Annotated in this window: 51 protein-coding genes, 1 tRNA gene and 1 pseudogene (1 of these 53 only partly in view); 27 read left to right on the top strand and 26 right to left on the bottom strand. The window is 35.0% G+C overall.

Translation table 11 applies throughout. The features are described 5' to 3' along the window. On the top strand, positions 1-53 hold the end of the coding sequence (locus tag WAX74_RS00605; RefSeq protein WP_336495716.1) for a M3 family metallopeptidase. 1,696 nt of this gene lie to the left of the window's left edge; 53 of the gene's 1,749 nt are visible here — the last part of the coding sequence; its start codon lies off the left edge, out of view; the stop codon is at positions 51-53. A gap of 430 nt (positions 54-483) precedes the next feature. Here the strand turns inward: WAX74_RS00605 and WAX74_RS00600 are convergent, their stop codons facing one another. Further along, entirely contained in the window at positions 484-2,229 is a 1,746-nt protein-coding gene (locus WAX74_RS00600; protein WP_336495715.1) for a glycoside hydrolase family 13 protein, read from the bottom strand. Positions 2,230-2,603: 374 nt separating this feature from the next. Between WAX74_RS00600 and WAX74_RS00595 the strand changes: the two genes are divergently transcribed. The 8 genes from WAX74_RS00595 to WAX74_RS00560 all read left to right on the top strand — a co-directional run bounded on the left by WAX74_RS00595 (position 2,604) and on the right by WAX74_RS00560 (position 11,990). After that, positions 2,604-3,908 (top strand): extracellular solute-binding protein, encoded by a 1,305-nt coding sequence (locus WAX74_RS00595; protein ID WP_336495714.1) that lies wholly within the window; start codon positions 2,604-2,606, stop codon positions 3,906-3,908. Positions 3,909-4,026: 118 nt separating this feature from the next. Continuing rightward, a complete protein-coding gene (locus WAX74_RS00590) occupies positions 4,027-5,307 on the top strand; it encodes a carbohydrate ABC transporter permease (protein WP_336495713.1) in 1,281 nt (426 codons plus the stop codon). Next, a complete protein-coding gene (locus tag WAX74_RS00585; protein ID WP_336495712.1) occupies positions 5,307-6,149 on the top strand; it encodes a sugar ABC transporter permease in 843 nt (280 codons plus the stop codon). Before WAX74_RS00590 ends, WAX74_RS00585 begins: the two co-directional genes overlap by 1 nt. Positions 6,150-6,183: 34 nt before the next feature. Beyond that, positions 6,184-7,827 (top strand): alpha-amylase family glycosyl hydrolase, encoded by a 1,644-nt coding sequence (locus tag WAX74_RS00580; RefSeq protein WP_336495711.1) that lies wholly within the window; start codon positions 6,184-6,186, stop codon positions 7,825-7,827. Beyond that, the gene (locus WAX74_RS00575) at positions 7,797-9,458 is read left to right on the top strand and encodes a glycoside hydrolase family 13 protein (protein ID WP_336495710.1); all 1,662 of its coding nucleotides are present in this window, start codon (positions 7,797-7,799) and stop codon (positions 9,456-9,458) included. The genes WAX74_RS00580 and WAX74_RS00575 overlap by 31 nt, the downstream gene beginning before the upstream one ends. Positions 9,459-9,553: 95 nt before the next feature. Further along, positions 9,554-10,600: a LacI family DNA-binding transcriptional regulator gene (locus tag WAX74_RS00570; RefSeq protein ID WP_336495709.1), complete on the top strand. Its 1,047-nt coding sequence runs from the start codon at positions 9,554-9,556 to the stop codon at positions 10,598-10,600. 482 nt (positions 10,601-11,082) lie between these two features. After that, positions 11,083-11,649: a GNAT family N-acetyltransferase gene (locus WAX74_RS00565; protein ID WP_336495708.1), complete on the top strand. Its 567-nt coding sequence runs from the start codon at positions 11,083-11,085 to the stop codon at positions 11,647-11,649. Between the two features lie 80 nt (positions 11,650-11,729). Continuing rightward, positions 11,730-11,990: a phage holin gene (locus tag WAX74_RS00560; RefSeq protein ID WP_336495707.1), complete on the top strand. Its 261-nt coding sequence runs from the start codon at positions 11,730-11,732 to the stop codon at positions 11,988-11,990. A gap of 47 nt (positions 11,991-12,037) precedes the next feature. Here WAX74_RS00560 and WAX74_RS00555 read toward each other — a convergent pair whose 3' ends face one another. The 4 genes from WAX74_RS00555 to WAX74_RS00540 form a co-directional block, all read right to left on the bottom strand. Continuing rightward, positions 12,038-12,856, bottom strand: coding sequence for a GNAT family N-acetyltransferase (locus WAX74_RS00555; RefSeq protein ID WP_336495706.1), 819 nt, complete (start codon positions 12,854-12,856; stop codon positions 12,038-12,040). A 435-nt stretch (positions 12,857-13,291) separates the two neighbouring features. Then, on the bottom strand, positions 13,292-14,413 hold the full coding sequence (locus tag WAX74_RS00550) for a Ger(x)C family spore germination protein (protein WP_336495705.1): 1,122 nt from the start codon (positions 14,411-14,413) through the stop codon (positions 13,292-13,294). Beyond that, positions 14,406-15,521, bottom strand: coding sequence for a GerAB/ArcD/ProY family transporter (locus tag WAX74_RS00545; protein ID WP_336495704.1), 1,116 nt, complete (start codon positions 15,519-15,521; stop codon positions 14,406-14,408). The genes WAX74_RS00550 and WAX74_RS00545 overlap by 8 nt, the downstream gene beginning before the upstream one ends. After that, positions 15,518-17,074, bottom strand: coding sequence for a spore germination protein (locus WAX74_RS00540; RefSeq protein ID WP_336495703.1), 1,557 nt, complete (start codon positions 17,072-17,074; stop codon positions 15,518-15,520). The genes WAX74_RS00545 and WAX74_RS00540 overlap by 4 nt, the downstream gene beginning before the upstream one ends. A gap of 260 nt (positions 17,075-17,334) precedes the next feature. On the opposite strand from WAX74_RS00540, the gene WAX74_RS00535 reads away from it, so the two are divergent. Beyond that, on the top strand, positions 17,335-18,627 hold the full coding sequence (locus WAX74_RS00535) for a CitMHS family transporter (protein WP_336495702.1): 1,293 nt from the start codon (positions 17,335-17,337) through the stop codon (positions 18,625-18,627). A 48-nt stretch (positions 18,628-18,675) separates the two neighbouring features. Here WAX74_RS00535 and WAX74_RS00530 read toward each other — a convergent pair whose 3' ends face one another. The 3 genes from WAX74_RS00530 to WAX74_RS00520 form a co-directional block, all read right to left on the bottom strand. Continuing rightward, the gene (locus WAX74_RS00530; RefSeq protein ID WP_336495701.1) at positions 18,676-18,897 is read right to left on the bottom strand and encodes a (4Fe-4S)-binding protein; all 222 of its coding nucleotides are present in this window, start codon (positions 18,895-18,897) and stop codon (positions 18,676-18,678) included. 22 nt (positions 18,898-18,919) lie between these two features. After that, positions 18,920-20,590, bottom strand: coding sequence for a ribonuclease J (locus WAX74_RS00525; RefSeq protein ID WP_336495700.1), 1,671 nt, complete (start codon positions 20,588-20,590; stop codon positions 18,920-18,922). Between the two features lie 136 nt (positions 20,591-20,726). Then, a tRNA-Asn gene (locus tag WAX74_RS00520) sits at positions 20,727-20,798 on the bottom strand. A 140-nt stretch (positions 20,799-20,938) separates the two neighbouring features. On the opposite strand from WAX74_RS00520, the gene WAX74_RS00515 reads away from it, so the two are divergent. The 13 genes from WAX74_RS00515 (at position 20,939) to WAX74_RS00455 (ending at position 34,452) form a co-directional block, all read left to right on the top strand. Next, entirely contained in the window at positions 20,939-21,727 is a 789-nt protein-coding gene (locus tag WAX74_RS00515; protein ID WP_336495699.1) for an ion transporter, read from the top strand. Positions 21,728-22,165: 438 nt separating this feature from the next. Next, positions 22,166-23,482 carry an aspartate aminotransferase family protein gene (locus WAX74_RS00510; RefSeq protein WP_336495698.1) on the top strand — a complete coding sequence of 439 codons (1,317 nt, stop codon included), beginning with the start codon at positions 22,166-22,168 and terminating at the stop codon, positions 23,480-23,482. A 14-nt stretch (positions 23,483-23,496) separates the two neighbouring features. Then, complete coding sequence (locus WAX74_RS00505) at positions 23,497-24,291, top strand: transporter substrate-binding domain-containing protein (protein WP_336495697.1); 795 nt, start codon at positions 23,497-23,499, stop codon at positions 24,289-24,291. 29 nt (positions 24,292-24,320) lie between these two features. After that, the gene (locus WAX74_RS00500; RefSeq protein WP_336495696.1) at positions 24,321-24,980 is read left to right on the top strand and encodes an amino acid ABC transporter permease; all 660 of its coding nucleotides are present in this window, start codon (positions 24,321-24,323) and stop codon (positions 24,978-24,980) included. Beyond that, positions 24,973-25,695: an amino acid ABC transporter ATP-binding protein gene (locus WAX74_RS00495; protein ID WP_336495695.1), complete on the top strand. Its 723-nt coding sequence runs from the start codon at positions 24,973-24,975 to the stop codon at positions 25,693-25,695. Before WAX74_RS00500 ends, WAX74_RS00495 begins: the two co-directional genes overlap by 8 nt. 681 nt (positions 25,696-26,376) lie before the next feature. After that, positions 26,377-27,036: a GntR family transcriptional regulator gene (locus tag WAX74_RS00490; protein WP_336495694.1), complete on the top strand. Its 660-nt coding sequence runs from the start codon at positions 26,377-26,379 to the stop codon at positions 27,034-27,036. A gap of 2 nt (positions 27,037-27,038) precedes the next feature. Beyond that, positions 27,039-28,241, top strand: coding sequence for a CaiB/BaiF CoA transferase family protein (locus WAX74_RS00485; protein ID WP_336495693.1), 1,203 nt, complete (start codon positions 27,039-27,041; stop codon positions 28,239-28,241). Beyond that, positions 28,242-29,150: a hydroxymethylglutaryl-CoA lyase gene (locus WAX74_RS00480; protein ID WP_336495692.1), complete on the top strand. Its 909-nt coding sequence runs from the start codon at positions 28,242-28,244 to the stop codon at positions 29,148-29,150. Further along, positions 29,147-30,178, top strand: a complete 1,032-nt coding sequence (locus WAX74_RS00475; protein WP_336495691.1) for a TRAP transporter substrate-binding protein — start codon at positions 29,147-29,149, stop codon at positions 30,176-30,178. The genes WAX74_RS00480 and WAX74_RS00475 overlap by 4 nt, the downstream gene beginning before the upstream one ends. A gap of 14 nt (positions 30,179-30,192) precedes the next feature. Continuing rightward, entirely contained in the window at positions 30,193-30,690 is a 498-nt protein-coding gene (locus WAX74_RS00470) for a TRAP transporter small permease (protein WP_336495690.1), read from the top strand. After that, on the top strand, positions 30,687-31,961 hold the full coding sequence (locus WAX74_RS00465) for a TRAP transporter large permease (protein ID WP_336495689.1): 1,275 nt from the start codon (positions 30,687-30,689) through the stop codon (positions 31,959-31,961). Before WAX74_RS00470 ends, WAX74_RS00465 begins: the two co-directional genes overlap by 4 nt. A 379-nt stretch (positions 31,962-32,340) precedes the next feature. Continuing rightward, complete coding sequence (gene uvsE / locus WAX74_RS00460) at positions 32,341-33,306, top strand: UV DNA damage repair endonuclease UvsE (RefSeq protein WP_336495688.1); 966 nt, start codon at positions 32,341-32,343, stop codon at positions 33,304-33,306. A gap of 768 nt (positions 33,307-34,074) precedes the next feature. Continuing rightward, positions 34,075-34,452, top strand: coding sequence for an rRNA methyltransferase (locus tag WAX74_RS00455; protein WP_336495687.1), 378 nt, complete (start codon positions 34,075-34,077; stop codon positions 34,450-34,452). Positions 34,453-34,995: 543 nt separating this feature from the next. Here WAX74_RS00455 and WAX74_RS00450 read toward each other — a convergent pair. From WAX74_RS00450 to WAX74_RS00440, 3 genes and pseudogenes are all read right to left on the bottom strand, one after another. Beyond that, on the bottom strand, positions 34,996-35,592 hold the full coding sequence (locus WAX74_RS00450) for an NADPH-dependent FMN reductase (RefSeq protein WP_336495686.1): 597 nt from the start codon (positions 35,590-35,592) through the stop codon (positions 34,996-34,998). A gap of 86 nt (positions 35,593-35,678) precedes the next feature. Then, positions 35,679-35,828, bottom strand: a pseudogene (locus tag WAX74_RS00445) (ring-cleaving dioxygenase); the annotation flags it as partial. A gap of 44 nt (positions 35,829-35,872) precedes the next feature. Next, entirely contained in the window at positions 35,873-36,307 is a 435-nt protein-coding gene (locus tag WAX74_RS00440; RefSeq protein WP_336495685.1) for a MarR family winged helix-turn-helix transcriptional regulator, read from the bottom strand. A 411-nt stretch (positions 36,308-36,718) separates the two neighbouring features. Here WAX74_RS00440 and WAX74_RS00435 point away from each other — a divergent pair, with 411 nt between their 5' ends. Then, positions 36,719-36,928, top strand: a complete 210-nt coding sequence (locus WAX74_RS00435; protein ID WP_336495684.1) for a hypothetical protein — start codon at positions 36,719-36,721, stop codon at positions 36,926-36,928. A gap of 157 nt (positions 36,929-37,085) precedes the next feature. On the opposite strand, the gene parC is transcribed toward WAX74_RS00435, so the two are convergent. Next, a complete protein-coding gene (gene parC, locus WAX74_RS00430) occupies positions 37,086-39,518 on the bottom strand; it encodes a DNA topoisomerase IV subunit A (RefSeq protein WP_336495683.1) in 2,433 nt (810 codons plus the stop codon). Next, positions 39,515-41,485, bottom strand: a complete 1,971-nt coding sequence (parE, locus tag WAX74_RS00425) for a DNA topoisomerase IV subunit B (RefSeq protein WP_336495682.1) — start codon at positions 41,483-41,485, stop codon at positions 39,515-39,517. The genes parC and parE overlap by 4 nt, the downstream gene beginning before the upstream one ends. A 452-nt stretch (positions 41,486-41,937) precedes the next feature. Here parE and plsY point away from each other — a divergent pair, with 452 nt between their 5' ends. Both plsY and WAX74_RS00415 read left to right on the top strand, forming a co-directional pair. Continuing rightward, a complete protein-coding gene (plsY, locus tag WAX74_RS00420) occupies positions 41,938-42,549 on the top strand; it encodes a glycerol-3-phosphate 1-O-acyltransferase PlsY (protein WP_336495681.1) in 612 nt (203 codons plus the stop codon). A gap of 71 nt (positions 42,550-42,620) precedes the next feature. Next, on the top strand, positions 42,621-42,914 hold the full coding sequence (locus WAX74_RS00415) for a HesB/YadR/YfhF family protein (RefSeq protein ID WP_336495680.1): 294 nt from the start codon (positions 42,621-42,623) through the stop codon (positions 42,912-42,914). 8 nt (positions 42,915-42,922) lie between these two features. Here the strand turns inward: WAX74_RS00415 and WAX74_RS00410 are convergent, their stop codons facing one another. The 13 genes from WAX74_RS00410 to WAX74_RS00350 all read right to left on the bottom strand — a co-directional run bounded on the left by WAX74_RS00410 (position 42,923) and on the right by WAX74_RS00350 (position 56,749). Continuing rightward, entirely contained in the window at positions 42,923-43,225 is a 303-nt protein-coding gene (locus tag WAX74_RS00410) for a hypothetical protein (RefSeq protein WP_336495679.1), read from the bottom strand. Continuing rightward, entirely contained in the window at positions 43,225-43,650 is a 426-nt protein-coding gene (locus tag WAX74_RS00405; RefSeq protein WP_336495678.1) for an acyl-CoA thioesterase, read from the bottom strand. Before WAX74_RS00405 ends, WAX74_RS00410 begins: the two co-directional genes overlap by 1 nt. Positions 43,651-43,765: 115 nt before the next feature. Beyond that, positions 43,766-45,262, bottom strand: a complete 1,497-nt coding sequence (locus WAX74_RS00400) for an AMP-binding protein (RefSeq protein WP_336495677.1) — start codon at positions 45,260-45,262, stop codon at positions 43,766-43,768. A 19-nt stretch (positions 45,263-45,281) separates the two neighbouring features. Continuing rightward, on the bottom strand, positions 45,282-46,022 hold the full coding sequence (gene fabG / locus WAX74_RS00395) for a 3-oxoacyl-ACP reductase FabG (protein ID WP_336495676.1): 741 nt from the start codon (positions 46,020-46,022) through the stop codon (positions 45,282-45,284). Beyond that, a complete protein-coding gene (gene phaZ, locus WAX74_RS00390) occupies positions 46,019-46,918 on the bottom strand; it encodes an intracellular short-chain-length polyhydroxyalkanoate depolymerase (protein WP_336495674.1) in 900 nt (299 codons plus the stop codon). The genes fabG and phaZ overlap by 4 nt, the downstream gene beginning before the upstream one ends. Continuing rightward, the gene (locus WAX74_RS00385; protein WP_336495673.1) at positions 46,918-47,940 is read right to left on the bottom strand and encodes a 3-oxoacyl-ACP synthase; all 1,023 of its coding nucleotides are present in this window, start codon (positions 47,938-47,940) and stop codon (positions 46,918-46,920) included. The genes phaZ and WAX74_RS00385 overlap by 1 nt, the downstream gene beginning before the upstream one ends. Then, the gene (locus WAX74_RS00380; protein ID WP_336495672.1) at positions 47,937-48,950 is read right to left on the bottom strand and encodes a branched-chain amino acid ABC transporter permease; all 1,014 of its coding nucleotides are present in this window, start codon (positions 48,948-48,950) and stop codon (positions 47,937-47,939) included. The genes WAX74_RS00385 and WAX74_RS00380 overlap by 4 nt, the downstream gene beginning before the upstream one ends. A 6-nt stretch (positions 48,951-48,956) precedes the next feature. Continuing rightward, the gene (locus tag WAX74_RS00375; RefSeq protein WP_336495671.1) at positions 48,957-49,817 is read right to left on the bottom strand and encodes a branched-chain amino acid ABC transporter permease; all 861 of its coding nucleotides are present in this window, start codon (positions 49,815-49,817) and stop codon (positions 48,957-48,959) included. 13 nt (positions 49,818-49,830) lie between these two features. Next, positions 49,831-50,538 (bottom strand): ABC transporter ATP-binding protein, encoded by a 708-nt coding sequence (locus WAX74_RS00370; protein ID WP_336495670.1) that lies wholly within the window; start codon positions 50,536-50,538, stop codon positions 49,831-49,833. After that, positions 50,522-51,289, bottom strand: a complete 768-nt coding sequence (locus tag WAX74_RS00365; protein WP_336495669.1) for an ABC transporter ATP-binding protein — start codon at positions 51,287-51,289, stop codon at positions 50,522-50,524. Before WAX74_RS00365 ends, WAX74_RS00370 begins: the two co-directional genes overlap by 17 nt. Positions 51,290-51,393: 104 nt before the next feature. After that, positions 51,394-52,644, bottom strand: coding sequence for a substrate-binding domain-containing protein (locus WAX74_RS00360; RefSeq protein ID WP_336495668.1), 1,251 nt, complete (start codon positions 52,642-52,644; stop codon positions 51,394-51,396). Between the two features lie 226 nt (positions 52,645-52,870). Further along, a complete protein-coding gene (locus tag WAX74_RS00355) occupies positions 52,871-53,491 on the bottom strand; it encodes a hypothetical protein (protein WP_336495667.1) in 621 nt (206 codons plus the stop codon). 48 nt (positions 53,492-53,539) lie between these two features. Next, entirely contained in the window at positions 53,540-56,749 is a 3,210-nt protein-coding gene (locus WAX74_RS00350; RefSeq protein WP_336495666.1) for a BTAD domain-containing putative transcriptional regulator, read from the bottom strand. Between the two features lie 141 nt (positions 56,750-56,890). Between WAX74_RS00350 and WAX74_RS00345 the strand changes: the two genes are divergently transcribed. Next, on the top strand, positions 56,891-57,445 hold the full coding sequence (locus tag WAX74_RS00345) for a GNAT family N-acetyltransferase (protein WP_336495665.1): 555 nt from the start codon (positions 56,891-56,893) through the stop codon (positions 57,443-57,445). Positions 57,446-57,671 lie beyond the last annotated feature (226 nt).

Raw genomic sequence — 57,671 nt, 5'->3', positions numbered from 1 at the left:
AATTGTCAAACGATATACAAGAATATATAGAATTACAAAAGAAAGGTTTTTAATATCAAAATTTTAAGATTGTAGAAAAAAAGTGCCCTGTTTCTTTTTCTATTCCTGCATTTACTTTAATTTATTTTACAGGAAAACGATGTTTTTTTAGATGGAAGAAAAATTTAATAGTAAGCATACAATAGTTGATTTTCGTTTCAGGTGGCAACTCCGGCCGGAAGAGCAAATGTTTTCTGCACCGAAAGCGAAGTGGCAATTGCATGAGCTGACCCTGGACTGATCGTATTGAAATTAATTTTTGCGACGAGCTTGCGCAGGAGCAAAGGAAGTGGCTGAAGCCATGCCGGCGGAAAGCGTCCGCTTGGAACGAAAATCAACGGTTCCCATACAAATAAATTCGAGTTTGTCTTCATTCTAAATGTCCCTGCATGATATAATCATGCAGGGACATTTAATAACTATTAATCCTAAAGTTCTTACTTCTTAATGGGAGTATGAGAGGATACAAAATCCGTCTGGACCCAAATTAATTTCAGATGGTTCCATTTCAATTTCGGAACTATAAAGCACCTGATAATTTATGTGTTTTTCTAAAGGAAAAGCTTGTTTAGTAATGCTAGGGTTAAGTAAAATGATCACCGATTTATTGTTGTTAAATTTTCGGTAACCAAATATTCCATTTTCTACTTCAGGAAATAGAAAACGAACGGAGCCATCATTTGCGAGAAGTTTCTCTTTTTTTCGAAGTGATATTAAAGCGCGAATATGTTCCTTTAACTCCGAGTCATGGTTTTCAGTGTTCCAATCCATACATTTTCTACACCCTGGATCTAAATCACCAGTCATTCCAATTTCGTCACCGTAATATATGCAAGGAGATCCCATAAAAGTTAGTAATATTGTATACACTTGTTTTGTCCGATTGATATCATCATTGCATTCTGTAAGAATCCTAGGAGTGTCATGACTACCGACAAGATTAAATGTATAGTCAAATATGTTTTTAGGATAACTGTAATAAACCTTGCTTATATTTTCCATAAATTGAATTGAAGTGATATTATTTTTTGCTAATAAATTTAAGACATTTGTCTTGAAAGGGTAATTCATCACACCATCAAACTGATCTCCTCTAAGCCACGGCATAGAATCATGCCATATCTCCCCAAGTATATATACATCTTTTTTAACTTCTTTCACTGCTGTTCTAAATTCCCTCCAGAATTCATGGTCTACTTCATTTGCTACATCAAGTCTCCATCCATCAATATCGAATTCTTTAATCCAATACATTCCTACATCAAGTAAGTATTTTTTTACTTCCGGATTTGCTGTGTTTAATTTCGGCATAGAGTCAACAAAAGCAAAAGCTTCGTAATTTGGTTTTTGACCACCTTGAACCGGAAAATCGTGAATGTGGAACCAGTCCTTATAAGGAGAGTTCTCACCGTTTTTTATAACGTCTTGAAAGGGAGGGAAATAATAACCACTATGATTGAATACAGCATCTAACATTACTCTAATACCTCGATTATGGCATTCTGAAATAAGCTTTTTTAATGATTCACTATCTCCAAATTGAGGATCAATTTCCATATAATCGATTGTGTCATATTTATGGTTAGAAAAAGCTTTAAAAACAGGAGTTAAATATATACCGTTCACTCCAATGTCAGTAAGGTGCTCAAGATTTTCCGTTATTCCAGTAAAATCTCCACCAAAAAAGTTATTGATTGCAGGTGGTTCGCTATTCCATTGTCTTACATTTTTAGGGTTAATAGAAGGGTCACCGTTAGCGAAACGCTCAGGAAAAATTTGATACCAGACAGTGTCTTTTACCCAATCCGGCGCATTGAATATTTCCTGCTTATGGAGATAAGGAAAACAAAAATAATAATCACTGTCGACAGGGGCAGTATTAAAGAACCCCTTCTCAGTAAAGATAGCTTCCTCATCTACAGAAGCTAACTTGAATCCATATCTAAGCCTACGTGTTTCCACAAATACATCTACTTCCCAATAATCAAATAAATCATCTTTACTGACCAATGTCATAGGTAATTCTGAGAATTGCCATTCTCCATCTTCCCATATATATGGGTCCCCTATAATTAATTTAACTGACTTTATATTACTTTTTTTAGTTTTAAGTCTTATTTGTATAGTTCTATCTTCAATCAAATAAGAAAAGTTATCTCCCGGTCTATGAAAAACAGCTGATTTTTCCATAATACATCTCCTTTCGGTTATTGATGAATCGTAGTAATTAATACATAAAATAAATTATTATGTTTCTCTAAGGTAGCGTTGAAACTGATTTTCTATCAAAATATTGAATATATTTCAAAAAAAAAATTAAAAAAAGATTGTTTACGGTTAGAATAAATGTATAATAAAACCATAAGTTGTGCAATCGCTTTCACAAAATATTTATCTGTGAAAATATCGATACATTAGAGATAAATATGTTCTTAAATGAAAAAATATTAAAAACAGTTTGTGCTAAATATATTTTTAATAGCGCTTTCATTTAATTATTTGTGCAAACGTTTGTCCAGTTTTGGGGAAAAGAGAAATCAAACAAATAGGAGGGGTTTAAAGAAATGAAAAAATCATTATCTATGCTATCCATGTTAGTTCTTATCCTTGCAATGCTTGCTGCTTGTGGACCTGGAGAAAGAACACCTGTAAGTTCAAATACAAATACAAATACAAATGATAAGGAAAATGCTGAAAGTTCAACAGATGAACCAGCAAAACCTGAAAAACTAGTAGTGTGGGAAGATACAGATAAATCTGTTGCTTTAAAACCTGCGATTGAGTCTTTTGAAAAAGAAACTGGTATTAAAGTCGAATTTAAAGAATTAGGTATGTCAGATAAAATGCGTGACCAATTACGTCTTGATGGTCCTTCAGGAACAGGGGCGGATATTGTAACTTTACCTCATGATCAAATTGGTCAGGTTGTAACGGAAGGATTAATTCAAGAGATTGAAGTAAGTGATGAAGTACTTTCTACGTTTACTGAATCATCTATTAATGCTCAAAAATACGATGGTAAACTTTATGGATTACCAAAAGCAACTGAAACACCGGTATTTATCTATAATAAAGCATTAATGTCGGAAGCACCTGAAACAATGGATGAAGTTTATGAATTTTCAAAAGGATTTACTAATGATAAACAATATGGATTCATAGCATTATGGGATAATTTTTATTTCGCTCATGGAGTAATTGGCGGAATGGGAGGCTATGTGTTTAAAGAAAATGACGGAGCACTTGACCGTGAGGATGTTGGATTAAATAACGAAGGTGCAGTTGAAGGCGCAGAATATATTCAAAAATGGTACACAGAAGGTTTATTCCCTAAAGGAATTATTGGTGAAAGTGGCGGGTCCACAAAGGATGGACTTTTCAATGAAGGAAAGATTGCTTCTGTAATGGATGGTCCATGGGCATTTCAAAGCATGAAGGATGCTGGAATCGATATTGGGGTTGCAGCTATGCCGACTCTTCCAAACGGAGAGCACATGAAAACATTTATGGGTGTTAAAGGATGGCATGTAACAGCTTTTACAGAACATAAATATTGGTCAACAAAGTTGGTAGAATGGTTAACCAATGAAGAGAATGCTAAAATTCGTTATGAAACAACACAAGAAATTCCACCTGTTAAGACATTAATTGAAGATCCGATCATTGCAGATAATGAAGGGGCAAAAGCAGTAGCTCTTCAATCTCAATATGCAGTTCCTATGCCAAACATCCCTGAGATGGGTGAGGTTTGGGGTCCAGCTGCTTCAGCATTACAAACAATTGCAACTGGTAAGGCACAACCACAAGCTGCAATGGATGAAGCTGTAAAATCTATTAAGACAAATATTGAAACGAATCACCCAAAATAATGTCTGAAAGCAAAGGCATGTTTCCAACTTGGAAGCATGGCTTTGCTTGTATATTAACCTATTATCAGATTACTTGAGGACGCTCTCCTTTCATAGGAAAGAAGGAGGAAACATTACGATGGACAGCAAAGTTGCTACTAATCACAAACGAAATGCTGGGTTATTATCAATAATTCCGGGCTTTGGTCAATTTTATAATAAACAGTTCGTAAAAGGCCTCATTTTCCTCATTTTAGCTTCGGCTTTTTTTAGTAGCTTTTCTCAAACATTAAATTGGGGATTTTGGGGATTATTTACACTGGGAGAGATCCCAGTACTAGACCATTCTATCTTCTTGTTAATTGATGGGATAATCGCATTACTTGTCGCAATTATAGGGATATGTATTTATGCCTTCAATATTTATGATGCATACAATAACGGTCGGAAACGTGACGAGGGGCTTACTTTAAACAGTGTGAAGGAACAATATCATAACCTCTTGGACAACGGTTTTCCATATTTAATGATTTCTCCAGGTTTTTTATTGTTAATCTTCGTAGTTATTTTCCCAATTATTTTTGTTATTTTGTTATCTTTTACTAACTATGATTTGTACCATTCTCCACCTGCTAAACTAGTGGACTGGGTTGGGATACAGAATTATATTGATATTTTCAAATTAGATCTTTGGAGAAAAACTTTTTTTGGCGTCCTGGGCTGGACTATAGTTTGGACTTTTGGGGCTACTACGTTACAAGTTGCGATTGGTGTTTTCTTAGCTGTTGTAATTAACCAAAAGGATTTAAAGGGTAAAGCAATATTTCGTACAATTTTAATTTTACCGTGGGCTGTACCGGCTTTTATTTCTATTTTAATTTTCTCTGGGATGTTCAACGAATCGTTCGGGATTATTAATACCGGAATATTGCATTTTCTGGGAATTGAACCTTTACCTTGGATGACAGAGGAGTTATGGACACGAGTTGCATTAATCTTAATCCAGTCATGGTTAGGTTTTCCGTTCATTTTTGCGATGACAACCGGGGTACTTCAGTCTATTCCTGATGAGTTATACGAGGCTGCAAACGTGGATGGAGCAACTATTTGGCAAAAGTTTCGAAGTATTACATTGCCGATGGTTTTATATGCTACTGCACCAATATTAATTACGCAGTACACATTTAACTTTAATAATTTTAACGTAATTTTCTTATTCAATGGTGGCGGACCTGCACTACCAGGACAAAATGCAGGTGGTAGTGACATTTTAATTTCATGGATTTATAAGTTGACGATGACTTCTGGTCAATATGGAAAAGCGGCAGCGATTACGATGCTCTTATCTTTAGTAGTTGTGGCAGTGGCATTATGGCAATTTAAACGGACGAATTCATTTAAAGAGGAGGATATGATGTAATGACTACTAAGAATGAAAAGATAATTAGACTTACAGTTTCGTATCTTCTTCTCCTTATTGCTGCGGTTATCGTGATTTATCCGCTACTTTGGGTAATTGGTTCGTCTCTTAATCCAGGCCAAAGTCTTTCTGGATCTTCTATGTTTCCTAATAACCCTACATTCAAACATTATCTAGACTTGTTTGATACTGAAAAGTCGAATTATATTTTATGGTACTTTAATTCGATGAAAATCAGTTTAATTACAATGGTGTTAGCGGTAATAAGTGTTTCACTAACTGGATATGCTTTCTCGCGTTATAGATTTTTAGGTCGTAAAAATGGTCTTCTTACTTTTTTAGTACTTCAAATGATTCCAAACTTTGCTGCATTAATAGCAATTTTTGTTCTCGCAAAAAGAACAGGGCTTCTTGACACCCATTTAGGACTTATCCTTATTTATGTTGGTGGACAAATTCCAATGAATACGTGGCTTATGAAGGGTTATCTAGATACTATTCCGAAAGAATTGGATGAGTCTGCAAGAATGGATGGAGCCGGTCATTTGAGAATATTTTGGCAGATTATTATGCCCTTAGCAAAACCAATAATCGCTGTCGTAGCTCTCTTTTCCTTCATTGCTCCATTTGGAGATTTTATACTTGCGCGCATTATGTTACGCTCCGAAGAAAAATTTACGATGGGTGTAGGGTTATATGAACTAGTTTCTAAGCAATTTGGTAACGAGTTCACTACGTTCGCTGCAGGTTCAGTTTTAATAGCAATTCCAATCACCGTATTATTCTTGGCATTCCAGAAATACTTTATATCGGGTCTTACGTCAGGTGGTACAAAAGGGTAACTGCTACCGAAAAGAATTTACTGGGAGGATTACCATGAAAAATAAAGTAACAATATACGTATTTCTTATGTTGCTTTTATTAACCTACTTCAACCCACAGTTCGCTCATGCAAACGAGGAATCCAAGATGCAGGACGAGGTCATTTATATGATTATGGTGGATCGGTTTAATAACGGTGACCCAAGTAATGATCATGAAATTAATCTAAATGATCCGTTTGCTTATCATGGTGGTGACTTTAAAGGGATAATTGACAAGCTCGATTACTTAGAAGAAATGGGATTTACGGCTATTTGGCTGACACCAATTTTTGAAAATACGGAAAAAGGCTATCACGGTTACTGGGTAAATGATTTTTATAATACAAATGAGCATTTCGGAACGATCGATGAATTCAGGTCGCTTGTTAAAGAAGCTCATAAGAGGGATATTAAAGTTATTTTAGACTTTGTCGTTAACCATGTAGGACCGAATCATGAGTGGTTAAACGATCCTAGTAAAAAAAGCTGGCTCCATGAGAATAAGCCTATATCTAACTGGAATGACCCTATAGAAGTGGAAAATGGTTGGCTATATGATTTGCCAGATTTGAATCAGGATAATCCTGAGGTAAAGAAATATTTAATCGATGCAGCTAGATGGTGGATTGCTGAAACTGATATCGATGGTTTTAGACTAGACACCGTAAAACATGTTCCAAAAGATTTTTGGATCGACTTTTCAACTGCTGTTAAATCAGAAAAAAATTCCTTCTTTCTCATTGGTGAGGTTTGGCATGATAATCCAAATATAGTTGCTGGGTATCAGAATACTGGCATTGATGGCTTCATGGACTTCTCACAGAATGATAGTTTGCGTACAGCTTTTGAAAAAACAGACCAATCATTAGGGTGGCTATTTTCTAATAATGATCGAAATCATTTAATGTTCGATCGACCTGAAATGTTGGGGCAGTTTATTGATACTCATGACATTCCAAGATTCGCTCATTTGGCAATTAACAATGACCAGGACAGATTTACACAAATGAAGCAAGCATTATCTTATATATATACTGCTCCGGGTATTCCAATTGTCTATTATGGGACAGAAATAGCTATGGATGGAGGGAATGACCCTGACAATCGTAGGATGATGAACTTTGGTGCAGATGACAATTTAATTGATTATGTTTCTAAGCTTGGTTCGTTGAGGCAGGATTTAACCCCACTTACAAGGGGGGATATGGAACTTTTATTTGAAGAAGAAGGTATGGCTGTCTTCAAACGTACTTATCAGGATGATACTGTGGTAATTGCGATTAACAATACGTCAGTTGATCAAAGGGTAGTTCTGGATGATTCATTTGAAAAAGAAAAAGAATTAATAGGAATGCTTGGTGGAAGGGTTGTTGAACCTGACGGAACTGAATACGTAATTGAACTTGAAAGCGGTCAGTCGGAGATTTTTAGACTTGTAGATCAAGAAAGAGGAATTTGGTTCTATGTAGGTATTTCTATAATTATTTTACTTGGGGTTTTCCTGTACGTGTGGGTTAGAAGAAGAGGAAAATCACTTAAGTGGATGGAACGAACATATGCGTCCCACTCGACTGATTGTAGTAGCCATGCCTTGAAAAGCTCAGAACGAAAGGAGTACCATATTTTATGGAAAGAAAATGGTGGAAAGAAGCAGTAAGTTATCAGGTGTATCCTAGAAGTTTCAATGATAGTAATGGGGATGGAATCGGGGATTTACGAGGTATTATATCAAAATTAGATTATTTAAAGGATTTAGGAATTGATGTTCTATGGGTTAGTCCATTTTATAAGTCTCCTAATGCAGATAATGGTTACGATATAAGCGATTACCAAGATATTTCTGATCAGTTCGGAAATATGAATGACTTTGATGAATTATTAAAAGAAGTTCATGAAAGGGGGATGAAGCTTATTCTTGATTTGGTTATCAATCATACGAGCGATGAACATCCTTGGTTCATAGAATCCCGCTCCTCAAATGATAATCCAAAAAGAGATTGGTATATTTGGAGGGATGGTAAGGGAGAGGGAGCTCCAAATAATTGGGAGAGTATATTTTCTGGTAGCTCATGGGAATACGATTCTTTAACAGCACAATATTATCTTCACTTGTTTGCCGTAAAACAGCCTGATCTAAATTGGGAGAACCGCGAAGTTCGTGACGAATTGTTCAATATGGTTAATTGGTGGTTAGATAAAGGAATCGATGGATTTAGAGTGGATGCAATTAGTCATATTAAAAAGCGCGATGGAATGCCAGATATGCCGAACCCTGATGGAAATCAGTATGTCTCAGCATTTGAGATGCATACTAACCAACCTGGTATACAAGAGTATCTAAAGGAATTAAAAGAAAAAACTTTTTCGAATTACGATATCATGACAGTTGGAGAAGCTAATGGAGTCAGCTTGGATGAAGCAGATGATTGGGTTGGAGAGAAAAATGGGAAATTTGATATGATCTTTCAATTTGAGCATCTAGGTCTGTGGAATAAAGAAGTGGATAAGTCAGTAGATGTCAAAGGTCTGAAAAAAACGTTATCCAAATGGCAAAAAGGATTACACCTCAAAGGATGGAATGCTCTTTTCCTAGAAAACCATGACCAACCACGCAGTGTCTCTAGTTGGGGTAACGATCAAGAGTATTGGAGAGAAAGTGCCAAAATGTTGGCGGCATTCTATTTTCTTATGCAGGGCACCCCCTTCATCTATCAAGGGCAGGAAATAGGGATGACCAATGTCCAATTTCCATCCATAGATGATTATGATGATATCGGAATGAAAAATTACTACGATATAGAGATTGCTAAAGGACGTCCACATCACGAGGTAATGGAAACTATATGGTCAAACGGACGTGATAATTCTAGAACTCCAATGCAATGGGACGATACTTTCAATAGTGGATTTACTGAAGGTATTCCTTGGATGAAAGTTAACCCAAACTATTTGAACATCAATGTAGCTTCACAATTGAAAGATGAAGGTTCAATCTATCACTTCTATAAAAACATGATACAAATACGAAAACAAAACCCTGTGTTTGTGTATGGTGAATATGAAGTTTTGCTTGAAGAAGATTCAGATGTTTACATCTATACACGTTCCTTTGAAGAGAAAAATGCGGTTGTGCTTTGCAATTTTCGCAACAAAAATATTGAGCTAACCATAAGTGATTTACCAAAGATTGATTTTAAATTAATGCTGTATAATTATGATAATGCCCCAGCAAAATTAACGGAGAAAATTGCGCTTCAACCTTATGAAGTAAGAGTTTATTTACAATAAATAAGATATAGAAGCAGTTTTTCAAAAGATTTTGATTACTACAATTGAGGGTTTTAAATATTTAATGTTACTAATAGAGAGAGTGAGGAAATTTTATGGCTATTACGATTAAAGATGTGGCAAAGTTGGCAAATGTTGCTCCTTCTACAGTATCAAGGGTCATTGCTAACAGTCCTCGTATTAGCGAAAATACGAAAAAGCGGGTGAGAGAGGCAATGGAGGAGCTAGGATATCATCCTAATTTTATTGCACGCAGTCTCGCTAGCCAATCTACTAAAGTGATAGGTATTGTACTGCCTCACTCATCTGGCGTGTTTTTTCAAAACCCATTCTTTGCTGAAGTCATTCATGGATTAAGTGAAGGTGCACGTGAAAAACACTATGCTCTCCAAATGACTACTGGAAAAACGGAAGATGAATTATACCAAGGTGTTATGCAAATGGTTCAAGGTGGTCGGGTAGATGGCATAATACTGTTATATTCCCGAATAGATGATAAAATCCTTTCATATTTAAAGGATAGGAATTTTCCTTTTGTCGTGATTGGTAAGCCTTTTGAGTCTGTCGAGCAAATTACCCATGTAGATAATGATAATTACTTAGCAGCTAAGGAAGCTACTGAATATATGATTAACCTTGGACATAAGAAAATTGGTTTTATCGGGGGTAGCCCTAGTTTAACTGTTACGATAGATCGTTTAAATGGTTATAAAGAAGCTCTAAAAAATTCCAAAATTAAACTTAATGAAAACTATATAATCCATGAAGAATTTCATCGAGAGGGTGGACAGGACGCTGTAATGGCACTTCTTAGAAGAAGCATTCCACCAACGGCACTAATTGTAACAGATGATTTAATGGCACTTGGTGTTGTAAATTCTCTTACGGAAATGCAAATTGATATTCCGAATGAAGTTTCTATTATTAGCTTTAATAACGCTTTGTTTGCAGAAATGTCAAGGCCACCGCTAACTTCTATTGATATTCATATAGTAGAACTTGGCTACCAAGCTGCAAGGAGTTTAATTCAACTATTAGAGAATGAAAATGAACCAGTTAAACGGATTATTATACCCCATCATTTAGTTGTTAGGCATTCATGTGCTTCCCCATCTATCCTAATAAGTTCGGATATAGAGTAAAGCTCCTGGGGGCATTGGAAATGATACATAACAATACTTGTAAATTCCAAACAATGCATACTAAATAATATCACTTGTATAAGAGTGATATTATTTTTTTATGTCATTGCCAAACTTCATTGCTGTTTTACAAAGAAAAATCAGTTCTTCTAGTCATATACCAGGCACACGAATTTACGCTTGACGCAAGCTACACATGAGCCAACGAAGTTATTTTGAAACGGGTCCTTTGTAGGTGTATGATGAACTTCTGCTGTCCCTTTTAACAAAGTTTTTTAAACTTGAATTATTATTAGAGAAATTTAAGTAACGACAAGACTTTCATATAATAATATTATGTTAACTAAAAAAACACTTTCAATTTTATAAATAAAAAAGGATAATGGAAAACTAATATCGAATTTTCTATTACAAGGTAGTGTAACTTTTGCTTTTTTTATTTTGTAATGACATAGAAGAATAGACTATTAGGGGGATTAAAAATGAAATTTACATACAAAATAGATGAGAAAACTGAGCTTAAAATGTTAGATTTACAGGAATCGGAACAATTGTTCTATTTAACGATTGGCTCAAAGGAGACGCTAAGAGAGTGGCTTCCTTTTATTGATTTCACTCAAAAAGTAACAGATACTCAAAATTTCATCCAATCAACGATGAAACAATACAGCGAGAATAATGGATTTCAGGCCGGAATTTGGTATGAGGGAAAAATGGCAGGTGTCATAGGTTTTCACAAAATTGATTGGAATAATAAATCTACTAGTATAGGTTATTGGCTCTCGAATGACTATGTAGGTTTGGGATTAATGACTAAATCAGTAAAAGCATTTATTGATTATGCGATTAAGGATATTAATTTAAATAGAGTTGAAATACGTGCAGCTATAGGCAATAAGAAAAGTAGAGCAATACCAGAACGGTTAGGATTTACAGAAGAAGGTTGTGTAAGGGAAGCAGAATGGTTATATGATCACTATGTAGATCATGTTGTATACGGTATGCTTGCAAAAGACTGGCTAAATAAAAATAAAATAAAAAGAGTTTAATAAAAGTCCAATATTGATATCCTCAGAAACATATAAATATAGTAAATAAACTATATTTTCTTTTAAAGGGGGGATATACATTGGCAAATAAAGAAAGGAATCTCGCACCGTTCGATAAAATGATGATTATTCGAACAGCTATTCTCTTGATAGCGTGGTTTAACCAATTTTTAGTTTTAAAAGGGTACAGTCCATTACCGTTTACTGATTCAGAGTTGGAGCTTGGAGTTACCGCTATAATTACTTTTTTAGCTTCCATTTGGGCATGGTGGAAGAACAATGATGTCCGTTACAAAGCACGTAGGAATACGCAGTATTTAAAGGACAAAGGACTAAAGTAAATAAATAGATCTGAGCATTTTTACGATGCTTAGGTCTATTTATTTGTTTAATTATAAATATAATAATCTTGCGCATGAACTACCTTAAATCCGATTGATTCGTAAAGTTTAAGTGCAAGTCCATTATCGGTTTCTACCTCTAGATGGACCGAGTATCCAGATTGTGATTGTTCCTTAACTATTTTGTTTAATACCTTTCTACCTAATCCTTTACCTCGATGTTCAGGTAAGATAGAAAAACCATAAATCCAAGTCTCATTATTTTCTCTTTTAACTCTTATTTTCCCGACCGTTTTGTTGTCCACGTCTATCATAAGCATATCTGAATCCTGATCGCTTTCTATTCTACTTTCCATAGCTGCGGCATCCTCTTTCGACAAACCGAAACCTTCAACAGACAAGCGAATGCGTATATCTAAATCATCTTTACTAGCATGTCGTAATGTGAAACCATCCACTATTTTTATAGACTGTTCTTCCCACACCATTTGATGTTCAGAGAAACTGTAGATGGCCCCGCAATTTGATAAAAATGCTTTTCCTTCTCTTGAACTAGCTGGCGAATTTAATAAAATTTTTTTAAAAGCTTTTTCTTTTGCTACAGTCATACCTTGTTTAAACAAGGTAACGAAATGTTTGTTTCTACGTTCACTTGGTTTCACCATTCCGCAGACTTCTACTGTTGATCCAAAAGGGTATAATGCTAGAAAAGCTATTAATTCATTGTTTTTATAAAGCAGGAAATCTAAATCTTCAGAAGCACGATTACTCAGCATGTCCCAATTTAATTTCAATTGAATGCGATCATGTTCCTCACACTCTATTTGTAGTTTTTCAATATCAAGAAGCTGTTGTTTGCTTAACATATATATCTCCTTTTTAATAATCGGATAAATGACTTATTTAAGTTTACAACAATTTTTTGAAAATACAATCACTTAAGCTATATTCAAAGGAATCATATCTGGGCTGTCCATATAAGTCCCTAAAATAAAGCAGAGGGAGAAAAACGACTTATTTTTCTTCATCTGCTTTTGTGTTTCCATCTAATAATGTTGATTGAGTGAAGTAATTGATTAGAGTGAAAGGCGGCGACTTCTGCGGCAACGATTGCATGACTCACATCCTGTGGCTATCAACGCCTTCATGACCAAAATCGTGTTGGCCTGAGGAGGCTCGGCGCTCGCCCGCGGAAAGCGTCCGCTTGAACGGAAATCTATCACACTTTTTAAAAGAAGCTACGAATAAAGAGGCTGTCCTTAAAAGTCATTTTTTTGACTTTCAGGACATCCCCAATATGATTATTCAAATACGCCACTTCTAATTGTTTCAAAATCCACTTGAACGTTTACTTTTATCTTTGGGTATATTTCATGCCATTTTTCACTTGTCAGTTTCGAGTTTCTTACATGGCTTCTGTAATGTTCACCAAAACCATATACATCAGCATTAATCTCCTGACTGTAGGCAATTACTCTGGATATTTCACTAGTTATCTTTTTATCAATTGCTTTTTCCAATTCCTTAACCAATCTAGGATTTCCTACATTAACATCAGGATGAAGTTCTAATATTCTTCCTTTAATTTTTATATTTAAATCAAACTCAAGATCGCTGCTATCGATTAATTTCAACTTTCTAACTGTTTTAATTGCATCAATCGATATAGGTACTTCATCAGGAAGATTTTGATCGGATTGAGAAGCTAACCCATTAGCATTTATTATTATTTCAAGTATTCCAGATTTATAATTATCTCTGCTTATTTTCACAAAAAAACCATCACTAGAGGGAAGTTGTCCGACCATTTTCGCATCGTTAAAAAAAGCTATACCAGAAATCTCTACTAAGTCATCCTTTTTTTTTAGAACAGGCAAAATAAGATCAGACAGGGGAGAATAATAAACACGAGAAACTTCATGAAGAGTAGATGAGATAGAGTGCTCTCTCTCAACGTTTTGTTCCAATAACATATAAATGTGTTGACCTATATCTTTTATATTTTCATATTTATGCTCAATTAATGGCTTAGCTTTTCCTTCAACAACAGCTAAAGATATACTGCTACTTATATCTGGATCTTTTGAAAGACTTTCAAGTGTTGGACCAATATCATTTTTAACTAACTCATCACCAAGCAAGACAACTCTTAATTGTCCAGCCATAATTTTTTTAGATGTTTTTAAGTTTATTTTAGCTCGTGTTCCTTTACTTGTATAATTTTCTGCGGATATAGTGTCAACTTTACTCTCGAACTCGGGATTAACCTGTCTGATAACAGCTGTCGTAGAAACTTTATCATTATCCTCCAAATCATAGCCAATTAAAGTTGTTATACTAATCCTTTCCAGAATTTTCGTTTCTGCACATCCAGCTAATGTAATGATACAAACGGATAAGATGATAAATCGCCATTTATTCATTTTTTTCTCCATATTTTCCTGAAAATTTCTTTTTCATCAACGCGAGTATATATAAGACAACAGGATAAATGAAAACAAGAATAAATGCGACTTTAGATAAATAAGTAGTATACGTATTTATTTGAATTCTTGTTTGTACAAATAAACTGAAAATGAATATTATAGTTGAAAAAATCCATACGAATTTTTTACTGCTTACATTAAATAAACGGATAGATCCACGATATGCAGCCCATAGGTAAAAACAAAGATTTGGTAAAATGATTATCAACCAAAAACATATTGTAATAAATTCAATTCTTTCAATAAAGGGGAGTCTTATTATACTAAATAACGATAAAGTTGCCCAAATTGTTTTAGCTAATTGCTCTCCACTAAAATAAGTTAAAGTAATTAACATAACCGTTAAATATATAAATGATGTTACTAATAAGCCTAGATGTACATGTCTTTTTACTTTATCTTTTTCTTTTACAAAAGGATAAATTATATTGATTATTTCAAAACCTATAATAGTGAAAGTCATCGATTGAGCTCCTTTCAAAATGCTAATGATATCAGTATCTAAAATGGGTAGTAGGTATTCAATGTTGCTGAATTTTAAAGGGAATATCAACACAGGTAATAGCCATAATCCCAAAAGAAAACTAAAAAATGAAACTCCAACTATGACACGCAATCCACCAAGAAAGGTATAAATGACTAGTAGCAGTAAAGAAATTGAAATAAACTTTGGGTTTAACCTAGGGAAAACCCAGGTACTAATCACCTCAATATAATTTTCTAAAATAAGAAAAAAAGCTACCGAACAGTACAAAATGTAAATAAAATTTAATAAATTCCCTAAATGTTTTCCGAATAAGTCTTGATGAATTCCGTACAAGTCATTAGATCCGTAAAGTTCTAAAGTTTTAATCATGAAAAAGACAATGATATGAGATGAGAGTCCAGCTAATATTACGGAAATCCATGCATCGTGTTTTGCGTCTGCATAAATAAGACGCTGAAATCCTTGAATACCAACTCCAGTTTGACAAGTTGTAATGACAAAAAAGAGTAGGAATGCATTTATCATATCCTTCGGACTAATTTCAAGTGTATTTTTCACTCATTCACCTTCAGTTTATCTAGTTTTTCAGGTTTAACTGGTTCTGTTTTAAATTTATCTTGATTTTTTGTTCTTGTATCTTTTGGTCTGTTTGATATTAATGGCATGGGTAATCGAGCAATACTATCTCTCCAATCAATCATTCTAGGTGGATAAAATGGTGCTGAATAAGGGGAACCTAAACTCGATTGCCGTAATAAGTGAACAAGTATTAGACAAAAAGCTAGCATAATTCCATAGTAACCCCAAATTCCAGCAATAATTATTATAGGAAAACGAAGAACTCTTATAACATTTCCCATCATATAACTAGGCGTTGTAAAAGAAGCCAATGCACTTAAGGCAATTATTATTATCAAAATATTACTCGTTATTCCTGCTTGTACTGCAGCTGTACCAATTACAATACCTCCAACAATACCGATTGTCTGACCAACTTTTGTCGGTAATCGTGCACCAGCCTCCCTAAGTAACTCGATAAAAAACTCTAAAATGAGCGCTTCAAGAATTGGTGGGAAAGGGACCAATGCTCTTGATTCACTTAATGGAACTAATAGAGGCTGAGGTATAACTTCATAATGAAACGTTAAGGAAGCAACATAAATAGGAGTTAAATAAACAGATAAAAATACTGCGCTAAATCTTAATATACGTATAAATGTAGCGAGAAACCATCGGAGATTTTGATCTTCCCTGCTTTGAAAAAATTCAACAAATGCGTATGGGCAAAGAATTGCCATAGAACTTCCATTAACAATAATTCCTAACTTTCCATTTAAAAGACCATCACAGAATCGATCAGGTCTCTCAGTAAGAAGCATTTGAGGAAATATAGTTAATGAGTTGTCATCAATTAACTCTGCTAGAACTGCACTATCTAATAAAGCATCAATATTAATACTTTCAATTCTTTGTCTTAACGTATTGACTTTTTCTTCTGCTGCAATGTTTTTGATGTATAGCAAAGACAATGTTGTATTTGTTTGTGCTCCTAAAGTAAATTTTTCAATGCATAAGTCTGGATTTAATATATACTTCCGAACAAGAGAAATACTCGTTGAAATATCTTCGTTAAAGCCAACTTGAGAACCAATAACCTGAGATTCATTTTCAGGTGTAGTCAAGCTGCGAGCCTCATAAGATGAGATTTTAGCCACAACAATACGAGAATACCCCTCAACATGAATCAGCACATTCCCATTCAACATCGCTAGTACGGATTTGTCTATATCTACTGTAATATCTACTTCTGCAATGGATAGTATATCTTTAATTATTTCCGGTGATTCATTGTTAATTTGATTAAGACTGTGGATGATCAGTTTATTCAAAGACTGATTATCAACTATATTATCTACATAAACTACAGTTATAGTAGGGGATATTGTTTTAACAATTAAGTCTGAAGGAGAATGTGTTTTATGTTTAATTGCTTCTATAAAATCACTCTTAGAAGATGAAAAAATCTTACCTGATGTGACTTTTGGTTCTTTATTATCTTCTATTAGTGTGTTAAGAACGAATGTTTGTTTTTTATGTTTTTTCCTAAACATTTGTTAATCCCTCATTTCTAACATTACGTATAGAATTAGCTTGTGAAGGACTGCCTATACTCAAGAAGTAATAAAATAAGAAAAATTCATCAAAATTATGGATTAAAAAATGTATTATCATTATTTGTTATTTCTTATATTTATCAATATTCTAAAAATTATGTTGACTTGTATTGATATATTGCATAAAATATACACAATGTTCTAAACACACTACTAAACTAAAGTGTGAAGAAGAGAAAAAGAGAGAGGTATTTTATATGTTAGCTATTTTAGGATTTTGTATGATTGCTATTTTTTTAATACTAGTAATCACTAAAAAACTGTCAGTAGTAGCCGCTTTTATCAGTGTATCAGTTGTGTTTGCATTAATAGGTGGGTTTGCAGGTGATATGGGTGAAATGATGATGACTGGTATTCTCAAAGTAACACCAACAGCAGTTATGATTGTTTTTGCTATTTTGTATTTTGGATTAATGATTGATGTAGGATTATTTGATCCAATGGTTAAAAAAATATTAAGCGTTGTAAAAGGTGACCCTTTAAAGATTGTGGTAGCTACCGCAATAATCACCATATTAGTAGGACTTGATGGAGATGGTTCTTCGACGTTTATGGTAACAATTTCTGCTATGTTACCTCTGTATACAAGACTAGGTATGAACAGATTAATATTAGCTTCGGTAGTAGGTTTGGCTGCTGGAGTCATGAATATAATTCCATGGGGAGGACCTTTGGTGAGAGCCTCTGCTAGTCTTCAAGTTGATGTATCGGACTTATTTATACCATTGATTCCTGTCATGATTTCAGGTCTTATATGGGCACTCTTTGTAGCATACATATTAGGTAAAAGAGAGAGAAAGAGATTAGGTATTGTTAAATTAGAGGAACCGTCACTGGCAACTTTAGAGATTGCAGCTACGAGTCATCGACTTTCTTTTAAATATTGGTTTAACTTATTTTTAACGATTGTTCTAATGACTCTACTTGTAATGGACGTTCTACCAATAGCTATTTTGTTTGCGGTGGCATTTGCTATAGCACTTTTTGTTAACTACCCGGATTCTCAGAAACAACAAGATCAGATTTTAAGTCATGCAAATAGTTTTGTTATGATCAGTACGATGGTATTTGCTGCAGGTATTTTTACTGGTATTTTTAGTGGCACTGGTATGATGGATGCAATGGCATCTACATTAGTTTCAGTAATTCCTGAATCGCTAGGAAGTCATTTACCCGTTCTAGTAGCAATTACTAGCATACCAATGAGTTTTGTTTTCTCACCAGATGCTTATTATTTCGGTATTCTTCCCATCCTAGCTGAAACAGCAGCTGGTTTTGGTATAGATCCTGTCGAAATTGGACGTGCTGCTTTACTTGGACATTCAACAGCTGGATTTCCTCTTTCTCCATTAGTACCAGCCACGTTTATTTTAATAGGGCTAGTTGGAGTCGACTTTGGGGAACATCAAAAGTTTTTGTTTAAGTGGGCATTTGGTACAACAATTGTCATGACCATAACTGCAGTGCTTACGGGAGTAATCTCGTTATAAAATGCAAAAAAGTCCCTTTCTATTTTATACATAGAAAGGGACTTTTTGTTATTTGAACTTATTTTCTTTATATAACAAAGCACCGCTTGGACAGGTTGCTATTACTCTTTTTACATCCTCGATAAGAGCTGCGTCTGGTTGAACCCATGGCTTACGATTCACATTGAAAACAGAAGGTAAATATTTCACACAGTTTGCTGCATGTGTACATTTTTTCAAATTAAAATAGACATCTATATCTTGGCTGGTGTATATTTTATAATCCTTCATGCTACCCTCCTAGAGTTCAATATTAAACGTCTATCATGATAGGGAGAATCATAGGTCTTCTCTTTGTTCGCTTATATAAAAGATGTTCAACAGACTTTTTAATATTTTGTTTTAAAACACGTTGATTTTTATTTTTATCTTGCATCTGGTTTATTGTTGATCGAACCGATTCATTTACTTGATTTATTATATCTTCTGCATCTGGGCCATATACAAATCCCCTCGAAATAGTGTCGGGGCCAGTAATTATTTGATTGTTTGACTTACTGATAGATGTGACGATAACTAGCATGCCATCTTCTGATAGTAATTTTCTATCTCTTAAAATAATATTCCCAACATCTCCAATGCCCAAACCATCAACAAACACATTTCCAGAGTCAACACTGCGAGTAAAATTAGCTTCTTCATTTTCTATATCAACTACATCTCCATTATTGATAATAAATATATTCTCTTTTTTTACACCAACTGATTCTGCTAATAAGCTGTGATGACGCAGCATTCGATACTCACCATGAATAGGGATAAAGTATTTTGGTTTCATTAGCGTCAGCATGAGTTTCAATTCCTCTTGACAAGCATGGCCTGAAACATGCATTCCTGTTATACTTCCAGAACCATAAATAACTCTTGCTCCTAATTGATATAAATTATCTATAATTCGAGAAATACTTCGCTCGTTTCCTGGAATGGGTCCTGCTGCAAGAATTACAGTATCATCAGGTAAAACTTCTACTTGGCGAAAATTAGAACTAGCTAGACGTGATAAAGCAGCCATAGGTTCTCCTTGACTTCCTGTACAAATTATCACCACTTTTTCAGGATTCATTGACTGTACTTCACTTGCATCAATGATCATTCCTTCTGGAATCTCTAAATAGCCCCGTTCTATTGCTACCGATACGACATTAACCATACTACGGCCCAGCAAGGCGATTTTCCGATTTGTTATAATAGCAGCTTTAACTATTTGTTGAATACGATGAACATTGGAAGCAAACGTAGAAATAAAAATCTTTCGAGGTGCACGTCGAAATGCCTCTATAATATGATCACCGACAAGCTGCTCCGATGGAGTAGACCCGGGCCTTTCAGCATTCGTACTTTCTGATAATAAAAGCAATACTCCGTTTTGCCCTAATTCTGCCATTTTGTGAATATCTGGAGACTGATTGTCCACAGGAGTGAGGTCAAACTTAAAATCACCAGTATGTACGATTGTACCTTGTGGTGTATGAAAAGCTATTCCTAAGCAATCAGGTATACTATGACTTGTTCTGAAAAATGTAGCATTAATTGTACCAAGTCTTAGTTTCGATTCTGAATCAATCATTAATAGTTTTGTTTCTCTTAGTAATCCATGTTCTTTTAGTTTTATTTCAATTAATCCTAGTGTTAAGTTCGTTGCATACACAGGAACCTTCAATTGCTTTAAGAAATAGGGGATTCCTCCAATATGGTCTTCATGTCCATGAGTGATAATTAAGCCCCTTATCTTTTCTATATTTTCCTTTAAATAAGAAACATCTTGTATGATTAAATCAATTCCTAGTAGACTTTCATCCGGAAATTTAGACCCGCAATCAATTACAACGATATCGTCATCAGACTGAATAACATACATATTTTTTCCTATTTCATTTACGCCACCAAGAGCAAAAACGGATATTTTAGAATCTATTGTGTTCAATTTTCAGTACCTCCATATAAATTTATATATTCAAGTATTGCCTTATAATTGGGTTTTATAAGGTATTATTAAAAATTCCTTTGGATGTATAAAGATAGAAAGCACCTCTTCATAAAAAGAGGTGCTTTCATTTATACTCCGGAGGTAGGACTCGAACCTACGACCAACCGGTTAACAGCCGGTTGCTCTACCACTGAGCTACTTCGGATTAATAATAATTTGTAATAATATTTTTACCAGCTAATGATAAATTATTCATTCTATTAATTTTTATTTTCAAATAAGTAATAACTTTCACATAAAAGGGGTAAAGGAAAAGATGTGTGACAGATTTAGGAGAGTGTAAAGATGAAAAATAAGTCGATCATTTATGAATTTATCATTTTCTTATTTATCTTATTGTATTTAACAATAATTGTCACAAGCTATTCAGGGAGCGAAATTTTGACGCCCGATCAGATAAAGTGGGCAGACTATATCTTTATTATCTATTTCTCTATTGAATATGTCGTTAGATTATATAGAGCTAAAGACAAAAAAAAGTTTGTTAAAGAAAATATATTTGATCTTATTGCACTCATTCCTTTTGACGCTTTATTCAAAGTTGCTCGTCTGATGCGTCTAGTGCGTTTAATTAGAATTATTAAAGTATCAAAGACTTTACAAGGAATTTTTAAGTCGGGTGGGTTAACAAATGTTTTTTTATTTACTCTCTTGATCATGTCCTGGGGAGCAGCAAGCAATTATATTTTAGAAAAGGGGGAAAATCCAAATATAAATAGTTTAGGTGATTCAATTTGGTGGTCAATCGTAACAGTTTCAACAGTTGGATATGGTGATATTTCACCTGTTACAACTGGGGGAAGGATTATTGCTAGTATTCTTATGTTAGTAGGAATCGGATTAATTGGGTCAATTACTGGAAGCATGGCTATTTATTTCTCTAATATAGAACAAACTGTTGACTCTGAAGAAGATCCACTAGGTAACAATGAGGATGAATTAGATACATATATTAGAAAGCAACTTAAAAAAATTGACAAACTCAATGAAGATGAATTTGATCATTTATTAAAATCAATAAAAGTATTGTATCAGAAAAAAAATAATGTAAGAGGGGATTCCAATGATGTGTAAAAAATGTAATGGTACAGGAAAGATTAAAATAATTTTGCCTATTCCTATGCAAATAAAATGTCCTGTATGCAAGGGTAAGGGAGTAATTTAGAGAGTATCGGACAATATATCATTCAATTAATCATAGTCTTTGGTTATTCTGAATATCCTTTTCCTACGGAGACCAATTTTTATTATTGAGCTTGTGAGCTCTAAACACTAATGGTCTTTTTTATTTTTAAATGTTTTAATCCGAAGTAAATAAACTTTTTCTAATAATTCATATAATTTAAACTTTAATTTATGATAAAAATATCTCTTGTATATTTATACACAAAGACATATATTATATTAATATCAAAACAATTTGAGAACGATTCATGTGTATAAATTTTTATCTGTAATTGTAAAAATACATTACGGTCATTATCATCTTGTAGAAAAGTGAAGGTGAACAACATGAGTAACTGGCTAGAGCTTTATGATAATATGGGAGATTATTTAGCACCTAGTATGGCAAAAGATCATCCAAATATTCCGATTGTTAAGGAAGAGGGTTGCTACTACTATGGTGTAGATGGTAAAACTTATTTGGATTTCACATCTGGAATTGCAGTAGCCAATACAGGGCACCGTCACCCAAAGGTTGTACAAAGCATTAAGGATGCAGCAGATCAGCTTGTACATGGACCATCAGGTGTCATAATGTATGATTCTATATTAAAACTTGCAAAAAACCTTGGTGATGTCTTACCTGGAAATTTAGATTGTTTCTTCTTTGCAAATAGTGGAACAGAGGCAATTGAAGGTGCATTGAAGCTTGCAAAATTCGTAACGCAGCGTCCATACGTTGTGTCATTTACAGGATGTTTCCACGGTCGTTCATTAGGTGCATTGGGTGTGACAACATCGAAAAGTAAATATCGTAAATTTTTACAGCCTTCACATTTGTCCTATCAGATTCCTTATGCGGACGTAAAGGGTTGTCCTGAAGGATTGAATCCTGAGGTTTATTGTGTAGAGCAGCTGGAAAAAGATTTCAAACGACTTTTCAATCATCAAGTCACCCCTGAAGAAGTAGCATGTGTTATTTTAGAGCCTGTATTAGGTGAGGGTGGTTATATAATTCCACCGAAGGCATGGGTAAAGAAAATACGAGAAATTTGTGATCAGCATGGTATCTTATTAATTTTCGACGAAGTGCAAACAGGTTTTGGCCGTACAGGAGAATGGTTTGCTGCACAGTACTTTGACGTAACGCCGGATATTATGGCTATTGCTAAAGGTATAGCATCTGGCTTACCGCTTAGTGCAACTGTTGCTTCTAAGGAATTAATGCAACAATGGCCATTAGGCATGCATGGTACTACATTTGGAGGAAATCCTATTGCTTGTTCGGTAGCGTTAACAACATTAGAAATTCTTCATGAGGAAAATCTAATTGATAACTCAAAGGTTGTTGGTGCTTACGCTACGGAGCGGTTAAAAGAGCTTCAATCAAAATATTCCATAATAAGTGATGTACGTTCTGTAGGCTTAATGATTGGGATTGAAATTTCAAATCTCGAAACAGGAGAGCCAGATGGACAAGCTGTTATGAAAATTCTAGACTTCGCATTAGAAGAAGGGGTTCTTTTCTATCTATGTGGGAATGTGGGAGAGGTTATTCGAATGATTCCACCTTTGACTATTACAAAAGAGCAAATAGATGATGGCTTAGAAATGCTAGAAAAGGCAATTATTCGTTTTATGAAAGAAAATCATATTGTTAAATAAAAGGAGAAAAAATTATGAAAAATAAACTATTGTTAGTAATGGTAGTTCTGGTTATGGCCATTTTAGGAGCTTGTGGAACAGCAGAAAAAGAAAAATCAACAAACAGTCAAGGTACTGCAACTGAAGATAAAAAAGTATTAGTAATGGGAACTTCAGCTGACTATGCACCATTTGAATATGTGGATACTGAGAATAGTAATGAAATAATAGGATTTGATATTGATTTAGTAAATGCGATTGCAGAAAAAATTGGCGTTGAAATTGAAGTGCAAGATATGGATTTCAATAGTTTAATTCCAGCAGTACAAGCAGGTAAAGTAGATTTTGTATTAGCAGGAATGAGCCCAACACCAAAACGCGATGAAGTAGTGGACTTTTCCATCCCATATAACGAAACGGTACAAATGGTAGTAACAAAAAAAGATAGTGGGATTGAAAAAGTAGAGGATTTAGCTGGTAAAACAGTGGGAGCTCAAATTTCTTCTATTCAGGAAGATTTAGCAAATGAAGTAGCAAAAACTGTAGATATGAAAGTAGAAAGCCGTAACCTTATTCCCGAGGTTGTGCAAGAAATAATGACAAAACGTTTTGATGCAGCAATTATTGAAGATATTGTAGCAGAAAACTATGTACAGAGAAATCCTGATTTAACATACTTCCCAGTTGAGGTTGATGAAGCAGATTATAAAGTAGCAGTTTTACCTGAAGGTAGTGAATTAAAAGCACAATTTGATAAAGCAATTCAAGAATTAATTGATAGCGGTAAAATTGAAGAGCTTCAAAAGAAATGGTTTGTTGTCGAAGAATAAATAGTACGTAAAGAAAGGAGGGGGACGTTGTGAATTTAGATTTTACAACAGTCTTACCCTCTATTCCTTATATTTTAGAAGGAATAGGTATAACGCTTCAAATCGTCTTAGCAGCAACCGTCATCGGTTTCTTGTTAGGTATTTTATTAGCCTTATTTAAAATTGGTCGTATTAAGCTGTTGCGCTGGATTGCAGATGTTTATACATCTATTTTTCGTGGAACACCACTCGTATTACAATTAATGATTATTTACTATGCAATACCTCAGTTATTAGATATACAAATTGATCCTATACCTGCTGCTATATTAGCATTCGGTTTGAACTCGGGAGCGTATATTTCGGAAATTATTCGTGGTGGTATTAATGCAGTAGATAAAGGTCAGCAAGAGGCAGCCCTTGCTTTAGGTATTCCTTATTTTAAAATGATGAAGGATATCATTTTACCGCAAGCTTTAAAAAATATTCTTCCAGCATTAATGAATGAATTCATTACTCTAAATAAGGAATCAGCAATTGTGACGGTAATTGGAGCTCTAGACATAATGCGTCGTGCTTATGTTGTTGGTGGTTCGACATTTCGTTACTTAGAGCCATTATTAATTGCCGGAGTGATTTATTATATTATGACACTCATTTTGACATTCCTTGGAAAAATGCTAGAAAAGAGGATGAGAAGAAGTGATTAAAATAGAAAATTTGCATAAATCATTTGGAAAAAATGAAGTATTAAAAGGGATTTCAACTCTCATTAAAGAAAAAGAGGTAATCGCAGTAATTGGGCCATCTGGTTCAGGGAAATCAACATTTTTACGTTGTTTGAACTTATTAGAAGAGCCTACTGAAGGCGTTATTACAATTGGGAATGATGTAGTAACAGACAAAAAAACGAATATTATGAAAGTAAGAGAAAATGTCGGAATGGTATTCCAACACTTTTACTTGTTCCCACATAAAACAGTGCTTGAAAATTTAACGTATGCTCCTATGAATGTGCAAGGAGTATCAAAACAGCAAGCGATAACTAAAGCTGAAATACTATTACGCCAAGTTGGCCTATTTGAAAAACGCGATGAGTATCCTAATCGACTGTCTGGTGGACAAAAGCAACGTGTAGCAATAGCTCGGGCTTTAGCGATGAATCCATCTGTAATGCTATTTGATGAACCAACTTCTGCTCTTGATCCTGAAATGGTAAAGGAAGTACTTGCTGTTATGAAGTCACTTGCTGAATCGGGAATGACAATGGTTATCGTGACACATGAAATGAACTTTGCACGAGAAGTTGCAGATCGAATATTATTCCTAGATGGTGGTCAGCTTGTAGAAGATACACCACCGGATCAGTTTTTCACCGAACCTAAATCGGTACGTGCGAGAGAATTTTTAAAAAAGGTTTTATAAACTTAAGGAGCAAACCTATTAGACATGGGTTTGTTTTTTTGTGTTTATTGATTATATGATTTGTATGATATAAAAGAATCTGTCAAGGAACCGTGCTAAATCATCATAAATTTGACGATACGGATATTCGTGAGGTTATTCAAGAATCGGACGGTTTAATGAATTAATGAAAAAGCTCATTTTCTCTATTTTAATTTGCAGAGAAGTTGGGCTTTTTAATTTGGAATTTCCTTAGTGTTGTAATTCGCATTTTCCTGACGGTACCCCTATCAGGGCAAAATAATAATTCATTTATAAGTATAGTAATTTTGTGCATGATTATTTTGAATCCAATAGATTATAAAGTTCAAAGTGTATGTTTTAGTATCGTCTATTACCTTAATGGCCCTGCTAGAGGGCAAAGTATTGAAGAGAATCATATTAGTGGTAGTTCTTTCGCTGTCTTAAAATGGATTTCTATTATTCATTATTTTACGAATTTGTTTTGAGAAGATAACTATTTTAGATAGCAAACTTCTTCTATTTTGGAGACACCTAGTGCAGCAAAAATCTATTTGTATAAAGTATTAAACTAATTAATATTTTTAAAATATATTGACTATTTTAATTGTTTTAATTAATCTTACATTAGATTAAATTGTATACCGTCGACGAAAAGGGGTGAGAAGTATCGCTCAAATTGTGAAGAAAGGAACTACATTAAAAAATCAAGTATATGACTATTTGAAAGAACAAATTATTATGGGGCGTTTAAATCCCGGAGAAAGATTAATTGAAGAAAAAATTTCAGAGGAATTACAGGTCAGTAGAAGCCCGATTCGAGAATCAATTCGAATGCTCGAAAAGGATGGATTACTTCATGTTAATGCTTCTGGTGGAGTGACCGTTGTTGAGCCAACAATTCAGGATTATCAACAATTATTTGAATGTCGAGTTGAGATGGAGCCCCTTGCAGCTTTTTATGCAGCTCAGCGTAGGTCGAGTGAACAGGTTAAATCCATTCGAACATCATTATTGCGGATGGGCAAAATCACAGAGAAAAATAATATAAAAAAAGTCCATGACTCCAACGAGGATTTTCACGAGGCTATAGTCACTTCAAGCGGAAACAAATTTCTTGTGTCGATGATTTCACAGTTTAGAGGAGTCAACAGCTTTTATCGAAAATCAATTTTAGAAGAGAATCCATACCATGCTGAACATGTAATTTATGAACACCAACAAATATTTCAGGCTATTGTCGACCAAGATGCAGAATTAGCGAAAAGTTTAATGAGAGACCATATTATGAACGATTACAAACTATTCATGGAGTATTGCTCGAAAACGAGGGAGGAGTAAGTATGAAAAAAAGAAATGCACTTGAAGGCATCAAAATTTTAGAATTAGGTAATTTAGTAGCAGCTCCTTTTGCTGGTAAGATTTTTGCAGAGTTCGGAGCAGAAGTTATCAAAGTAGAAGAACCAACAAATGGAGATCCACTTCGTAATTGGCGAGTGATGCACAATGATACCTCGGTTTGGTGGTACGTCCAGTCACGTAATAAAAAATCAATTACGGTCAATATGCGAAATCCAGAAGGACAACGAATTATTCGTCAATTGGTAGAAAAAGTAGACGTTGTTTTGGAGAACTTTAAACCAGGAACACTGGAAAAATGGGGTCTTGGTCTTGAGGACTTACGAAAAATAAATCCATCGATCATCATGACGAGGGTGTCAGGATACGGTCAAACTGGTCCTTACCGACATAAACCTGGATTTGGAAGTGTAGCTGAAGCAATCGGAGGTTTAAGATACTTAACAGGGTACCCAGATCTCCCGCCAGTTCGGGTAGGGATAGCAATTGGTGATTTGGTTGCAGGGCTTTATGCAGTTATTGGAACTCTATTGGCATTGCGGGCTAGAGATGAAGATAACGAAAAGAATGGTCAGCTTGTAGATGTGGCACTATATGAATCAGTTTTCAGTTTACTAGAAGGAATTTTACCTGAATATGATTTGACTGGAATTGTAAGGGAGAGAACAGGTAGCACATTACCCGGGATTGCACCTTCCAATACCTATAAATGTGCTGATGACAACCAGATAGTCATTGGCGGCAATGGCGATAAGATATTCCAACGACTGATGACAGCAATTGGTCGTGAAGACATAGCTTATGACCCGGAATATTCAACGAACCAAGGCAGAGCGGACAATGTTGAATTCATTGACCAAATAATTGAAGACTGGACAATGCAGTATCCTTCGAAAGAAGCACAACGAATTCTTGATGAAGTTTCAGTACCAGTAGGTCAAATTTATGGCATTAAAGAAATAGTTGAAGACGAACAATATAAAGCACGTGAAATGCTACAAGAAATTGAACTACCAGATGGCAAAAAAGTACTTGTACCTGGTGTGGTTCCAAAACTTTCGGTAACCCCAGGAGAAATTAATTGGAGTGGTCCTAGTCTAGGTGAACATAATGAGGAGATTTATACCGAGTTTATGAATTTCTCCTTTGATAAGTTCAAAAAACTGAAAGAGCAAGGAGTTATTTAAATGGCAGATGTAAAAATCATTGAGGTTAGTCCAAGGGATGGCTTACAGAATGAACCGAATTTGATTTCCACTAATGAGAAAGAAAGACTAGTGAAGCTATTGCTTGAAGCCGGATTGAAATCGATTGAAGTTACTTCCTTTGTACACCCAGTAAAAGTACCTCAAATGGCTGATGCTTCTGATGTATTGGAAGCTGTAAATGACATAGAAAACTGGAATTCAATCGCACTTGTTCCTAATTTAAAAGGCTACCAAAGGGCAAGAGAGCACTCACTCTATGAGGTTAACTGGGTCAGTTCTGCAACTGAAACATTTAATCAGAAAAATATAGGTCTCTCTATTGATGAAAATTTTTACCAGTTTGAAGAGCTTGTAGGGCAAGCGAAAAAGGATGGAATTAAAGTTTGCTTTTCCATTGCTGTTAGCTTTGGTTGTCCCTATGAAGGGGACGTTTCAGAAGAACAAGTGTTGAAACTAGTAAAAAGAGTCAAGGAAGCAGGAGCCGATCGAATTGGTATTGCGGATACAATCGGCATTGCCACCCCGGATCAAGTGGAAAGTTTGATGAAAAAGGTTTTGGTGCTAGCAGGAGAAACACCTGTCGCTATACATTTACATGATACAAGAGGATTAGGATCTGCAAATGCATACGCCGCTTATCAAGCAGGTGTGCGCATCTTTGAAACGGCTGTATCTGGAATCGGAGGTTGTCCATTCGCACCAGGAGCAGCAGGTAATTTAGCAACAGAGGATTTAGTGTATTTATTTCACCGTATGAACATCGACACGGGATTAGACTTTGAAAAATTACTTGATGCAGCAAATTATGCAGCAAGTCTTTCATCGAAAAATCCATTAGGCAGAATCAGACATGTAGAAAGAAAACCAAAAAAGGAGAGATTATCATGAAAAAATGGATGAAAGCAATCGCATTATTAATGGTATTAATATTCGTTTTAGCGGCATGTAATTCAGAAAAAGCAGAAACAACAGAGGCTGATGCAAGTGAGGGAGGATACGAAGAAACGACGATTCGTTTAGCGTATAACCTGCCAGCAGATCATCATATTTCAAAAGGAATTGAACAATTTGCAAAAGATGTTACGGAAAAATCAGGTGGTGCTGTCAAAGTACAGGTATATCCAGCAGGACAATTATTAAGTGATAAAGATATGAACCAATCTATTCTTTCAGGTGGGGTTGAAATGGGCTTGAACTCTTCCACTTTATGGTCGAGTACAGTCCCGGCAATGGGAATTTTCGATGTTCCTTACATTTTTGAGAACTATGACAAAGCAGGAGAATTTATCAATGGTGAGTTTGGCGACAAGTTGAGTGCTGCAATGGAAGAAAAAGGTGCAAAAGTATTAATGTATGCTGATTATGGTTATACACAATTTGCAAACAATAAACGTCCATTAAAATCACCATCTGATTTTAAAGGGTTGAAAATACGTAGTATCGGAGACATACCTTCCGAATTAATCAAAGCTTATGGAGCTTCACCAGTGTTTATGGGTGGTGGAGAGGTATATATGGCTCTTCAACGTAACACAGTGGATGGAGCAACTTCTGGAACAACTGCCATGGTTCAACGTAAATATGACGAAGTAGTAAAATACCTAACTATTAATAATTACGCATATTTAGAATTTATTTTAGCAGTTAACAAAGATTTCTGGGATGGTCTGCCAGAAAAAACACAAACTTTGTTAACTGAAACTGCACAAGAATCAGAAAATTGGATTCGTGCACAAGCAAAAGCGGAAGACGAGAAAACGGCGAAACAATTAGAAGAAAAAGGAATGGAAGTATATATTGTACCTGAAGAAGACTTACCAGAATGGAAAGAAGCTGGGATGCCTGCTTGGGATGCATTCACTAAAAACTCTGGTGAACTAGGGAAAGAACTTTTGGAATTGGTAGATGAGCAGTAAGGAGGAAAGACACCATGAAGGCAATTTATAATTTTTCTGATTTACTGATCAAAATAGGGGCTTATATATCGGGTTTCTTTATCATTATCACAACCGTTATGATTTTCTTTGAAATAATCTCACGTTGGCTGTTCAATAAGCCGACGATATGGGCTACAGAACTTTCCATCTATGCTATTATTGGGAGTTGTTTTTTAGGAAGTGCGTATGCGGTAAGAACCTATTCTCATATTACCGTTGATTTATTGATAAATAATGTAAATGATCGAATGAAAACAATACTGGCTTATATATCAAATGCAATGGGATTAGTATTCAGCATCATCTTTACGTATTATGGGTTTCATCATGTCATGAAAACGATGGAATTAGGCGTTACTTCTTCTTCTTTATTGCGTATACCGATGTACTTACCGGAAATGTTCCTTCCGGTAGGTGGTGTACTATTGTGTCTGGCCTTTGTATTGCAAATCATTGATGGTGGGATACATAAGGGAGGAGAACATATATGAATATTTTCTTTGTAGGTGGTCTGGGTACTCTCTTATTATTAGGTTTGCCAGTTGCATTTGCCCTTTCTTTGCTGGCAGTTGCAGGGATGTTCTTCTTTAATGGTGGTACTTTTTCATTTGCACAAATACCGATTATAGCTTATAAATCGCTGGATGATTTTACTTTATCAGCTTTACCTATGTATGTACTAATGAGCCAAGTGCTATTGATCAGTGGAGTAGGAAGAGATCTTTATGAAATGGCTAGCCGTTGGTTCCGTCATTTTCCAGGTGGATTAGCAATTGCCACTTTATTCTGCTGCGCCATATTTGCAGCGATATCCGGATCTAGTGTCGCGACTGCGATAACTGTTGGATCTGTTGCATTACCAGAGATGGTTAAACGAGGATATAACAAACGACATGTTCTGGGATTGCTTGCAGCAGGTGGGACGCTAGGTATATTAATTCCACCGAGTGTTCCAATGATCATTTATGGTTCCGTAACAGGTGAATCAATTGGTAAATTGTTCATCGCGGGAATAGTACCAGGTCTAATCCTTACTTTGGCATTTATGGCGTTTGCAGCATTCCAAACTCGTCATATCAAAGAAGAATCGGCAACTTGGGCTGAAAGAATGGAATCTACTAAAACAGCAATTTGGGGATTAATATTACCAATAATCGTTATTGGTGGTATTTACACAGGAATCTTCACCCCAACTGAAGCGGCTGCAGTGGGAGTAGTTGTTAGTTTTGCGATTGCTGCTTTCGTTTATCGGAATTTGAACTGGGAAAACTTCAAGAAAATTTTATTCGCTACAGTAAAAACGAATGCAATGATTTTATTCATCATCATTGGTGCGATGTTACTTGGTTACATAATGACGATGTTACAAATTCCGCAAACAATTACCAATTACGCAACTTCACAAGACATTTCGCCATGGATTATTTTTATCCTAATCAATTTGGTGTTGCTATTATTAGGGATGTTCCTTGAAACGATTTCTATATTGGTTATTACTTTGCCAATCTTGTATCCAATCATTATTGCACTAGGTTTCGATCCAATTTGGTTTGCAATAATCATGGTGATTAACATGGAGTTAGCTTTAATTTCGCCTCCAGTAGGCTTAAACCTGTTCGTATTAAAAGGAATAGATCGGACGAATACTATCGACGAAATTGTTAAGGGAGTTATCCCCTATGCCATTATCATGGTACTGTTGATAGTTGTGCTTTCGATATTTCCGGAGATTGCGACCTTTATGGTTGGAGATGTTAAATAGAAATGAACTAGTGGTACTTGGAGATAATCCAAGTACCTTTCTATGTTCTTAAGAAGAAATTAACGCCCGGATTTTCTATTTTCTACCTTGATAGCTTAAAACTTGATCCTGTCGAAGATTTCTAGTTTTCAAGCGTATTCATGAGTTGAATAAACAAGAAACGATGGGGATTTACCAATTCCTTGAACGAAACTAAATAAATTAGATTTATTAAAACAAGTGATTACATTTTAAGTTAAGAGTTAGCTGTCAGTCTGTTTAAAATACTCCTGTTGGCTTGTTGGCACAATAATAATAGATGTGTTTAGGAATAATTAAATATGTATGAAATTGTCTACTACCGTCATATTTTCTACATACTAATGGATGAGGTGGTAGAATGACGATTGTACGACTAGGATATGTTGCGATGAGTATGGAACTTAAAAATGCTTCCCCATCCAAAACAATGACGTTTTCTCAGTTCCAAAAAATCAACGATCGTGAAGCGGCAATCCGTAAACTAGAACGGATAGCACTCACTAATTTAGAAAATACACATAGGCTTCTTAAACATAATGTCTTTAATGAAATTCATTTTTATCGCTTAACCTCTCGCCTTATTCCGTTAGCCAATCATGTAGAACTACTCGATTGGGATTATATGAAACCGTTAAAAGAGAAGCTGTACGAAATAGGGGAGTTTTCGAGAAAAAATAACATGAGAATTGATTTTCATCCAGACCATTTTGTTGTACTGAATTCCTCCAAAACAGATGTATTGAGAAATTCATTAATCACCTTAAAAATGCATTATTTGTTGTTAAAGGGAATGAAAATTGATCCTACTCATCGCTGTGTGCTCCATGTTGGTGGCAACTATAAAGAAACAGAAAAATCATTGGAGCGTTTTGTTAATAATTGGGGTGATGCTCCGAGATCCATTCAAAAGATGATCATCCTAGAAAATGACGATAAATCATTTACACTTGATGATACTCTTTATTTATGCGAAAAATTAGGGATTCCGCTTGTATTTGATTATCATCATCATCTTGCACACCATCGCAATGAAAATTGGGTAGAAAATTGGGATCGGGTTGTGGCAACATGGAAGGATTCACCGCTTCCAATCAAAATGCATATCTCAAGTCCTAAAAATGAGGCTGAATTCCGTCATCATTCAAATTATGTGGATGTGAACATGTTTTTCAGATTTCTAAAAGAAATAAAAGGAACAGTTCCGCAAATCGATTGTATGATTGAGGCCAAAAAGAAGGATGAAGCTCTGTTTTCCTTAATCAAAGATATTAAAAAAAGAGAAGATGTTGAAATGATTGATAAATCCTCCTTTTATTTAAAGTAATATCGAAAGTGTTTCCTGATAAGGTTATCGCTAATGGTGTTGGGGAGGGTCAATCAAACAAGATACAACGCTCTTTTTGTTGAATCTATTGTAATAACGAGGGGGGCTAGTCAAAGAGAGTAGTTAGTAGGTATAGAGGGTGTCACCAATGCTTAGGCATTGTGATACTCTCTTTTTTAATTAGTCTTAATTCCATGGGGATGAATATTATTTATCTAACGATGAATTTGAATTTATGTGGAAAGTGTGTCTTTTTATATCTTATGACCTCTACCAAAAATAGGTAGAGGTTTTTAGCTGTACTGTTCCACTTAAAAGAAATACAAAAGATTCAGGCACCGTCAAACCCACATTCAATAATTGGCACACATTACGGCGTTTGTAAAGAGATTTGTGAGAGGCTTGATGAAAAAAGTTTCATCGTAATCTTCAATGGCTGAGTTTCAAACAACAGAGCAACACACTATAAACTATCAAACAATTATAGAATTAATAGCAATTCATTTGTTTCAAAAAGGCATTACGATGACGAAAATTTCGATTTAATAGGAATATGGCTCGTATTTTAAAGTTAAAGGGAACGTTTGTTTGAATAAGGAAGAGGGAATAGACTTGAGTAGAAAATCTGGAATGACGGATGAGCTTATCATTCAAATTACGCAAGGTAAGTCTTATAAAGAAATGGAACCTACAACTGAAATTTTCTGCGTGCTATACTAAAGAGAACGTCTAACACAAAGACTAAAATTAGTGGAGGAGTAAAATAAAATGTGGAAATTAATAAATGGCAGATTGATTCAAACTATCGATGAGTCACGAAGTGAATATAAGACAAGAATAAGTTCTGAACTAATAAATGAATTGAAAATAATGGCTGAGCAAAACAATACACATATTGGCTATTTACTTGAGAATGGATTTGAAAATATTCTAAAAGAAGGAACAATAATTTTTGATAAGAAAAAGCGTCCAAAAGATCGTGTAGAGTTCAGAACAACATGTGACAAAGAAATACTGGATAAGCTCCGATTGTTTGCAAAAAGTAATAGTCTTAATTTAAATGACGTGATAGAAGCGAGTTTTTCATTTATAAATATATCCGAAGTAAAAAACGCTAATTGGAGATATAGAATAGAATTAAACTGAAGGGAGTCTTAATAATGATATAAATACTAATTACAAAATAGGGATGTGGTCATAATATAAATTATAAGAAGTTGTATTTCATTAATAAAGTATACTTGAAACAGTGAGATATTTTATAGAATTTAGCTTTTCTTCAACAAATAACATTTTCACAGCTATATAACGAGCTTTTTAAAATTTGCTTTTTATAATCTAATGTTTAATTATTGTCTTGCAAAACGAATTTCCTATAAAAGCTTCCAATCACCTTTTTAGTTTACAATCTACAGTCACAACTATTTATTGTTCAATTAATTTCACCTATTTATTTTTACAAGACTATAACTGTTTTAAACCAAAAAAACATCCCTAAAACGCTAGAGCCTTTTCTCTTCCTTTAGTTCCCTTTTAAATTAATTTCAGTAGTGTCATTTAAGCGTTTAAAGAAAATCATTTTGCCTTCTACATGATAGCGTTTTGCTCAAAATTTATAAAAAAGAACCACAAAATGTACATGATCCTCATGCACATTTTGTGGTTTTTAAAGATTTATATATGAAATATTTATCTACGTACTGTATTTAATGCATTTGTCCAAGGGATAACTTGGTCTAACATTTGGTTTACTGAATCAGCTTGTACTGCAGCTGGTTTGAAATCCGTACCGTTTTCGAAGTCTGTAAATAGGGATAGTGCCGGATGTACACGTACATGTGCTACTAGTAATTCACTTAAAATACCACGTAAATGTTCTGTTGCACGAGCCCCACCTACTGAACCGTAAGATACGATACCTGCAGCTTTGTTGTTCCACTCGTCACGTAAGTAATCTAAAGCATTTTTAAGTGCACCTGTGATAGAGTGATTGTATTCTTGAACGATGAATACGAATCCGTCTTGTTTTGCAATGATTTCTGACCATGCTGCTGCACCTGATGCGTCGCCGCCTGCTTCACCTAAAAGTGGTAATTTGTAATCTGCGATATCAATAATAGTGTAGTTTGCATCTCCACGTTTATCTGCTAATTCTTTTACCCATGCCCCTACTTGTGGACTTACGCGTCCTTCACGTGTTGATCCTAAAATAATACCTATGTTTGATTTTGTCATTGTTTTTTCCTCCTCTTGTTGTTTTCCAAATAATTTATCTAAAAAGCCCATTTTTTTATTTTTCACCTCCTTATAAGTACTCTTTTTCTATGTTTAGTGTGTTTCGAACCGTATTGATTGGTCGCATGGCTGCCTCAACCAATTTCAAATAAATGCAGTGAACTTTCTTTTGCAATTTCATGCATTAACATTACTTTTTCCAATACTTCTTTAAAATAATCAAGTTGCGCAATACGAACATGTAAAGGTCCTAAGCCTGTAATGGCAAATTCCAATGGTACTGGCCCCTCGAACGATTAAATCTTTACTTCGAGATATATAGTTAATAAAACTATACCTGCTTTGCACGACATCCAATTTGTTTGAGTAATTCAATCATATTATCAATATCTTCATCTAATAATTGTTCGAAAATTTGTTCCAGTTTCTTTTCATGCTGTGGAAAAATTTGATTCATAAGCGTCTTTCCTAGACTCGTTAGACCAGCATAAGTAACTCGACGATCTTCTGGACATGCTTTACGAACAACAATCTTTTTCTGTTCCAGTTTATCTACCACATAAGTGATACTACTACTTGAAATGAGAACCTTTTTCCCAATCATTTGAATCGGCTGATCGTCTTGATGGTAGAGTAATTCTAATACAGCAAACTCTTTTGGGTTCAATTCATATCTAGCTGCATCTTTGCTAATCACATCTTGAATTGATTGTGAGGCACGAAGGATAAGGGAAACAGCATTTAATTTTTTTGTAGCTAATTCCAATCGTTCCACTCCCGAAAATATCTTCAATTAATTTATCTTTAATTCGAAATAAATGTAACATGTATTCTTCTCAGCTGTCAACACTTTAGTTAATATTAAATAGAATTGAAGTCTAGCATGTATTTTGTGAAACGTTATGTTTTAAACCTGTATATTAAAATAAGAAGCTACAAAATATCATGTTTAATACTTCCTCTCAGTAGGATCTCTAAATTTATATGTGCGTGTGAGTTAACATTTTCATCATATTGCAACAGGTTAATAGCTATCCATTCTAACACTTCCCCATTTTTGTATGTTAGAACACTTGTTCAGTATATAGCTGATTTCCTTTAAGTGCATTCATCCACTTGTATTATGGCCTAATTTGATATACTCTATTTCTTGAAAGAATATTGAAGGAGTGGTTATATGGCAAAGTCTGCAGCGCACAAAAAGCGTTCTCACCAACTACGTAATACAGGTAAAGATGTAACAACATTTCGTAATGATGTGGAGTTTAGTATGCATGTACGAAAAACGAAAACAAAGCAGGAAAAATTACAACAGCATCAAAATAAACATAAAAAGCATTTCCAACAAGGTCGAATACCCGATGGAAATGCTTTTTATATTGCTTAATTAAATACTACTTACTTTTTGGCATTTGTATCATGAAAATACACTAATCACTCTAAAAACAACTGTCATCATGCTAGTAGAACACTTGTTAGGGTAAGATGATTCCACATCAAAGAGCAAGTGCGGCATATCATAATATTTCACTACAGATTATTCCTTACTCTTTCGGTACTTTTGGTTGTTTCCAAACTCGAACAAGTTGACCGTCTTTTTCGGTATCTACAATAAAGGATCCATTTGAATAGCGATCTGTTGGACGAAGCGTTTGCGATTGAACAACTTCTTGAACCCCTTTTTCAGTTTCCAATACTACTTCATCTTCTTTGCTCGTCAATATAACAGCAAAAACTCTATGAGGATTCGACTTAAGTTCACGGAGTGTCACGATTCCTCGTTTCGCACGACCGCTAGATTCTATTTCTTTTAGGGCCATTTTTTTCACGGAACCACGATGTGTAATTAGAGTTATATCTTCATTAGTATCTTGAGAAATAACATTTACACTTACTACATAATCATCATCTTTTAAATTAATCGCCTTGACTCCACCTGTTTTAACACCTGTAATTGGTACTTCATCAAGTGAGAATCGTACTGCATAGCTAAGATATGTCGTGAACAACACATCATCCGATGGCGAAACTAATAGTGCAAGAATTAATTCATCATCTTTTTTCAAGTTCATCGTCTTTATTGGACGCGCATACCGTTGGACAACATAATCTGAAAGTAGAGAACGTTTGATCATTCCCTCCTTAGTTGCTGTGAGCACACATAGGTCAAGGTCAAAAGTTTCGATTCCTATTACATTAATAATGGATTCATTTGTATCGAGAGGTACGATACTAGAAATATGCTGACCAAGATCTTTCCAACGTATATCCGGTAGTTCATGGATAGGTTGATAAATATAATTACCTTTGGATGTGAACAGAAGTAAATGATGCTGCGTATTAATAGGCTCCTGGTACAATAAGTAATCAGATTCCTTAATAGCGAAATCCTGTCCGTTCGAGGCAGTGAATGATCGCATACTAGTGCGTTTTATATATCCATCCTTCGTGACCGTAACAATTACCTCTTCACTTGGAATTAATACATCCAGTGTAACTTTTATCTCTTCAATTTCCTCTTCAATCGTTGATTTACGAGGTTCTGCAAATTGCTTTCTAACTTCTTGAAGTTCCTTCTTGATTACTTTTAAAAGAACAGTCTCACTAGCTAAGATACTCTCTAATTTTTTTACTAATGCATTCAAGGATTCTTCTTCTTTTCGAAGCTCTGTAATATCTGTATTAGTTAAACGGTAAAGTTGTAAGGAAACGATTGCTTCAGCTTGTGCTTCAGAAAATTCAAAAGCTGCGATTAAGTTGTTCTTAGCATCTTTTTTGTCTTTAGAGGCACGAATTGTTCTAATGACATCATCCAAAATGGATAGGGCTTTCATAAGACCTGCTACAATATGCAGACGTTCTTTAGCCTTTACCAAATCAAAAGCTGTTCGACGAGTAACCACTTCTTTTTGATGGTCAATATAAGAGTCTAATAAGAGCGGCAATGTCATCATCGTAGGTCTACGATTATGAATGGCAATCATATTGAAATTGTACGTAACTTGTAAATCCGTATTTTTAAATAAATATTGTAGTATACCACGGGCGTCGATATCTTTTTTCATTTCAATAACAATACGCAATCCTGTACGATCTGACTCGTCTCGCACATCGGCAATGCCTTCTAACCGCTTATCGTGACGTTGTTCATCAATTTTTTTAACTAAATTGGCTTTATTAACTTCAAAAGGAATTTCCGTAATGACAATTTGTTCCTTGCCACCCTTAATAGATTCAATCTCAGTTTTAGATCGAACGACGATCTTGCCTTTTCCTGTTTCATAAGCTTTCTTAATTCCATCTACACCCTGAATAATTGCTCCTGTCGGAAAGTCAGGACCTTTTATGACAGTCATTAACTCATCCACTGTTGCTGCAGGGTTCTCTATACGCATCAATACAGCATCGAGTGCCTCGTGAAGCGCATGTGGTGGAATATCCGTTGCATAACCAGCTGATATACCAGTCGAACCGTTCACTAACAAATTTGGAAAACGTGCAGGTAAAACTACTGGTTCCGAATCTGAATCATCAAAGTTTGGTATATAATCTACTGTATTTTTATTTAGATCTCGTAGTAACTCATGTGAGATAGCAGAAATTCTAGCTTCGGTATAACGCATCGCTGCAGGTGGATCTCCATCTACAGAACCATTATTCCCTTGCATTTCCACTAACATATGACGTAATTTCCAATCTTGACTCATACGTACCATTGCATCATATACGGAAGTATCACCGTGAGGGTGATAATTACCAATTACATTACCGACTGTTTTAGCTGATTTGCGGAATGGTTTATCGTTTGTATTCCCTTCTTGGAACATTGCAAATAAGATACGACGTTGAACAGGCTTTAGCCCGTCCCTTGCATCTGGCAGTGCACGGTCTTGAATGATGTATTTACTATAACGTCCAAACCGATCACCGATCACTTCTTCTAGTGGTAAATTTTGAAAACGCTCGGTTTGTGTCATTCTAACTCATCCTCCGTGTGTATTCTTTCATTTTCTAAAATATTCGAGTCATCTTCTAAAGTGAAGTTAACATTTGATTCGATCCATTTGCGACGAGGCTCTACTTTATCACCCATAAGTGTTGTCACATGTCTTTCAGCACGAGCACCATCTTCAATGGTTACTCGAATCAGAGTTCGTGTTTCAGGATTCATAGTAGTGTCCCATAATTGGTCAGCATTCATCTCTCCAAGTCCTTTATATCGTTGAAGCATGTATCCCTTCCCAATTTTTTTTGTTGCTGTATCTAATTCTTTTTCAGTCCATGCATATTCTAATACTTCTTTTTTGCCTAGCCCTTTATATACCTTATACAGAGGTGGTAACGCAATATATATCTTTCCATTTTCAATGAGAGGTTTCATATAGCGGTAGAAAAAAGTTAATAATAGTACTTGAATATGTGCCCCATCAGTATCGGCATCAGTCATAATTACAACTTTATCATAGGCGATATCATCAATTTGGAAATCTGCTCCAACTCCCCCACCGATTGCGTGGATGATAGTTGCAATTTCTACGTTTTTCATAATATCAGCTAGATTCGCTTTTTCTGTATTAATAACTTTTCCGCGTAAAGGAAGGATTGCTTGGAAGGTACGATCTCGACCTTGCTTTGCAGAACCACCAGCGGAATCTCCTTCGACCAAATAAAGTTCATTTTTGGCTGCATTTCTCGATTGTGCAGGAGTTAACTTGCCAGATAACAATTCAGAAGGTTTACGTTTTTTGCCATTTCGAGCATCCTCCCGAGCTTTTCTGGCAGCTTCACGAGCTTGTTGTGCACGAATAGCCTTTCGGATAAGAGAGGAAGCTAGCTCTGCATTTTCTTCTAAAATATATTGAAGTTTTTCTGAAATGACAGCATCTACTGCACTTCTTGCTTCGCTTGTGCCTAGCTTTCCTTTTGTTTGTCCTTCAAACTGTAGAATATTCTCAGGGATACGAACGGAAATGACAGCAGAAACACCTTCTCGTATATCAGAACCCTCTAAGTTCTTAGCTTTTTCTTTCAATAAATTTGTTTTCCTAGCATAATCATTAAATACTCTTGTTAAAGCTGCCTTTGCACCTGTTTCATGTGTTCCTCCATCACGGGTACGAACATTATTTACAAATGATAGGATAGTTTCTGAATAACCATCATTGAATTGAAATGCGAATTCAACCTCTATTTCATCATGAGAACCTTCCATATAGAAAACAGGATGCAAAATATCCTTTTCCTCATTTAAATATGCAACAAAAGCTTCAATACCTGTTTCATAAAAGAAAATATCTTGAGCACCTGTTCGCTCATCATTTAATTCAATTTTTAAACCCTTCAATAGAAAGGCAGATTCTCGAAGTCTTTCACTCAATGTTTCGTAATTATATTTGACTACTGAAAATATGCTTGGATCCGGTAGGAAATGAACAGACGTTCCAGTTTCTTTCGTTGTACCTATCTGGGTTAAAGGTTCAACCACTTTACCACCGTTTTCAAAACGTTGTTTGAATTTTTTCCCCTCACGATGGATAACTACCTCAACATAAGAAGAGAGCGCATTCACAACGGATGCACCTACACCGTGGAGTCCACCACTCGTTTTATATCCACCTTGTCCAAACTTACCGCCAGCGTGTAATACTGTAAATATTACTTCTGCAGTCGGTATTCCTGTTTTATGCATACCGGTTGGCATTCCCCGTCCAAAATCACGTACAGTAATGCTTTGGTCTTCGTGTATAGTTATAATTATATGATCTCCGAAACCCGCAAGACTCTCATCTACAGCGTTATCTACGATTTCATATACTAAGTGATGCAACCCTCTTGTATCTGTTGATCCGATATACATACCAGGTCTTTTACGAACGGCCTCTAAGCCTTCCAATACCTGTATATCATCATCGCTATAGCTTGCTAATACTTCATCTTTGCGCAAAATATGTTCCCCTCCAAAAAACAAAACATCTGTTCCAAACTCTTATTAAGCCTACAAACAGATTGTCGATGTGTCAATACTTACAGTACATAGGACAGAATTTAATTGTAAATAAATATTGGGTTTAATGCAATCTGCCACTATTTAGCTTTCTCTATTAGTACACGTTTTTCCTTCTTTGTAACAACATAACCTTAATAAACAAAACTCACAATTTGATAAAAGCATAAGAATTAAGTATGTTTTTTCTGCTACAATTGTATATTACTTAACTCTAATCGAAGCTCATTTATAATTTATTATACCGTTATAAAATGTTCTTTGGTTAGTTTTATTTAGTAGATATTTATTTAGTAGATATTTATTTACTAAACATTGAATAGAGCTTTGTTTACATGGTAAACTAAGAAAAGTTCAAGATATTATTAGTTTCATAATAAAAGGAGTATGCTATGACTATAATCATTTTACTTTTACTGGCTTATCTTATTGGTTCCATCCCTTCAGGACTTTGGGTAGGAAAGTTATTTTATAATACAGATATTCGAGAGCATGGAAGCGGTAATCTAGGTGGAACAAATGCATTCCGAACACTTGGAATGAAAGCCGGTTTAGTTGTTACGATCATGGACATATTAAAAGGGACTGCTGCAACACTTCTTGGTGCTTTACCCTTCTTTGAATCTGCTAATGTGCATCCTTTAATTTTAGGTATCCTTGCTGTTGTCGGTCATATGTATCCTATATTTGCGAAGTTTAAAGGTGGAAAAGCAGTTGCTACTTCAGGTGGAATATTATTGGGATATAACTGGCCTATTTTTGTCATTTTAATTGTTGGGTTTATCATAATCCTTAAGCTAACTAAAATTGTTTCTCTAACATCGATGATTCTTGCTATTATTGCGGTGTTCTATTCCGTTATTTATTACTACACAGTAAATCACGATTTACCATTGATAGGTATTGTTATACTTCTTGCGATTTTTATCTTTTATAGACATCGGACGAACATGAAACGAATCAAAGATGGAACCGAACCAAAAGTCAATTGGAAATGGATTTAACCTCAATTAGCACTTATTCATGATAGTGAATGTTCTTATAGCAACTATTAAAGAAAGCTTGGTGATTAGATTTGAAAATATTTGTCTCTACAGATGCATTACAATGGTTCCAGGAAGAAATGGAAGCACAGGCTGGCGACAATATCAGGTTCTATGCTCGTTATGGAGGAACAAGTCCGATAAACGAAGGATTTTCCTTAGGCATGACAAAAGATACTCCAGTAATTCCATCTGTAACAGTTACGATAGAAAATATTATATTTTTTATCGAGGAGAAAGACGAATGGTTTTTCAATGGTCATGATCTATATGTAGATGTAGACACCAAGTTAAAAGAATTAGCCTATTCCTATAAAAAAGCGTGACTCTAATGTCACGCTTTTTTAAATCTCATAAGTTGTTCAAGAAGGCCTTCTTTTTTCAATATTTCATATTCGTGGTTTCCAAATAAATCATAATGAGGATAACCTTCTTTTAAATCTATCCACTCTTCTCTTAAACCGTACTGTTTCCCCCACTCAACTAAAGTATTGATATTACTACAACCAACTTTTGTAACTGTATTACACCCAGGAAACCGTTTGTCGACCCAATAATGTGTCAAGAATGCGATTTGCTCATTTTTAACATGTCGTTTCCATTCATTTAATTCATCACGTGTTATTCCAAATGCCATTAATTATTTTCCTTTGCTATTTCAGTATATTTCGAATCCCATTCAGGATTGATTTTTTTTAGCGCAATCGGTCGGAAATTGTCTTTTTTGACGACCACATGCTCGGAAGTAGCTTTTGATGCAATTGTCCCATCTTTATGTAAAATCTCGTATCCATATGTAGTACGAAGTTTTCCATGACTCTCAATCCAGGTTCTTACAGTTACTGTCTCACCATATTTAACAGATGATAAATAGTTAATATTAACATTTGTCACAGGAGAGATATATCCATCTGCTTCAAGACCTGCATACGTGAACCCTAAGTCTTGAATCAATTGAGTTCTTCCTATTTCTAACCAAATAACATAGTTTGCATGGTATACTACTCCCATTTGATCCGTTTCTGCATAGCGCACTTCTATTTCTTTTTCACTTATGTACATTCTTCCTGTCACCTCTCTATATATTATACAGAAAAGTAACATAAAAAGCAGAATGGGAAATCTCTAAATCTGAACAAAAAAGAATCGGTCAGTTATCGTAATAACTGACCGCCTGTTAACAGATTTCACTTTTTTTTTCGTTAAAAGCTAGTTGTTGTAATCTTTTCTTATCAATTTTTCCTACATCAGTTCGAGGAAGTTCCTGTAAGATAAAAATTTTCTTCGGCACTTTATAGCTTCCGAGTGATTTTTTACAATAGATAATTACTTCTTCCTCAAAAGATACGATTGATTCTTTACAGGTGATGAAAGCTGTCACGCTCTCTCCCCATTTATCATCTTCTAAGCCGATTACTGCCGCTTCGCGTATGTTTGGATGTAAAACGAGACACTGCTCTACTTCCTGGGGATATACATTTTCTCCTCCTGAAATAATCATCTCTTTTTTTCTTCCAACGATATAATAATCACCATCATCATCAAACATAGCTAAATCCCCTGTTTTTAACCAGCCATTCACTTTAGCTAAATTTGTTTCAGCTTCATTGTTCCAATACTTTGTGAACACATGCTTACCAAATATATATAATTCCCCTATTTCGTTTTCCTTGCATAGTTCCCCAAACTTATTGATTATTTTTACCTCATTAAATTGCATGCATTTTCCAACAGACCCTTTTTTCTTGCTTGCTCTTTGAGGGTGAATAAAAAAGTTGTTCGGTCCCGCTTCAGTAAGGCCATAACCTTCTTTGAAAAGAATTCCTTTCTCTTCAAATTGATTATAAATAGTTTTTGGACATGGTGCCCCTCCAGATAAAAAGGCTTTCACGGTTGGAAATGTTGCTCTCTTTATATAATCTGTCTCGAGCATTGCTTGATACATAGTAGGAACGAAAAGTGACATAGTCGTCTTATACGTATTTAAAGCCATAAGTGCTACTTCAGCATTGAACCGACTTCCAGTCACGACCGTGCCCCCTGCCATTAAAATAGGAAGGCAAAGAGCATTTAGACCACCTGTATGAAACATAGGCATATAGTTTAATGTACAATCTACTTCACTAAGACCCCAACTAACAATAGTGTTAATTGCATTCCAATTAACGGCATCAAATGAAAGGACAACCCCTTTTGGCTTTCCGGTTGTTCCACCAGTATAAATGATTAGCCAAGGATCCGATGAACTCCACTCCGATTTAGAAAAAGGGAATTCGGTTCTTCCTTCTAATACATCAGAAATTAAAAGACATTCTTTTTCAAATTTTGAACATATAGCTTGATGCTCTTCATCATGGATTACTAATACAGGTTCACAGTCATTTAAAATATATTTCAACTCTGAAACACTCAAACGAAAATTGAGAGGAACATATAAAAGCCCTTTTAATCCACATGCAAATAAAATCGCGAATAATTCAATTCGATTCTGAGATAGAATTACTATTCGATCGCCTTTTACATATTGCTTTTCTTGAAAATGTTGAACCCATTTAGATATATGATCTGTTAACGTTTTATAAGTCCATTGCTCTCCAGAATTACTGTCGATTAAAGCGGTTTTTGTTGGAGACAGTGCTGCACGTTTATATATCCAAGCTTGTTCTGTAAACACTCTGCAACCGCTCCTTTCATTACATCATAATACCGCCATCGACGTGTAAGACGTGACCATTTACATAACTTGATTCATCTGATGCTAAAAATAAATACGCATTTGCTATATCAGTAGGATCTCCAAGTCGTTGTAAAGCAATAACGGATTTCATTTGATCTATAACTTTCTCTGGCATTTTAGCTACCATAGAAGTGCTTGTAAAACCTGGTGCTACAGCATTAACATTAATACCTTTACGCCCTAATTCTTTTGCCCATGTTTTCGTCATGCCTACAACAGCTGCTTTTGAAGCAGCGTAATTAGTCTGACCTACATTCCCATAAATCCCACTTACAGAGGAAGTATTTATAATTTTTCCGTATCCTTTTTCTACTAAATGTGGAAGTACTGCTTGTGTACAATTAAAAACGCCGGTTAGATTTACATCTAATACATGTGAGAAGTCCTCTGCAGTCATTTTAGTTAGCATTGCATCTCTTGTAATACCAGCATTATTTATTAAAATATCAATTGTGCCAAAATGGTCCATTGTTTGTTGAACAAGTGCATCTACACTTTCGCGTTTAGCTACATCCACCTGGACAAATTTCACATCAAAACCTTTACCAACTAATTCATTTTCTTGTTGTACACCTGAATTTGTATCAAAATCAGCTAAAACTACTTTGGCTCCTTCTTCTGCAAAACGAAGAACTGCAGCCAAACCTATTCCATTTGCAGCTCCTGTTATAATGGCGACTTTATTTTTTAACCTCATTGCGCATTCTCCTCTGTTAAAAATGTTTCGATTCGATTTGTTAACTGCTCCAAATCATCGATTAATGGAGAATGACCGCAGTTTACTAATGGTATATAAGTGGCATTGTCTCCTAGATCCTTCACAATTTCTTGTGTCATTTCTTCGTTCACGACATAATCACGATCACCTCTTAAGATAAGCACAGGAATTGTTATATCTTTAGCTTGATTTGTTCCCTCTGTTACTCCATTATGCCCAGAGCCAATATTAAACGTGTTTAATGAATGATAGACATCTGCCAAATTTCGTTGCGTTAACATATCATCCAAATAAGCTTCATAAAGTTCCTTCTCAGGTTGATTATGAGAATATATTGCAGCATTCCACACTGCCTTTAATCCCTCTTTATTTTTGGTGTCATATAATCCTTGCATCGCTCTAGTTTTTGATGGATCATTTTCTACATCTTCAATCGTTTGAAATCTATAGTTCATGTTTGGTGTTCCATCCTCATTTGCACCATAGAAAGGATATCCTCTCGTTGAAGCAGATGCTAACAAAACTAACTTCTCACAGTAATCTGGATTGTCTGCTACAAATTGCATGCAAATGGCTCCACCTGTAGACCATCCTATTAAGTGAAACTTCTTCAACGATAAAAGGTCCACAACTTCCTTCAAGTCATCTGAAAAGTCCTTTATTCCTTGTACACGAGTATGGTACGTAGACTCTCCAAATCCTCTTAAATCTATTGCGTATAACGTGTACTTTTGATCTAATTTATCGATTAAAACATCCCAATGCTTAGAAGAGGTCATATTGCCGTGCACTAATACGATAACTTCTTCTCCACCTGGACGTACACGATATGCAATTGTCTCTCCATTGGATAAAGATACTTTAGGTAAACTCATTACTTTTCTCCCCCTTGTTTCCCCCAACTTACCGCTACAGCTCCCCATGCATATCCAATGCCGGCACTGACAAGTACAGCAAGATCTCCATCTTTTAATTTTCCATGATCTTGCGCAAGCTCTAACGAAATGATTTGATCCATTTGACCAATATGCCCGTAATCACTCAAATAAATCGATTGATCGCTGGATAATCCTAGTTCATTTAAGACATAGTCATGTGCAGATTTTTTCATATGAAGTATAGCTAAATAGTCAATATCATCTTCTGAATAATCACTTTTGATTAATGCATTTCGAATAACTTTTATGAAGTTTTGCATAGATTTTTGTTCGAGTCTTGCTTTCATGCCTTCTGGATCTAACACATCTAATCGGTATAGTCCCTTGTGCAGATGTTCAACCGTAAGCGGTTCTTTTGTTCCACCAACTGGCACGACTACATCTTCAGAAAAAGAGCCATCTGTTATAATCTCTGACTCTAGGATAATATTTTCAGGATGATCCTTTTTTAAAATAATTGCTGCTCCACCTGCACCAAGATTAAACATAAAACGAGTGCGCTCGTTTGTATAATCAATAAAATCACTGTTTCTATATCCACCAGCAAGAAGAACAGTATTTATAGTAGAATCCGACTCCATGAGGCTCTTTGCTACTTTAATAGCCATAATTGTAGTACCACAACGTAGCGCTACATCAAACCCCCAAGCATGATAGGCGCCTATTTCTTCTTGTAGTTTAATAGCGGCAGTCCATAACGGATATTCCTTATGTTCCTCCCCAATATAAATAACTAAGTCAATGGTTTTCGGATCAATAGAGCCCTTTTTTAATGCTTTTTCAGCCGCCTTGATCCCCATTGCTACTGTGTGGTCTTCTGGCCCAGGAATCGGTTTTTGTGTAATTCCCATTTTATTTTTCACAACATCAATTGGTAAATTAGAAAGAGCAGCAATTTCCTCTGCAGTCATGACGTTGTCTGGTATATAAACACCAGTACTGACAATTCCTACAGTCATTTTGCTTCCGCCTTTCTATTGGTTGGTTTAATAGATACCGCAAGTCCGCCTTTATTTTTTCTTTTCCAATACGCATGTCGAATGGTGCCAACAATTCCTCTTGGGAAGAAAATCACAGCTAATATATAGATGATTCCGAAGAAGATGATCCATCTTTCGAAAATAGGATGCTCTTTTGCAAGACCTGACAAATAATGTTGTGCTAATTCAATTACTCCAGCACCGATAATAGGACCGATTAGTGTCCCTACTCCACCAATAATGGTCATAAGAAGAGCATCTAATGTTATGTCCATTGTGAGTACACTTGTATTAACAAAACGAAGAGATACTGCATAGAGAGATCCAGCTAAACTAGCTACAACACCAGCAACAACCGAAGCTATTACCTTATAATGCAACGTCTGAAATCCTAAAGACTTTGTTCTTTGTTCATTTTCTCGTACAGCTATTAACACTTTTCCAAGTGGTGATTCTACAAATCTTCTCAAGAAAAAGTAAACAAGTACTAAGCAAGCAAGTACAAGAATGTAAAACATCATTCGGTCTTTAAAAAACTCTGGTGCACGAAATGTGAAACCATCATTACCATACGTAAGTGTTCTCCATTTTTCTGCAAGTACTAAAAATAACCCAGAAACGGCCATTGTTAGCATCGCAAAGAAATGGCTCTTTAATCTTAAGGTGAGTAGTCCTACTAAAAAACTGATTACTGCAGCTAATACCATTCCTACTAGTATAGAAATGAAAAATATACTCAATGTTGCTTCAAAATGATTGAGCATTATTGCTGTTGCGTAAGCACCCAACCCGAAAAACATCGCATGACCAAATGAGACAATTCCTGTATAACCTAGTAAAATGTCATAGCTCATTGCTAAGATAGAGAAAATAAATATTTGTGTAAGTAGAATTGTCCATGTTCTGGAGTCAGAAACAAATGGGAAAATTGCAAGTGCCGCCACGATTATTATTAATACAGCATTATTTAATTGAAATTTAGACTTCATTTCGCATCATCCTTTCGCAGTAAACAAACCTTGCGGACGGAAAATTAATACGATAGCCATAAGCATCATATTGACCGCAAGTGATAAAGCTGGAACATAGTACGCCATGAAGCTACCCGCAAGACCAACAAGTATTGCAGCAAGAAGGGATCCTGGAAAACTACCCATACCACCTATGACAACCACAATAAAAGCTAGAATAGCAAATTCCATACCCATTTCAGCATAAATCACCCCTGAATAAGGAGCCATTAGCACTCCGCCTAAAGCAGCTAGTCCCGCACCGACCATAAATACATATAAAAATACTTGTTTGATATTTATTCCAAGAGCCTGAACCATTTCTTTGTTCATAACTCCTGCACGGACAATTAAACCAATCTTGGTACGTTTCAATATAAATTGGAATATACCAAATACTAGAAAACCTATTAATATGATAAACAAGCGATATTTAATGATGATTACATCTCCAATTTCCCAACTTCCGGATAATAATGGAGGAGTTTTTGCTGCAATTTGATTTGGTCCAAAAACAACCTTCAACATTTCTGATAGAACAATCATAAATCCTAAAGTAATCAAAATCTGTTGAATATGATTTCCGTAAACAGGTGTAATAATAAGCTTCTCTGTAATAAATCCAAGCACGATACCTGTTAAAATAGCACCTAAAATCGCAATAGTAAAACTATCGGTTAACCCATAAAACCAAACACCAGAAAATGCCCCCCATGCAAATAATCCACCGTGAGCAAAGTTTAATACATCCATTAATCCAAATATTAATGTTAGTCCAGCTGCCAGAAGAAATATGAGCATCCCCGTTGCTAAACCATTTATCAATAAATTGATGATTAGTTCCATCTTTTTTGCCTCCTCACCCAATCCCTAAATACTTACGTTTTAACTCTTCATTCTGTATTAACTCACTCATTTGGCCTGATTGTACGGTTTCTCCATCATCAATTAGTGTGTATGTATCACCGATTCTACTAGCCATAATAAAATTTTGTTCTACTAGTATAATTGTAGTCTGTTTCTTCATTTCGTTTATAGCTTCCATCACTTTTTCGATAACAACTGGTGCAAGGCCTTTTGATGGCTCATCTATTAACAGCAGTTTACTTTCGTTAACAAAAGCTCTTGCCATAGATAACATTTGCTTTTGACCACCTGATAGATGTCCACCATCTTTTTTCCAATACTTTTTTAAGTCTGGAAATAACTCCAACACATATTCCTGTCTTGCATGCGCTGCATCATCTTCTTTTCGCATTGCAACTTTTAAATTTTCCTCAACTGTTAGTGCTCCAAAAATCCCTTGATCTTCTGGAACATATCCAATTCCATTGGAAGCGATATGATGAGTTGCATTTTTCGTTATATCTTTTTCTTGAAAAACAATGGATCCTGTAGATGCTGGTGTTAAACCCATGATTGTTTTTAAAGTAGTCGTTTTCCCAGCTCCATTCCTACCTAGCAAAACACTTACTTCTCCTTCTTTCGCTGTAAATGAAACACCTTGAAGAATGTGATATTGCCCAATATACGTGTGAACATTGTCTACTTTAAGCAAGATGCTCATCGTACAACCCTCCTAAATAAGCATGCTGAACTGTTTCATTATTCATTATTTCTGTCGGCGTACCATCCGCTAGCAGTCTACCATTAAATAAGACCATAATAGAATCTGATAAATCCATAATCATATCCATCTTATGTTCAATCAACAAAATCGTTTTTTCACCTGTTTGTTTAATCTGTTTAATTACGTCTAATATGGCTGGTACTTCTTCTAAAGACATTCCTGCAGTTGGTTCATCTAATAGTAATACTTCAGTATCTAAAGCAAGTAGCATCGCAATTTCTAATTTTCTTTTTTCCCCATGAGATAGCTGATTTGCAATAGCATTTGCTTTACTAGAAAGCAATACAACTTCTAAAAGTTTTTCCGCTTGGATGTGCAAATCTTTGTATGTTGTAAAATGTCGAAACATTTGATAGCGAATATTTTCTTTGGACTGAACGGCTAAACGAACGTTTTCGATTACGGTTAGATTAGGGAATACATTTGTAATTTGAAAGGAACGACCAAGTCCTTTTCTCGTACGTTGAACGGAAGAAAACTTAGCCATAGATTCCCCTTTAAAGAAAACATCTCCCTCTGTTGGATTTAACTCACCACTCAATAAATTAAAAAAGGTTGTTTTACCAGCACCATTTGGTCCTATAATAGATTTAAAGTGTTTGGATGGCATTGAAAAATCCACATGGTCCACAGCGGTCTGACCGCCAAATTTAATCGTTAAATTCTCAGTTCTCAGTATTGGTTCCATTCCAAAAAACTCCTTTCAACATCAACTGTCACTCTCCATATCATAGAAAGTTCTATAATATGGAGAGTGACAGACCTAATAATATTAGGCCGTCACTCAATTTTTTACTTATTATTTAAAATCGGTGGTTCAGTCTCTTCAGGAGACAACTCTCTAAGTAACACTGGTACAGGATAAGCAACGCCATCTTGTTTTTCTAGTTTAATAGAGTAAAGAGATTGTAATGCTTGATGATCTTCCGGTCTGAATGTCATTTTTCCTTTTGGTGTTTCAAAGGACATACCTTCCATTACCTTGATCAACTCTGCACCATCTGCATTTCCCTCAGATTTTTTCAACGCCTCTACAATTGCGATCGCAGCAGACATTCCACCTGGAGTGAATAGGTCAGGAACTTCACCATTGAAACGTTTTTTATGTTCGTCTACTAACCAAGTGTTAATCTTGTTATCAGGAAGAGTATGATAATAAACAGAGAATCCTTCCATTCCTACTAATGGTTCCATTACAGATAATGCTGGAATATCAGGAGCTCCTGTAGAAATTTTGATGCCTTTTTCTTGTAATTTTAAGTCAGCAATTTGATTCCAAGGAGAGTTTGCTCCTGCCCAAACAACAAATAAGTAGTCTGGTTTTTCTTGAATAATCTTTTGTAAGTTTGATGTGAAGTCAGTAGCAGCTGGATCAGCGTACTCTTCTAGTACTACTTCTGCTCCTAATTTTTCTGCAGCTGCTTTAAATGCAGCTATTCCATCCCAACCGAATGAATAATCTGGAGCAAAAGTAGCGATTTTCACTCCTGGTTTAGCGATTGCAGCAGCTCCTGCAACTGCATCTTGTGAAGAGTTACGACCAGTTCTAAAAATATATGGATTAAACTCTGAACCTGTAATACTATCAGCAACAGCTGGTTCAACAATCATAATTTTTTCATATTCTTCAGCTAGAGGAAGAACAGCTAATGTATCTCCTGAGCTAGAGGAGCCGACTAAGAAATCTACTTCATCTTCTTCTAAAAGTTTTGTAGCTTTTTGAACTGCTACTTCAGGTTTTGTTTCTGTGTCTTCAAAAACAACTTCGATTTTTTTGCCTGCTACTTCCATTGTCCCGTTGGTAGCATATTCAAGACCTAACTCAAATCCGTTTTTCGTTTGTTTACCATAAGACTCTAAAGCACCAGTTAAGGAAGCAAGAACTCCGACTTTGATAGTCCCACCTTCTTCAGTAACCTCACTTGAAACTGGAGTCGTCTCTTCTTTTTCTTTTTCTGTTGTTGTACTAGCTTTTTCACTACAAGCCGCACTGAAAATTAGAACGAATAAAAGCGTTAATAATAATCCCCATTTTTTTGCCATATAAATCCCCCTTCAAAGCTTTTGTAAGCGTTATCATGCTTCTGTTATAGAATACAAAAATGTAGTTACAAATTAGTTACAAAAAACAATCTTTGTATGTATTAATCGTTAATTTTTTTGATAATGAAATTGTATAGGAAATTTTCATATTCAATAGATCTTCATAAAAAATGAACCTGGGCAATCACCCAAGTTCTTTTAACATTAAATATAACGTATGCATGATCTACAAAATCTTATATTTTGTTTTTTTCACTTCATCTAATACATTCGGTAATTCATTTATCTGCAACAAGCCTTCTTCTGAATTAAACTTTTTAAATTCTATTTCAGTAAGCTCTGTACCAAGAGTATACTCCCCTATAACTATTTCAAGAAACTCCAATACTGCGTTGCTATGGTCCACGTCTTCTCTAAACTCTTTAATATACAAAATGAGGTAGAATTCTTCATTTTCTTGATCTGCCTTATATGTGAAAAAAACATCTTCTCGACTAATTTCAAACCCATTAGTTGTAATACTTATATCGTCGTCATTTCGCTGGTTGAATGCTACAATAGAGAATCTTTCCGATTGTGGTGCAGCTTCCACTAACCGTATCACGTCTGGAAAATTATTAGGATTTCCATATGCGCCAATTGTCAACTCGCGTTTTTTTTCTCTATTTTTTTCTAATTCAATTGAGAATGATAATTGGCGGTTTACCTTTCTCGATGCCGCATCTAATCCTTTTAACAAATTCTCAGAATCTTCGTCTCGTAACAAATATAATTCTTCTTCATGGTCCACAAACCATTCCCAAAAGGCTTCGATTGGATCTTTTCTTTTAAATAAATTCCTGATCAAATAAACACTCCTTTTTTAAGAAAGAAAGATTTTTTGTTTTTCTAATTTCTAGTCATAATTTGTTATCATTTCATACATTTGTACGGTAGTTTCCATTGGCTCAATGCCAAGTTCCTGTTCAAGTGTAGTAACACAACGGTCATACCATTTTACAGATTGGGAGCGGTTTTGTAATTGATAGTAAGCATACATCAACAGCCGATATGCTTCCTCCCAAGTGCGATCTATTCGTAGGAGCTTTTCAGCCCAATAAATTGTTTTTTCGAACTCCTTTAACCTAGTACATGTTTGTGCAAGTCGTTCTAATACGGTTATGTAGAGTTGCTGTGCATTTTCCCGATCATGCGAAATCCATTCGATTGTCGTCTTATCCTCGTACAAGAAGCCTTTGTACAATTTCACTGCTTTTAATAGCGACTCTTTAGATATCAATGGGTTATGCTCATTTAATCCGTTATCAACATAATGATGAAAATTATCGATATCACTAGTAATCGATACATCTGGGTTTAATCGGTACATCGACTGCTTGCGGACAATGAAAAAGGATTCCTCTCTTGCTAACCGATTTGGTTCAATTACTTTTAATAAAGAATTCAGGGTTACTTTAAAATCACGGTCCGTGTTTTTTTCATTGCTTTCACCCCAAAGTGCATGGATAATTTCTTCCTTTGGTACAAAGCGGTTTTTATTCATAAATAAATAAGCTAATAATTCTTTTGCCTTATCTCTTTGCCATTTACGTTCACTTACCTCTCTATTACTCATGTAAAGAGTAAAGGGTCCAAGCAGGTTTATTGTAAGTTGATAACCAGGGTAATTACTCACCGTATTTATTTTCAATATATTAGTAACTGTATTTACATCAACTAAGTCTGGTTTTGCGATAAGTACTTTTTGGAGAATAGGGTAATGCATTTGCAAATCATATGGTCCAAAAACCGTTTTCCTTTGTAAAAAAAATACGAAATCGAAACGAACACATAAAGTTGCAAAACTTTCTGCGTATTGAATGAACTTGTCTTGATTTTCTAAATGGTAATGAATAATCATTAGCCAATAGTTCGATATCATTTCACCATAAACATCCCCACTAATTACAAACAGTCGATTAGCCTCATGAACTGTATCTATTGCTTGATGGTGGTCATCATTTTCAAAATAAACAATTGTTAAGCAAATCAAAATATATGCAGATAACCAATAATCATTACCCTTGTCTGTTTCTCGAAGACCTTTTTCACCGTATGAGATAGCATCTTGAAAGTATCCTTGTCTAGACTTTAAAATGGATAGCCCCATATAAGGTTCGGCTTTACCCCTAGAAACATTCAACTCTTCCATTCGATTCACAGCTTTCAAGTAATAAGTTTCAGGGGTTTCCAAATCGAATGGATTATCTAATATTTCTGCATGTCCTCTTCGAATCCAACCTACCGCCTCAACAAAACCAGATTTTTCACGATTTCCAGTTTCAATGCCCTTTATAGCCGCTTGCTTTGCAAGCTCTACTTGACCCATTAAAGAATATATAAAGGAAAGTAAAACCTCTGTCTCTCTATGAGAATCAGGTAAACTAATTTGATCGCTTATCCTATTTTTTAATACTTTCTGTGCTTCATTTAGCATACCTGTCCGAAGCAGAATTCTAGCATCCAAATTTCCTTCTCTTAATATATCTGCTTCTAATTTTTCTTGATGAATGAATTTATTTGCCTCTTTTGCTTTGCCTAGGTTTACTAGATTCTCCGCTAATAATCTTTTTAATAACAACATTTCATACCTTGTCATATCTGTACTTTTCTCAGACCATTTAACAGCTTCTTCTAAAAAAGGTTTTGCAAGAGCCGGTTGAATTGTGTCTAGATAGATATGCGCAATTCCAGCATTGCCTCGACTATGATACAAAGGATTATTATGTTCTTTGGCAAAGTTGATACACTTTTCATAAGCTTTTTTAGCTTTTTCATAAAAAGCTCTATATCGATGACATTCACCTTCGTAATAATAAAGCTCATAAAACTCTTCTTTTCTTTCATCAGAAAGATGTTCTTTTAACAAGTCTAACAACCAATCAAATTGACCAGAATTTATCATTTGTCCTGCAAACTGAACTATCATCTTAGCTAAAAAATAATCATCTTTTGCCTTTACAGCATGGTGTATAGATTGAACTAAATTTTTCTTTTCACTATAATATTCTGCAGCCTTTTTGTGTGTTTCAACATATAGAGCTTGATCTTTTTGTATCCACTTTGTTTCTAAATATTGTTGAAACAAAGAATGGTATCGATAAGCACCTTTATCACTTAAAGATTGGATAAAAGCGTGGCTGCTTGCTAACCTTTCCAAATTTTTTGCTTCTTTATCCCCAAAAAATATTTGAATATCCTTTAAAGTAAAGATCGGAAATATACTATAATTCAGTATAGACTCTTGATCTTCGTCATTCATTCGTAAAAATACCTCTTCAGACAAATAGGAAAATAAATCTTTTAAAGCAGGATCAAATAGTTCCGTTATTTGTTTATTGGTCTCCACAAGTTGCATTGCAATCAAGTGAATAGCGATTGCCCAACCCTCTGTAAGTTTCATTATTTCTTCCGCTTCTGTATAAGAAATCGTTTTTTCAAAATAATCTTCAAAAAATACTTGGATCTCTTCCTCACTAAACATAAAATCCTTTTCACTAATTTCTACTAATTGTCCTTTTAACTTTAGCTTTAATAGTATTGTCCATTTTGGTCGGCTCCTTGATGCCACGACAAGCTGTATATTCGGTGGGAGAAATTCAATAAGTTTTTCAACTATATAATTTATAAGAAAGACATGATCAATGAGATGAAAATCGTCTAATATTATAGTGAAAGACTCATCGATCATGGCTAGCTCATTACTAAATAAAGAATACCATTGTGTTAATTCCGCTTCTTTTGGATACATGGAAAGAAAGTCTCTTTCCATGAGAGTTACGCCAAACGTAGGTATTACTTTACGAATGCTATGTAGTAAGTAACGTAGAAAAGGAAGAATATCATCATCCTCTTCTGTAATCGTGTACCATGAATATAATTGTTTTGAATCTGCATAATACTGGGCTAAAGCTGAGCTTTTACCGAATCCAGCTCCACTATGTAATAGTGTTAGTTTTTTGCTAGAATTTGTTTTTAATTTCTTAATGAGGGAAGATCTTCTCATATAATAGGAAGAGTTAATAGGAGGGGTTAGTTTTGACATGATTACTGTTGCCTGTTCCATCTCTTAACCTCCACACTGGTTATTTATACTTATACTACCATATTTTCCTTTAAAATTAAATGATAATTCAGATGTGTTAGAAAATATAGACTATGGTAAAGTAATATATAGTAGGTAAAGCAAATAAAAGGGGAGAATTTAATGGGGTTTCCTATTTTAGAAACAGAGCGTTTAAGGTTAATAGAAATCAAAGAGAAACATACAGAAGATATTTTTGCTATCTTTTCAAATGAAGCAGTTATAAAATATTATGGCATGTCTGCTTTTACCGAATATCAACAGGCAAAGAGTTTAATAGAATCATTTGGGAAGAATTTTAAAGAAAAGCGTTCGATGCGTTGGGGTATTATTTTAAAAGAGACTGGTAGCTTTGTTGGTACAGTTGGTTTAAATAACCTTATTATTACAGGTCGGCGAACGGAAATTGGATATGACTTACTACCAGAGTATTGGAGAAAAGGTATTATTAGCGAAGCAGTAAATACAGTTATTCAATATTGCTTTAAAGAATTAGATTTATTTCGAATCGGCGCCGTTACCTTCCCACAAAATGAATCCTCTAATAAATTATTATTAAAATTAGGTTTTGAAAAAGAAGGATTATTAAGAGGCTATTTATATCAAAATGGTCATTCTAATGATGCACTTGTATTTTCTTTAATTAAACCTGATTGGGATAAGAATAGATTACTTTAAAAGAACTTAAAAGGATATCTTAGCGAGTATGCAAACAATTTATTGTTCACTTACTTGCTTTTTATGTGGAACCCATTGATTTCCGTTCCAGGCGGTCGCTTTCCGCGGGGTGATCGATGAACCATCACCGCCCCTTCGGGTACGTTGTGATGTTTCATCTGTCTCACTGATCCCGCTGGAGTCGCCGCCTTCCTCTCCAATCAACTAATGTTGTCTCTCTCAAAAA

This window comes from Psychrobacillus mangrovi (assembly GCF_037104765.1).
In the GTDB taxonomy this organism is placed as follows: domain Bacteria; phylum Bacillota; class Bacilli; order Bacillales_A; family Planococcaceae; genus Psychrobacillus; species Psychrobacillus mangrovi.
The sequence above is the reverse complement of the archived record's forward strand: the minus strand, read 5'-3'. Positions and strand labels throughout refer to the sequence as shown.

What these genes read in the sequence shown, in the direction of transcription:
- WAX74_RS00600 (WP_336495715.1), bottom strand. Translation starts at nt 2,229, where the DNA reads ATGGAAAAATCAGCTGTTTTTCATAGACCGGGAGATAACTTTTCTTAT.
- WAX74_RS00595 (WP_336495714.1), top strand. Translation starts at nt 2,604, where the DNA reads ATGAAAAAATCATTATCTATGCTATCCATGTTAGTTCTTATCCTTGCA.
- WAX74_RS00590 (WP_336495713.1), top strand. Translation starts at nt 4,027, where the DNA reads ATGGACAGCAAAGTTGCTACTAATCACAAACGAAATGCTGGGTTATTA.
- WAX74_RS00585 (WP_336495712.1), top strand. Translation starts at nt 5,307, where the DNA reads ATGACTACTAAGAATGAAAAGATAATTAGACTTACAGTTTCGTATCTT.
- WAX74_RS00580 (WP_336495711.1), top strand. Translation starts at nt 6,184, where the DNA reads ATGAAAAATAAAGTAACAATATACGTATTTCTTATGTTGCTTTTATTA.
- WAX74_RS00575 (WP_336495710.1), top strand. Translation starts at nt 7,797, where the DNA reads ATGGAAAGAAAATGGTGGAAAGAAGCAGTAAGTTATCAGGTGTATCCT.
- WAX74_RS00570 (WP_336495709.1), top strand. Translation starts at nt 9,554, where the DNA reads ATGGCTATTACGATTAAAGATGTGGCAAAGTTGGCAAATGTTGCTCCT.
- WAX74_RS00565 (WP_336495708.1), top strand. Translation starts at nt 11,083, where the DNA reads ATGAAATTTACATACAAAATAGATGAGAAAACTGAGCTTAAAATGTTA.
- WAX74_RS00555 (WP_336495706.1), bottom strand. Translation starts at nt 12,856, where the DNA reads ATGTTAAGCAAACAACAGCTTCTTGATATTGAAAAACTACAAATAGAG.
- WAX74_RS00550 (WP_336495705.1), bottom strand. Translation starts at nt 14,413, where the DNA reads ATGAATAAATGGCGATTTATCATCTTATCCGTTTGTATCATTACATTA.
- WAX74_RS00540 (WP_336495703.1), bottom strand. Translation starts at nt 17,074, where the DNA reads ATGTTTAGGAAAAAACATAAAAAACAAACATTCGTTCTTAACACACTA.
- WAX74_RS00535 (WP_336495702.1), top strand. Translation starts at nt 17,335, where the DNA reads ATGTTAGCTATTTTAGGATTTTGTATGATTGCTATTTTTTTAATACTA.
- WAX74_RS00530 (WP_336495701.1), bottom strand. Translation starts at nt 18,897, where the DNA reads ATGAAGGATTATAAAATATACACCAGCCAAGATATAGATGTCTATTTT.
- WAX74_RS00515 (WP_336495699.1), top strand. Translation starts at nt 20,939, where the DNA reads ATGAAAAATAAGTCGATCATTTATGAATTTATCATTTTCTTATTTATC.
- WAX74_RS00510 (WP_336495698.1), top strand. Translation starts at nt 22,166, where the DNA reads ATGAGTAACTGGCTAGAGCTTTATGATAATATGGGAGATTATTTAGCA.
- WAX74_RS00505 (WP_336495697.1), top strand. Translation starts at nt 23,497, where the DNA reads ATGAAAAATAAACTATTGTTAGTAATGGTAGTTCTGGTTATGGCCATT.
- WAX74_RS00485 (WP_336495693.1), top strand. Translation starts at nt 27,039, where the DNA reads ATGAAAAAAAGAAATGCACTTGAAGGCATCAAAATTTTAGAATTAGGT.
- WAX74_RS00480 (WP_336495692.1), top strand. Translation starts at nt 28,242, where the DNA reads ATGGCAGATGTAAAAATCATTGAGGTTAGTCCAAGGGATGGCTTACAG.
- WAX74_RS00475 (WP_336495691.1), top strand. Translation starts at nt 29,147, where the DNA reads ATGAAAAAATGGATGAAAGCAATCGCATTATTAATGGTATTAATATTC.
- WAX74_RS00470 (WP_336495690.1), top strand. Translation starts at nt 30,193, where the DNA reads ATGAAGGCAATTTATAATTTTTCTGATTTACTGATCAAAATAGGGGCT.
- WAX74_RS00465 (WP_336495689.1), top strand. Translation starts at nt 30,687, where the DNA reads ATGAATATTTTCTTTGTAGGTGGTCTGGGTACTCTCTTATTATTAGGT.
- uvsE (WP_336495688.1), top strand. Translation starts at nt 32,341, where the DNA reads ATGACGATTGTACGACTAGGATATGTTGCGATGAGTATGGAACTTAAA.
- WAX74_RS00455 (WP_336495687.1), top strand. Translation starts at nt 34,075, where the DNA reads ATGTGGAAATTAATAAATGGCAGATTGATTCAAACTATCGATGAGTCA.
- WAX74_RS00450 (WP_336495686.1), bottom strand. Translation starts at nt 35,592, where the DNA reads ATGGGCTTTTTAGATAAATTATTTGGAAAACAACAAGAGGAGGAAAAA.
- WAX74_RS00435 (WP_336495684.1), top strand. Translation starts at nt 36,719, where the DNA reads ATGGCAAAGTCTGCAGCGCACAAAAAGCGTTCTCACCAACTACGTAAT.
- parC (WP_336495683.1), bottom strand. Translation starts at nt 39,518, where the DNA reads ATGACACAAACCGAGCGTTTTCAAAATTTACCACTAGAAGAAGTGATC.
- plsY (WP_336495681.1), top strand. Translation starts at nt 41,938, where the DNA reads ATGACTATAATCATTTTACTTTTACTGGCTTATCTTATTGGTTCCATC.
- WAX74_RS00410 (WP_336495679.1), bottom strand. Translation starts at nt 43,225, where the DNA reads ATGGCATTTGGAATAACACGTGATGAATTAAATGAATGGAAACGACAT.
- WAX74_RS00405 (WP_336495678.1), bottom strand. Translation starts at nt 43,650, where the DNA reads ATGTACATAAGTGAAAAAGAAATAGAAGTGCGCTATGCAGAAACGGAT.
- fabG (WP_336495676.1), bottom strand. Translation starts at nt 46,022, where the DNA reads ATGAGGTTAAAAAATAAAGTCGCCATTATAACAGGAGCTGCAAATGGA.
- phaZ (WP_336495674.1), bottom strand. Translation starts at nt 46,918, where the DNA reads ATGAGTTTACCTAAAGTATCTTTATCCAATGGAGAGACAATTGCATAT.
- WAX74_RS00385 (WP_336495673.1), bottom strand. Translation starts at nt 47,940, where the DNA reads ATGACTGTAGGAATTGTCAGTACTGGTGTTTATATACCAGACAACGTC.
- WAX74_RS00380 (WP_336495672.1), bottom strand. Translation starts at nt 48,950, where the DNA reads ATGAAGTCTAAATTTCAATTAAATAATGCTGTATTAATAATAATCGTG.
- WAX74_RS00375 (WP_336495671.1), bottom strand. Translation starts at nt 49,817, where the DNA reads ATGGAACTAATCATCAATTTATTGATAAATGGTTTAGCAACGGGGATG.
- WAX74_RS00370 (WP_336495670.1), bottom strand. Translation starts at nt 50,538, where the DNA reads ATGAGCATCTTGCTTAAAGTAGACAATGTTCACACGTATATTGGGCAA.
- WAX74_RS00365 (WP_336495669.1), bottom strand. Translation starts at nt 51,289, where the DNA reads ATGGAACCAATACTGAGAACTGAGAATTTAACGATTAAATTTGGCGGT.
- WAX74_RS00360 (WP_336495668.1), bottom strand. Translation starts at nt 52,644, where the DNA reads ATGGCAAAAAAATGGGGATTATTATTAACGCTTTTATTCGTTCTAATT.
- WAX74_RS00350 (WP_336495666.1), bottom strand. Translation starts at nt 56,749, where the DNA reads ATGGAACAGGCAACAGTAATCATGTCAAAACTAACCCCTCCTATTAAC.
- WAX74_RS00345 (WP_336495665.1), top strand. Translation starts at nt 56,891, where the DNA reads ATGGGGTTTCCTATTTTAGAAACAGAGCGTTTAAGGTTAATAGAAATC.